The organism is Nocardia sp. NPDC047654 (genome assembly GCF_043205035.1).
Taxonomy (GTDB): domain Bacteria; phylum Actinomycetota; class Actinomycetes; order Mycobacteriales; family Mycobacteriaceae; genus Nocardia.
Genome location: NZ_JBIDDF010000009.1, coordinates 201,804 through 242,375, shown reverse-complemented (window position 1 = coordinate 242,375; position 40,572 = coordinate 201,804). Strand labels below are relative to the sequence as shown.

The 40,572-nt window shown below is 64.7% G+C and carries 41 protein-coding genes and 5 pseudogenes; 24 read left to right on the top strand and 22 right to left on the bottom strand.

The window, feature by feature from the left end:
* Positions 1-522: 522 nt before the first annotated feature.
* Positions 523-708 carry an IS3 family transposase gene (locus tag ACGF7Y_RS23225; RefSeq protein ID WP_393236667.1) on the bottom strand — a complete coding sequence of 62 codons (186 nt, stop codon included), beginning with the start codon at positions 706-708 and terminating at the stop codon, positions 523-525.
* Between ACGF7Y_RS23225 and ACGF7Y_RS23220 the strand changes: the two genes are divergently transcribed.
* Entirely contained in the window at positions 681-866 is a 186-nt protein-coding gene (locus ACGF7Y_RS23220; RefSeq protein WP_393236673.1) for a hypothetical protein, read from the top strand. The genes ACGF7Y_RS23225 and ACGF7Y_RS23220 overlap by 28 nt on opposite strands.
* Positions 867-1,100: 234 nt before the next feature.
* On the opposite strand, the gene ACGF7Y_RS23215 is transcribed toward ACGF7Y_RS23220, so the two are convergent.
* Positions 1,101-1,973 (bottom strand): IPT/TIG domain-containing protein, encoded by an 873-nt coding sequence (locus tag ACGF7Y_RS23215; protein WP_393236666.1) that lies wholly within the window; start codon positions 1,971-1,973, stop codon positions 1,101-1,103.
* 220 nt (positions 1,974-2,193) lie between these two features.
* Positions 2,194-7,596 (bottom strand): IPT/TIG domain-containing protein, encoded by a 5,403-nt coding sequence (locus ACGF7Y_RS23210; RefSeq protein WP_393236659.1) that lies wholly within the window; start codon positions 7,594-7,596, stop codon positions 2,194-2,196.
* Between the two features lie 481 nt (positions 7,597-8,077).
* On the opposite strand from ACGF7Y_RS23210, the gene ACGF7Y_RS23205 reads away from it, so the two are divergent.
* Entirely contained in the window at positions 8,078-8,506 is a 429-nt protein-coding gene (locus tag ACGF7Y_RS23205; RefSeq protein WP_393236658.1) for a hypothetical protein, read from the top strand.
* Between the two features lie 206 nt (positions 8,507-8,712).
* Positions 8,713-9,219: pseudogene (locus tag ACGF7Y_RS23200) on the top strand (recombinase family protein); the annotation flags it as partial.
* 132 nt (positions 9,220-9,351) lie between these two features.
* Here the strand turns inward: ACGF7Y_RS23200 and ACGF7Y_RS23195 are convergent.
* From ACGF7Y_RS23195 to ACGF7Y_RS23185, 3 genes are all read right to left on the bottom strand, one after another.
* Complete coding sequence (locus ACGF7Y_RS23195) at positions 9,352-10,161, bottom strand: DJ-1/PfpI family protein (protein ID WP_393236657.1); 810 nt, start codon at positions 10,159-10,161, stop codon at positions 9,352-9,354.
* A 204-nt stretch (positions 10,162-10,365) separates the two neighbouring features.
* Positions 10,366-10,872, bottom strand: a complete 507-nt coding sequence (locus ACGF7Y_RS23190) for a hypothetical protein (protein WP_393236656.1) — start codon at positions 10,870-10,872, stop codon at positions 10,366-10,368.
* A 32-nt stretch (positions 10,873-10,904) separates the two neighbouring features.
* On the bottom strand, positions 10,905-11,384 hold the full coding sequence (locus ACGF7Y_RS23185; protein ID WP_393236655.1) for a hypothetical protein: 480 nt from the start codon (positions 11,382-11,384) through the stop codon (positions 10,905-10,907).
* Between the two features lie 84 nt (positions 11,385-11,468).
* On the opposite strand from ACGF7Y_RS23185, the gene ACGF7Y_RS23180 reads away from it, so the two are divergent.
* From ACGF7Y_RS23180 to ACGF7Y_RS23160, 5 genes are all read left to right on the top strand, one after another.
* Positions 11,469-12,644 carry a sensor histidine kinase gene (locus ACGF7Y_RS23180; RefSeq protein ID WP_393236654.1) on the top strand — a complete coding sequence of 392 codons (1,176 nt, stop codon included), beginning with the start codon at positions 11,469-11,471 and terminating at the stop codon, positions 12,642-12,644.
* The gene (locus tag ACGF7Y_RS23175) at positions 12,641-13,306 is read left to right on the top strand and encodes a response regulator (protein WP_393236653.1); all 666 of its coding nucleotides are present in this window, start codon (positions 12,641-12,643) and stop codon (positions 13,304-13,306) included. Before ACGF7Y_RS23180 ends, ACGF7Y_RS23175 begins: the two co-directional genes overlap by 4 nt.
* Before the next feature lie 531 nt (positions 13,307-13,837).
* Positions 13,838-14,167, top strand: a complete 330-nt coding sequence (locus tag ACGF7Y_RS23170; RefSeq protein WP_393236652.1) for a transposase — start codon at positions 13,838-13,840, stop codon at positions 14,165-14,167.
* A 319-nt stretch (positions 14,168-14,486) separates the two neighbouring features.
* Positions 14,487-14,945, top strand: a complete 459-nt coding sequence (locus ACGF7Y_RS23165; protein ID WP_393236651.1) for a hypothetical protein — start codon at positions 14,487-14,489, stop codon at positions 14,943-14,945.
* A gap of 110 nt (positions 14,946-15,055) precedes the next feature.
* The gene (locus tag ACGF7Y_RS23160; protein ID WP_393236650.1) at positions 15,056-17,671 is read left to right on the top strand and encodes a LuxR C-terminal-related transcriptional regulator; all 2,616 of its coding nucleotides are present in this window, start codon (positions 15,056-15,058) and stop codon (positions 17,669-17,671) included.
* Between the two features lie 189 nt (positions 17,672-17,860).
* Here ACGF7Y_RS23160 and ACGF7Y_RS23155 read toward each other — a convergent pair whose 3' ends face one another.
* Positions 17,861-18,157 (bottom strand): transposase, encoded by a 297-nt coding sequence (locus tag ACGF7Y_RS23155; protein WP_393236665.1) that lies wholly within the window; start codon positions 18,155-18,157, stop codon positions 17,861-17,863.
* A gap of 76 nt (positions 18,158-18,233) precedes the next feature.
* Here ACGF7Y_RS23155 and ACGF7Y_RS23150 point away from each other — a divergent pair, with 76 nt between their 5' ends.
* Positions 18,234-18,689, top strand: a complete 456-nt coding sequence (locus ACGF7Y_RS23150) for a TetR family transcriptional regulator C-terminal domain-containing protein (RefSeq protein WP_393236649.1) — start codon at positions 18,234-18,236, stop codon at positions 18,687-18,689.
* Between the two features lie 90 nt (positions 18,690-18,779).
* On the opposite strand, the gene ACGF7Y_RS23145 is transcribed toward ACGF7Y_RS23150, so the two are convergent.
* The 3 genes from ACGF7Y_RS23145 to ACGF7Y_RS23135 all read right to left on the bottom strand — a co-directional run bounded on the left by ACGF7Y_RS23145 (position 18,780) and on the right by ACGF7Y_RS23135 (position 21,029).
* The gene (locus ACGF7Y_RS23145) at positions 18,780-19,643 is read right to left on the bottom strand and encodes a phytanoyl-CoA dioxygenase family protein (protein WP_393236648.1); all 864 of its coding nucleotides are present in this window, start codon (positions 19,641-19,643) and stop codon (positions 18,780-18,782) included.
* Positions 19,640-20,248 carry a TetR/AcrR family transcriptional regulator gene (locus ACGF7Y_RS23140; RefSeq protein ID WP_393236647.1) on the bottom strand — a complete coding sequence of 203 codons (609 nt, stop codon included), beginning with the start codon at positions 20,246-20,248 and terminating at the stop codon, positions 19,640-19,642. Before ACGF7Y_RS23140 ends, ACGF7Y_RS23145 begins: the two co-directional genes overlap by 4 nt.
* A 115-nt stretch (positions 20,249-20,363) precedes the next feature.
* Complete coding sequence (locus ACGF7Y_RS23135; RefSeq protein ID WP_393236646.1) at positions 20,364-21,029, bottom strand: hypothetical protein; 666 nt, start codon at positions 21,027-21,029, stop codon at positions 20,364-20,366.
* A gap of 215 nt (positions 21,030-21,244) precedes the next feature.
* Here ACGF7Y_RS23135 and ACGF7Y_RS23130 point away from each other — a divergent pair, with 215 nt between their 5' ends.
* From ACGF7Y_RS23130 to ACGF7Y_RS23120, 3 genes are all read left to right on the top strand, one after another.
* The gene (locus tag ACGF7Y_RS23130) at positions 21,245-21,757 is read left to right on the top strand and encodes a hypothetical protein (RefSeq protein ID WP_393236645.1); all 513 of its coding nucleotides are present in this window, start codon (positions 21,245-21,247) and stop codon (positions 21,755-21,757) included.
* Positions 21,758-21,761: 4 nt separating this feature from the next.
* Positions 21,762-22,667: a phosphotransferase enzyme family protein gene (locus ACGF7Y_RS23125; RefSeq protein WP_393236644.1), complete on the top strand. Its 906-nt coding sequence runs from the start codon at positions 21,762-21,764 to the stop codon at positions 22,665-22,667.
* 540 nt (positions 22,668-23,207) lie between these two features.
* Positions 23,208-23,765, top strand: coding sequence for a GNAT family N-acetyltransferase (locus ACGF7Y_RS23120; RefSeq protein WP_393236643.1), 558 nt, complete (start codon positions 23,208-23,210; stop codon positions 23,763-23,765).
* A gap of 109 nt (positions 23,766-23,874) precedes the next feature.
* Here the strand turns inward: ACGF7Y_RS23120 and ACGF7Y_RS23115 are convergent, their stop codons facing one another.
* On the bottom strand, positions 23,875-24,093 hold the full coding sequence (locus ACGF7Y_RS23115; protein WP_393236642.1) for a hypothetical protein: 219 nt from the start codon (positions 24,091-24,093) through the stop codon (positions 23,875-23,877).
* Positions 24,094-24,585: 492 nt separating this feature from the next.
* Between ACGF7Y_RS23115 and ACGF7Y_RS23110 the strand changes: the two genes are divergently transcribed.
* The 3 genes and pseudogenes from ACGF7Y_RS23110 to ACGF7Y_RS23100 all read left to right on the top strand — a co-directional run bounded on the left by ACGF7Y_RS23110 (position 24,586) and on the right by ACGF7Y_RS23100 (position 27,100).
* On the top strand, positions 24,586-25,392 hold the full coding sequence (locus ACGF7Y_RS23110) for a GAF domain-containing protein (RefSeq protein WP_393236641.1): 807 nt from the start codon (positions 24,586-24,588) through the stop codon (positions 25,390-25,392).
* A 136-nt stretch (positions 25,393-25,528) separates the two neighbouring features.
* Positions 25,529-26,443, top strand: a pseudogene (locus tag ACGF7Y_RS23105) (IS110 family transposase); the annotation flags it as partial.
* A 201-nt stretch (positions 26,444-26,644) separates the two neighbouring features.
* On the top strand, positions 26,645-27,100 hold the full coding sequence (locus ACGF7Y_RS23100; RefSeq protein ID WP_393236640.1) for a recombinase family protein: 456 nt from the start codon (positions 26,645-26,647) through the stop codon (positions 27,098-27,100).
* A gap of 68 nt (positions 27,101-27,168) precedes the next feature.
* Here ACGF7Y_RS23100 and ACGF7Y_RS23095 read toward each other — a convergent pair whose 3' ends face one another.
* Positions 27,169-27,564 (bottom strand): winged helix-turn-helix transcriptional regulator, encoded by a 396-nt coding sequence (locus ACGF7Y_RS23095; protein ID WP_393236639.1) that lies wholly within the window; start codon positions 27,562-27,564, stop codon positions 27,169-27,171.
* 90 nt (positions 27,565-27,654) lie between these two features.
* Between ACGF7Y_RS23095 and ACGF7Y_RS23090 the strand changes: the two genes are divergently transcribed.
* Positions 27,655-28,005, top strand: a complete 351-nt coding sequence (locus ACGF7Y_RS23090; RefSeq protein ID WP_393236638.1) for a DoxX family protein — start codon at positions 27,655-27,657, stop codon at positions 28,003-28,005.
* Between the two features lie 130 nt (positions 28,006-28,135).
* Here ACGF7Y_RS23090 and ACGF7Y_RS23085 read toward each other — a convergent pair.
* Positions 28,136-28,334: pseudogene (locus ACGF7Y_RS23085) on the bottom strand (ABC transporter permease); the annotation flags it as partial.
* 90 nt (positions 28,335-28,424) lie between these two features.
* Here ACGF7Y_RS23085 and ACGF7Y_RS23080 point away from each other — a divergent pair.
* The 3 genes from ACGF7Y_RS23080 (at position 28,425) to ACGF7Y_RS23070 (ending at position 30,311) form a co-directional block, all read left to right on the top strand.
* The gene (locus tag ACGF7Y_RS23080; RefSeq protein ID WP_393236637.1) at positions 28,425-28,724 is read left to right on the top strand and encodes a transposase; all 300 of its coding nucleotides are present in this window, start codon (positions 28,425-28,427) and stop codon (positions 28,722-28,724) included.
* A complete protein-coding gene (locus tag ACGF7Y_RS23075) occupies positions 28,721-29,608 on the top strand; it encodes an IS3 family transposase (protein ID WP_393236636.1) in 888 nt (295 codons plus the stop codon). Before ACGF7Y_RS23080 ends, ACGF7Y_RS23075 begins: the two co-directional genes overlap by 4 nt.
* Before the next feature lie 85 nt (positions 29,609-29,693).
* Positions 29,694-30,311, top strand: coding sequence for a peptide deformylase (locus ACGF7Y_RS23070; protein ID WP_393236635.1), 618 nt, complete (start codon positions 29,694-29,696; stop codon positions 30,309-30,311).
* 518 nt (positions 30,312-30,829) lie between these two features.
* On the opposite strand, the pseudogene ACGF7Y_RS23065 reads toward ACGF7Y_RS23070, so the two are convergent.
* The 6 genes and pseudogenes from ACGF7Y_RS23065 to ACGF7Y_RS23040 form a co-directional block, all read right to left on the bottom strand.
* Positions 30,830-31,339: pseudogene (locus ACGF7Y_RS23065) on the bottom strand (IS21 family transposase); the annotation flags it as partial.
* Between the two features lie 7 nt (positions 31,340-31,346).
* Positions 31,347-31,688: a hypothetical protein gene (locus ACGF7Y_RS23060; RefSeq protein ID WP_393236634.1), complete on the bottom strand. Its 342-nt coding sequence runs from the start codon at positions 31,686-31,688 to the stop codon at positions 31,347-31,349.
* Positions 31,689-31,896: 208 nt separating this feature from the next.
* On the bottom strand, positions 31,897-32,064 hold the full coding sequence (locus ACGF7Y_RS23055; protein WP_393236633.1) for an excalibur calcium-binding domain-containing protein: 168 nt from the start codon (positions 32,062-32,064) through the stop codon (positions 31,897-31,899).
* Positions 32,048-32,251 carry a hypothetical protein gene (locus tag ACGF7Y_RS23050; protein WP_393236632.1) on the bottom strand — a complete coding sequence of 68 codons (204 nt, stop codon included), beginning with the start codon at positions 32,249-32,251 and terminating at the stop codon, positions 32,048-32,050. The genes ACGF7Y_RS23055 and ACGF7Y_RS23050 overlap by 17 nt, the downstream gene beginning before the upstream one ends.
* Positions 32,252-32,706: 455 nt before the next feature.
* Positions 32,707-33,300 (bottom strand): RDD family protein, encoded by a 594-nt coding sequence (locus ACGF7Y_RS23045; RefSeq protein ID WP_393236631.1) that lies wholly within the window; start codon positions 33,298-33,300, stop codon positions 32,707-32,709.
* Between the two features lie 314 nt (positions 33,301-33,614).
* Positions 33,615-34,643 (bottom strand): LLM class flavin-dependent oxidoreductase, encoded by a 1,029-nt coding sequence (locus tag ACGF7Y_RS23040; RefSeq protein ID WP_393236630.1) that lies wholly within the window; start codon positions 34,641-34,643, stop codon positions 33,615-33,617.
* Between the two features lie 375 nt (positions 34,644-35,018).
* Between ACGF7Y_RS23040 and ACGF7Y_RS23035 the strand changes: the two genes are divergently transcribed.
* The 5 genes and pseudogenes from ACGF7Y_RS23035 to ACGF7Y_RS23015 all read left to right on the top strand — a co-directional run bounded on the left by ACGF7Y_RS23035 (position 35,019) and on the right by ACGF7Y_RS23015 (position 37,804).
* Positions 35,019-35,312 carry a transposase gene (locus ACGF7Y_RS23035; protein ID WP_393236629.1) on the top strand — a complete coding sequence of 98 codons (294 nt, stop codon included), beginning with the start codon at positions 35,019-35,021 and terminating at the stop codon, positions 35,310-35,312.
* Positions 35,309-36,010 (top strand): hypothetical protein, encoded by a 702-nt coding sequence (locus tag ACGF7Y_RS23030; RefSeq protein WP_393236628.1) that lies wholly within the window; start codon positions 35,309-35,311, stop codon positions 36,008-36,010. Before ACGF7Y_RS23035 ends, ACGF7Y_RS23030 begins: the two co-directional genes overlap by 4 nt.
* Positions 35,970-36,065: pseudogene (locus tag ACGF7Y_RS23025) on the top strand (hypothetical protein); the annotation flags it as partial. The gene ACGF7Y_RS23030 and the pseudogene ACGF7Y_RS23025, both read left to right, overlap by 41 nt.
* A 63-nt stretch (positions 36,066-36,128) precedes the next feature.
* On the top strand, positions 36,129-37,295 hold the full coding sequence (locus ACGF7Y_RS23020; protein WP_393236664.1) for an IS30 family transposase: 1,167 nt from the start codon (positions 36,129-36,131) through the stop codon (positions 37,293-37,295).
* Complete coding sequence (locus ACGF7Y_RS23015; protein ID WP_393236627.1) at positions 37,238-37,804, top strand: IS3 family transposase; 567 nt, start codon at positions 37,238-37,240, stop codon at positions 37,802-37,804. Before ACGF7Y_RS23020 ends, ACGF7Y_RS23015 begins: the two co-directional genes overlap by 58 nt.
* A gap of 94 nt (positions 37,805-37,898) precedes the next feature.
* On the opposite strand, the gene ACGF7Y_RS23010 is transcribed toward ACGF7Y_RS23015, so the two are convergent.
* The 3 genes from ACGF7Y_RS23010 to ACGF7Y_RS23000 all read right to left on the bottom strand — a co-directional run.
* Positions 37,899-38,129, bottom strand: coding sequence for a hypothetical protein (locus ACGF7Y_RS23010; protein ID WP_393236626.1), 231 nt, complete (start codon positions 38,127-38,129; stop codon positions 37,899-37,901).
* A 92-nt stretch (positions 38,130-38,221) separates the two neighbouring features.
* On the bottom strand, positions 38,222-39,211 hold the full coding sequence (locus ACGF7Y_RS23005) for a nucleoside hydrolase (RefSeq protein ID WP_393236625.1): 990 nt from the start codon (positions 39,209-39,211) through the stop codon (positions 38,222-38,224).
* 52 nt (positions 39,212-39,263) lie between these two features.
* A partial coding sequence (locus ACGF7Y_RS23000) for a hypothetical protein (protein WP_393236624.1) occupies positions 39,264-40,572 on the bottom strand: 1,309 nt, incomplete at its 5' end.

The following is a 40,572-nucleotide window of genomic DNA, read 5'->3' as shown; positions in this document are numbered from 1 at the left end:
ATCCGCTGTCTCAAACGATACGTCGCCCGCGAGCTCTACCAGCTCATCACCACAGACAGCCCTCAACCCGCTCCTTGACATCCATAGGAGCATCCTCCCCGTCGCCGCGCCTCCCCGTTCGATCTGCGCACCGGCGGACACCACCTGGTGAGCCTGCCGGTGCGCACTGAATTCGGCAGCGGCGGACGTTTCTCGGGGACGCAAATGCCGACCAACGTCCACCTCGGTGGAACGCGCGGGTCGCGGCATTACAGGACGTTGGACTTCCATCGAGCCCTGCAACAGCCCGCGCAGGGAACCGGCCGCCCGCCGCAGTGGCCGTCGCTTCTAGACGATGGTCCCGTCGGTGGCTCATGGCAGTGTCAGCCGCTGTGACTGCTTCAACTGATGACGACGCCTTGTTTCATGATCATGGACTGTGTTTCCCGACCTTGATCGCGATCAATGGGCTGGGGGCATCGTGAACACCATGACCGGTGGCCTCGGGTTGAGGTTCCCCCGCATTGTTGGAGGGCGGGGTAATCAGGTTCCAGCCGGAACCGGGTGATGGTAGCTCGCCTCGAATTCATCAGGTGATCGCCAACCCAGCTTCTTCTGGATGCGCTGGCTGTTGTACCAGCCATCGATGTAGGCGAACAGGGCGTTCTCGGCCTCGTCGCGGGTCCGCCAGGCGCGGCGATGTGGTGTTGACCTTGCTGCCCGCCACAGAGGTGGCGCGCACGGTGGTCCACGTGTTCCCCAGATGCGGCGCGGGGCGGGGCAAACAAGTGCAGGCCACAGCCGAGGAGCTGACGCGGCCACGCCCGCCGGTCCGCGACGCCTGGCGGCCGACACCACGCGAGCAGTTCGAGCAATTCTTCGGATGATCAGCCGGACCGTTACGGAAGTGCGAGACGGCGTCCACCTACCGTATTGACTACGCCACGGTCGGAGTCGCTGAGCGCTGCGGCCAACGACCCCCAATTGCGGGACGAATCGAGGGGCCGACCAGCTGACATCGCCGCCCAGCCTGGACCTGTGCGTCGGCATATCGCTCGGCCGCATCCCAACGAGACCGGGCCGCCGACAGTAACTTGTCGGCGGCCCAGCGGCATCAGCTGTCAGATGTAGGTGTAGTTGACGCCGTTACTGGTTCCACCCGCGGTGATGACGGTGATCTGCACCGTCCCTGTCCCCGGAACAGCGGTCGCAGTAATCTGCGTATCGGAATTCACGGTGAAATCGGACGCCACGATGCCGAACAGGACTGCGGCCCCAGTGGACAGGCCCGTCCCGGTCAGGACAACCGTGCTCCCGCCTGCTTCGGGCCCCGAAGTCGGGCTGACCGACGTCAGAGTGGGAACCGGAACATAGGTGTAGGAGACACCGTTGCTGGTGCCATTCGGCCCAGTAACAGTGACCTGCACGGTACCCGTCCCCGCAGGGGTGAAAACGGCGATCTCCGCGTCGGAGTTGACGGTGAACGACGTCGCCGGCGTACTACCGAACGTGACCGCGGTGACTCCGGTCAGGCCGGTCCCGTTGAGGTAGACGAGGTGTCCGCCTGCTTCGGGCCCTTGGAACTGGAAGATCGAGGCCAGGGCCGGGACATAGGCGTAGGAGACACCGTTGCTGGTACCACCCGCAGTGGTGACGGTGACCTGCACGGTCCCTGTTCCCACGGGGGAGACGGCCGTGATCTGCGTATCGGAATCGACCGTGAACGAAGTCGCCGGTGTCGCACCAAAACTGACCGCAGTGGCTCCGGTCAAGTCCGTCCCGGTCAGAGTGACGGTTGTCCCGCCGGCCTCCGGACCCGCACCCGGATTGATCGTGGTCAGAGTGGGAGCCGCGCCACCGGGGCAAGGGACACAGTTGCAGGGACCAGCCGTCGGGATGGTGATCTGCACCGTCCCGGTCAGAGTGACGCTCACCCCGCAGACCGTCGACCCGGCACTCGGAAACGGTAAATACCGGCGGCCCGCCCTTTCCATTAACTCCCCTGGGCCGGTTACTGAGCAATGCATCTTCAATCCGTTTTTGTCCGTTTCGAATTTCCGTTCCGACCGCCAGGTATAACTGCGGGGCATATCCTGAGCAACGTGTACGGTTCACCGCATCCGACTGCAGGTGTGTGGCCGAACAGAGGCCAAGGAACCAGATACGAGACCGGGCCGCCGGCACATTGTGCCGACGGCCCAGCCGAATCATCTGTCAGATAAAGGTGTAGGCGACGCCGTTACTGGTCCCACCTCCTGTCGTGGCGGTGATCTGCACGGTGCCCGTTCCCGCGGGCGAGACTGCCGTGATCTGCGTCGCGGAGTCGACCGTGAACGAAGCAGCCGGTGTCGCACCGAAATCGACTGCGGTAGTTCCCGTCAGATCCGTTCCGGTGAGAACGACCGTCGTGCCACCGGCCGCCGCACCCGAATTCGGAACCGCGCTGCTGAGGGTGGGCGCCGGAATGTAGGTGTATGCGACACCATTGCTGGTTCCACCCGCCGTGATGACGGTGATCTGCACAGTCCCCGTCCCCGGAACAGCGGTCGCGGTGATCTGCGTGTCGGAGTCGACGGTGAAGTCGGACGCGGAGATACCGAACAGGACCGCGCCCGCAGTGGACAGGCCCGTCCCGGTCAGGATGACCGTGTTTCCGCCTGCTTCGGGCCCGGAAGTCGGGCTGTCCGAGGTCAGGGTGGAAACCGGGATGTACGTGTAGGTCACGCCGTTGCTGGTGCCGTTCGGGCCAGTGGCGGTGACTTGCACGGCGCCCGTCCCCGCGGGTGCGATGGCCGTGATCTGCGTATCGGAGTCGACGGTGAACGAGGTGGCCGGTGTGCCGCCGAAGGTGACCGCGGTGGCTCCGGTCAGGCCATTCCCGTTGAGGAAGACCTGGTTACCGCCTGCTTCCGGCCCCTGGAAGGGGAACGCCGAACCCAAGGCCGGGACGTAGTCGTAGGAGACGCCGTTACTGGTACCACCCGCGGTGGTGATGGTGACCTGTACCGTCCCCGTACCCGCCGAAGAGACTGCTGTGATCTGCGTCGCGGAGTCGACCGTGAACGATGTCGCCGGTGTCGCACCGAAACTGACGTCAGTCGCTCCCGTCAGATCCGTTCCGGTGAGAACGACCGTCGTCCCGCCCGCTGCCGACCCCGAATTCGGGACCACCGTGGTCAGAGCGGGAACCGGAACAAAGGTGTAGGCCACGCCATTGCTGGTCCCACCCGCGGTGGTAGCGGTAACCTGCACCGTTCCCGTACCCGCCGGAGAGACCGCCGTGATCTGCGTCGCGGAATCAACCGTGAACGAAGCAGCCGGTGTCGCACCGAAATCGACTGCGGTAGTTCCCGTCAGGTCCGTTCCGGTGAGAACGACCGTCGTCCCACCCGCGACCGGTCCCGAGTTGGGAACCACATTGGCGAGAGCCGGAACCGGAATATAGGTGTATGCGACGCCGTTGGTGGTGCCGCCCACGGTGGTGGCGGTAACCTGCACCGTCCCGGTTCCAGCGGGAGAAACCGCCGTGATCTGCGTCGCCGAGTCGACGGTGAACGAAGCTGCCGGTGTCGCACCGAAACTGACCGCGGTCGCTCCGGTCAGATCCGTTCCGGTCAGGACAACCGTCGTTCCGCCCGCTGCTGTCCCCGAATTGGGGACGACTGTGGTCAGAGCGGGAGTCGGTACATAGGTGTACGTGACGCCGGTACTGGTTCCACCTACTGTCGTGACGGTGGCCTGTACGGATCCCGTGCCTGCCGGGGCGACGGCGGTGATCTGCGTCGCGGAGTCGACCGTGAACGAGGTAGCCGGTGTCGCACCGAAGGTGACGGCGGTGGCTCCGGTCAGGTTCGATCCGATGAGCACGACTGTCGTCCCGCCGGTTTCCGGACCCGAACTCGGTACCACCGTGGCCACAGTCGGAATCGGGACGTAGGTGTACGCGACGCCGGTACTCGTGCCGCCCACGGTGGTGGCAGTGACCTGCACGGTTCCCGTGCCGGCGGGAGAGACCGCGGTGATCTGCGTCGCCGAATCGACCGTGAACGAAGCCGCCGGTGTCACACCGAAAGTCACCCCGGTCGTTCCCGTCAGATTCGTGCCGGTCAGAACGACTGTCGTCCCGCCGGTTTCCGGACCCGAACTCGGTACCACCGTGGCCACAGTCGGAATCGGGACGTAGGTGTACGCGACGCCGGTACTCGTGCCGCCCACGGTGGTGGCAGTGACCTGCACGGTTCCCGTTCCGGCGGGAGAGACCGCGGTGATCTGGGTGGCGGAGTCGACGGTGAACGACGTCGCCGGTGTGGCACCGAAGGTGACCGCGGTCGCGCCGGTCAATCCCGCGCCGGTCAGGACGACCGTGGTCCCACCACCGACTGGTCCTGAACTCGGTACCACCGTGCTCAGGCTGGGAACGGCGACGTAGGTGTACGTGACGCCGTTACTGGTTCCGCCGACTGTGGTGACGGTGACCGCAACGGACCCGGCCCCTGCGGGGGTGACCGCGGTGATTTGGGTGGCGGAGTTGACGGTGAAGGAGGCGGCCGGTGTCGCGCCGAAGGTGACGGCGGTGGCTCCGGTCAGGTTGGTGCCGGTGAGAACTACTGTCGTTCCGCCGGTGACCGGGCCCGCACTGGGAACCAAGGTGGCCAGGGTGGGAACCGCAACATAGGTGTAGGCCACGCCGTTGGTGGTTCCGCCCGCAGTGGTGGCGGTGACTTGCACCGTTCCTGTTCCGGCTGGAGCAACGGCGGTGATCTGGGTCGCGGAGTTGACGGTGAAGGAGGCGGCCGGTGTCGCGCCGAAAGTCACCGCTGTAGCTCCCGTCAGCCCTGTCCCGGTGAGAACGACTGTCGTCCCACCAGCGACCGGGCCCGAGCTCGGTACCACCGTGCCCAGGGTGGGAACCGCGACGTAGGTGTACGTGACGCCGTTACTGGTTCCGCCGACTGTGGTGACGGTGACCGCAACGGACCCCGTGCCCGCGGGGGTGACCGCGGTGATCTGGGTCGCGGAGTTGACGGTGAAGGAGGCGGCCGGTGTCGCGCCGAAGGTGACGGCGGTGGCTCCGGTCAGGTTGGTGCCGGTGAGCACGACCGTTGTCCCGCCGGTGACCGGTCCCGAACTCGGCACTACCGAGGACAGAGTGGGAATCGGAACGTAGGTGTAGGACACACCGTTGCTGGTTCCGCCCGCAGTGGTGGCGGTGACTTGCACCGTTCCTGTTCCGGCTGGAGCGACGGCGGTGATTTGTGTCGCGGAGTTGACCGTGAACGAGGTCGCCGGTGTGGCACCGAAAGTCACCGCAGTAGCTCCGGTCAACCCTGTCCCGGTGAGCACGACTGTCGTCCCACCGCCGACGGACCCCGAACTCGGCACCACCGAGGACAGAGTCGGAACGGCGACATAGGTGTAGGACACCCCGTTACTGGTTCCACCTGCGGTGGTGGCGGTGACCTGGACGGTTCCTGTTCCGACCGGTGCGACGGCGGTGATTTGTGTCGCGGAGTTGACGGTGAAGGAGGCGGCCGGTGTCGCACCGAAGGTGACGGCTGTGGCTCCGGTCAGGTTGGTGCCGGTGAGCACGACCGTTGTCCCGCCGGTGACCGGACCCGAACTCGGTACGACCGAGGAGAGAGTCGGAACGGCGATGTAGGTGTAGGACACCCCGTTACTGGTTCCGCCCGCGGTCGTGGCGGTGACTTGCACCGTTCCTGTTCCGGCTGGTGCGACGGCGGTGATTTGTGTCGCGGAGTTGACCGTGAACGAGGTTGCCGGTGTGGCACCGAAGGTGACGGCGGTGGCTCCGGTCAGGTTCGTTCCGGTCAGGACAACCGTTGTTCCGCCTGTCACTGGTCCCGAACTCGGGACCACCGTGGTCAGAGTCGGAACGGGAACGTAGGTGTAGGACACGCCGTTGCTGGTTCCGCCCGTGGTGGTGGCGGTGACTTGCACCGTTCCTGTTCCGGCTGGAGCGACAGCGGTGATCTGGGTAGAGGAGTTGACCGTGAACGAGGTTGCCGGTGTGGCACCGAAGGTGACGGCGGTGGCTCCGGTCAGGTTCGTTCCGGTCAGGACAACCGTTGTTCCGCCTGTCACTGGTCCCGAACTCGGGACCACCGTGGTCAGAGTCGGAACGGGAACGTAGGTGTAGGACACGCCGTTGCTGGTTCCGCCCGTGGTGGTGGCGGTGACTTGCACCGTTCCTGTTCCGGCTGGAGCGACAGCGGTGATCTGGGTAGAGGAGTTGACCGTGAACGAGGTTGCCGGTGTGGCACCGAAGGTGACGGCGGTGGCTCCGGTCAGGTTCGTTCCGGTCAGAACGACCGTTGTCCCACCACCTACTGGTCCCGAACTCGGCACTACCGAGGACAGAGTCGGAACGGCGACGTAGGTGTAGGACACCCCGTTACTGGTTCCGCCTGGGGCGGTGACGGTGACCTGGACGGTCCCTGTTCCGGCCGGTGCGACGGCGGTGATCTGGGTCGCGGAGTTGACCGTGAACGAAGTTGCCGGTGTGGCACCGAAAGTGACCGCGGTGGCTCCGGTGAATCCTGTTCCGGTGAGGACAACCGTCGTTCCGCCTGCCGCTGGTCCGGAGTTCGGCACCACCGAGGTGAGCGTGGGCACCGCGACGTAGGTGTAGGAGAGTCCGTTGCTCGTGCCCCCGGCAGTGGTGACGGTGACCTGTACCGTCCCTGTTCCTGCGGGAGCGACCGCCGTGACCTGCGTGTTGGAGTTGACCGTGAACGAGGTCGCCGGCGTACCACCGAAAGTGACCGCGCTGGTGGTGGACAGGCCCGTGCCGGTGAGGACGACCGTTGTGCCACCGGTGACCGGCCCCGTATTCGGGTTGATCGAGGTGAGGCTCGGGACTCCGGCGTAGGTGTAGTTGACGCCGTTGCTGGTTCCGCCCGAGCCGGTGACGGTGACCTGTACCGTGCCGGGCGACCCGGCGGGGGCGGTGGCCGTGATCTGTGTTGGCGAGTTGACGGTGAAAATGGTTGCGGTGCTGCCGAACCGTACCGTCAAGGGACCGGCGAAGTTCGTGCCGGTGATCGTGACACTGTTACCACCCGACGCGGGACCCGCGGTCGGGGAGATGGACGTGATGGTCGGAACTATGACATAGACGAAGGTGACCGGGTTGCTGGTGCCCCCTGGACCGGTGACGGTGATCGACACGATTCCGCTCCCGGCAGGGGATACGGCGGTGATCTGGGTGTCGGAGTTGACCGTGAACGAGGTTGCCGGTGTGGCACCGAAGTTGACCGAGGTGACTCCGGTCAGGCCCGATCCGGTGAGTGTGACCGTCGTCCCGCCGGAGGTGGACCCTTGGCTGGGGCTGACACTGCTCAGGGACGGGACCGGGAGATAGGTATAGGAGACCCCGTTACTGGTACCGGCCGCGGTGGTGACGGTGACCTGTACGGTACCGGCCGAACCGGCCGGCGCGATGGCCGTGATCTGGGTGGGTGAGTTCATGGTGAAAGTGGTTGCGGTGCTCCCGAACCGAACCGTCGTCGGACCGGTGAACCCGGTACCGGTAATCGTGACGCTGGTACCCCCCGTCGTCGGCCCTGACGTGGGGGAGATGGAAGTGATGGTAGGCATGGCGCAGCCTCCTCGTTGCCGTGGTGCTAATCCTCTGCACCGGATTGGTGCACGACTCGATCGGCGGCCCGCCTTCTCCATTAACGCCCCAGGACTAGTTGCTGGGCAACGTATCTCCGATCTGTTTTTGTCCGTTTTGGATGCTGGCGATGGAGTCGCGGACGTTCTATCGAGCACTGCGGCAGCGGGTTAGCTGAGGCGAGGCGAGAACAAGGCAGATCCGCCGAAACGCTTTATCCCGCAAGATGGGATGACGATGCACCGGACGGCATTCGGGGTCCGATGACCCTCCGATTCGATTCGGGCGGCACAGCCCGATGAGGCGGCGGCGCAGCTAACGGTGCTGCAGTTGTTTGCCCTGAAAGCCCGCCCGAGCTGACTGATGATGCGGCCAGAGTGCTACTCGAGTTGCTGCTTCGACATGCCCGCGAACACCCGATCGAGAGGGATGACGATGCCCAGCGAGTCAAACGAGTGGGCCGTGCTCGACGAACTGTTGGGACTCGTCCCCGAAACCGCCGAAAGCGCCGCTGATCAACGGTTCGCGTTCTATGGGCGCTGCTCGACCGAGGACAACCAGGATCCGGAGACCTCGTATCGGTGGCAGCGGGGCAACGCGGAGAAGTTCGTGTCCGAGGCGTCGATTGTCGGCGATTACTTCGTCATCGGCCAGTCGCGGTCGGTGCCATGGCATCGCCGCCGGGAAGCCGCACGGCTGCTGGCAGATCTGAAGAATCCGGCCCGAGCATGGACGGCCATCGTTGTCGGTGAGGGAACACGCTGCTGGTTCGGTAACCAGTTCAGTTTGGTCGCGCCGCTTGGTCGCGCCGCGTCTGCAAGCGCATGGGGTGGAAGTGGGTGCCCGAACTCGGGGGACGCTTCGACCCGCGCAATGTCACGCACTCGATGATGATGAGCATGCTCGGCGGGCTCAGTGAGTCCGAACGTCAGCATGTGCAGCAGCGCACCCGCGCCAGCATGGACGCGCAAGTCCTCAACGAAGGCCGACACCAAGGCGGCCGACCGCCCTACGGGTACATCGTGGTCGACGGTCCGCCGCACCCAAACCCCCACTGAGCCTCCGGCGGATTGAAGCTGCGGATCCTCTCACTCGATGTGAGCACCACCCCGGTAGTGCAGCGAATCTTTCGTGACTACCTCGCCGGCCGCGGAGACAAAGCCATCGCCATCGCACTCAACCGGGAAGGCGTGCCGTGCCCGTCAGCACATCGACCGGAGCAGAACCGCCACCGCGCCAAAGACGGCTGGCAGGCCGGAACGGTTGCCGCGATTCTCCAGAATCCCCGCTATACCGGCTACGCGGTGTTCGGACGATGGACCAAGCACGAAGAACTTCTCGATCCCGACGACGCTGCCGCCGGTAACGTCACCCGGTTCCGGCGCTCGCCCACCAACCGCATCGTTCGCTCGAAAAACCCCGCCCATCCGGCCATCATTCCGGTAGAAACCTTCACCGAAGCTCAACTGCTGCGGCGCCAGCGCGCAGGCGGCAGCAACCGCACCCGCGCCAAGCTCGAACGCAACAGAGCATCCAGTGGACTGCGGTCATATCTTCTGAGTGGCCTCGTGCGTTGCGCGGGCTGTGGTCGAAAGATGCAGGCGCAGTTGGTTCGTGACGTCGTATACTACCGATGCCGCGCCAAGACCATCCCTGCCGGAAGTCCGGTCTTGCAGGACCATCCCCGGACAGTGAACCTGCGCGAAGACATCGTCGTCGGGCCGATTCGAACAGCCTCAACGAGTCGTACGCAACGTGTACTGCACCCCGGCGCGGAAGTCCGTGAACATCCCCTCCACCATGGTTTTGGCTGCTTGCGGGGCGGTATCGGGGGAGCCGGCATCGAATGGCGGCTGCGGTGCGTACTCGGCCATCAATTGCACAGTCTCCGCGTAGCGCTGGTCGCGCAGCAGCGAAAGGAGGACGTAGCCGAGGTCCAATCCGGCGCTTACCCCGGCGCCGGTGACCCGATTGCGGTCGACGACGACGCGCGCATCGGTCGGTGTCGCACCCGCTTCGACGAGTAGATCTCGTGCGGCCCAGTGTGATGTGGCCCGGTAACCGCGTAACAGGCCCGCCGCGCCGAGCAGCAGCGAACCGGTGCAGACACTGGTGACCCATCTCGCCCTTCCGCCGCGGTCGGCAACGAACTGAACCACCGCGTCGTCGCGCATAGCGGTTAGAGTTCCGTCCGTCCCGCCGGGTACGAACAGCACATCGACATCACGGGGGCATTGATCGAAGGTTGCCGTCGGTATCAGGGAAACTCCGGTATCAGTGACGATCGGGTCCATGGTGCCTGCGACCTGGTGCACGGTTGCGCCCGACAGACACGCAAACGCATATTGGGGGCCGATGAAGTCCAGTGCTGTGCACTGAGGGTAGAGCAACATGGCGATCTGCTCGTTCCCCTCGCGCAAGGGTGCATCGGCCAACTGGATCTGTGCTGAGGTATCGCCCGGCGACTCCGTCCGCTCCCGCCGCCACAGAACTCCGGCAAGAGCCTTCGTAGCACCCATCAGGAAATCCCGGCGACCGGTGAACATTTCCGCCTTCCCAAAACAGTCGTCTCTCGGTGTTGCGCTACAACAGAGTTCACTGCATGGCGCACGACCACTCCAGCGGACGAACATCGGGCAGCTCTGGCCCGTAAGCGAGTTCCGGTAGCTCCTGGTGAACGATAATGGGCCGTTGTCGGGGGGCGCACACTGCCACTGCGCTCGTCTCCGCTGGTGGTGACCGGTCTACGCTCAGCGCGGGTTGCCTGCCTCAGGCGCCGGAAGTTGTCGGTGAACAGTCGTCAGCACCCTGGCTCTGTAGCAGTCCGTGGCGGCGGCCACCGCCGTCAACGCGGCCAGCCCGGCTGCCACGATCCTGACATATTGGCCGACCTGGAACTCGTGCGCGGCACGCTCGATCTCGTTGAGGGTGTACTGGTGTCGATCATCGAACAGAATCGAGCCGCGTGGCCACAGGTAGAGTATCGACAGCAGGAACTGGCCGCCGACCAGCGCAGCCAGCGAAGTGGCGAGCAACCGCCGAGCGATGCGATACCGTACCGACACCGCACAGGCGATCAGCGCGGAGACCAGCATCACGGCACCGAGCGGCCGCATCACGTCGCCGACAGCGACCACGCTCATGAAATCCTCCGTCAGCGCGAGTGAGTCGGGGATGTCACGAAAGATGTTGGGATACAGCAGCCAGGTTTCCGATGCGGCGGCGGCGAAGACGAAGAGCGCGACGACCGCGTACACCCCGACAACGATCGAGGGAATGGCAGAGGTTTTCATTCGACGCCGCGCGCTCGCTGGATAGCCGAGGCGATCGCGCCTGCTATCAGTCCCCAGATCGCGTTGACGATCAGCATGGGGATGATGGCGATCGGCCTGGCCAGCGGGCCGTCGAGGTGGCCGATCAGGATGGGCGAGAGTATTGCGCTGAGCACCGTCGCCAGTATCCCGTAGGTCAGGCCGGTGCAGACAAGTGTCAGCAACGGTTGGCGGACTCGGGTCAGGCCCACGGCGGCGATCCAGATGATCGTGATACAGAGTGTCATCGCGATCGGCACCCACGGTGAGAGATCGAGGTCGGATCGGTCTTCAAAGATGCGAACCAGGGGGCGGATCAAGGCCAACGCACCCAAACCGAGGATGAGTGGCCAGTTCAAAGTCTTCACAAGGGTGGTCGGGGCGTCCATGTTGTCGACGCTATGGATGATGTCCGGGGCCGACATCCAGCTGTGCTCTCGATCCACGTCGAATTTCAACGGCCGCCGAGTACGTCGAAAAGCGACCCCGGCGGTCGCCTCTGTGCCGAAGCGGGATGGACAAGCGATTCGTAGGATCGTGCCATGACGGCATGCGCGCGCTCGCGGCACGACGACGTCCCGCAATGGTTACCGGACGTGCTCCTCGGCGCCGCCGTCGCACTGGTGATCGCGTTGATCATCGCCCTCCAGCAGGGCGGTCACCGCAGTCCGGACCTGGTCGCCTATTCGTTCGCCGTCGGCCTGGGCACGCTGATGCTGTTGCGGCATCGCACACCGCGAACAATTTTGGCCGCGACGGTAATCGGGGTCTTTGGCTACTACGCCCTGGATTATCCGCCGATCGGCGTTGCCGTGCCGCTGGCGGCCGCGTTGTTTGCCGCCGCCGATGCCGGACTGGCGGGGTGGGCGGTCACCGCCGGTGCGCTGGTGTTCTCCGTGTCGCTCGAATTCCGGATCCGGGAGGGCGAATCGGTCGCGTATGTGGCTGGGTACGAGGGGGTGTCGAATGTGGCACTCATCGTGACCGCGATTTCACTCGGCTGCGCGGTTCGTTCACATCGGGTCCGGCTGACACAGCAGAATGAAATCACACGTCTGTCGTCGGAGCAGTGGGCCCGGCAGGCGGAATCGCAGGTCCAGGGCGATCGCGAACGATTGTCGCGGGATCTGCACGACACGGTCGGCCACGCGATGGCGGTGATCTCCCTGCAGGCCGGTGTCGCGGCCGAGGCGATCGGCCGCGACGACGCGGCGGCGCGCACCGCGCTCGCCCATATCCTCGATACCAGCAACCGTTCGCTGCGTGACGTTCGATCCATGGTCCGGATCCTGCGCGGCGATGACGACGGCACTGCCCGCGGTGTGCTGTCACTGGACGGGGTGGGCGCGCTGGCGGAGACCATCCGCCAGGTGGGAATCGAGGTGACCTGCGAGCTGAACGCCTCGCCGGAGCGGTTGCCGCCGCCGATCGACATGACCGCGTATCGCGTTGTGCAAGAGGCGCTTACGAACGTCGTACGGCACGCGGACGCCACAGAGGCCGACATCCACGCCGACATCATCCACGGTATTCTCCATCTCACGATCAGCGACAACGGCACGGCCATTGCAGGGTCCCTCGGAGATTCAGCTCGCTGCCACGGCTTGGCGGGCATGCGGGAACGCGTACGCCTGCTCGGCGGCCGACTCACCGCAGGTCCCTGCCATCCCGCCGGATTCCTCGTCGAAGCCCGTATCCCGATCGAGGTGCCGGAATGATCCGTGTGGTGGTCGTGGACGATCAGGAACTCGTCCGCACCGGCCTGCGAGCTCTCGCCGAACGTGACGGCGACATCCACATCGTCGCCGACGCGGTGAACGGCGAAGACGGTGTATCGGTGGTGCGTAGGCACCTCCCCGAAGTAGTGCTGATGGATATCCGTATGCCGGTTCTCGACGGTATCGAAGCCACCCGTCAGATAGTCGCCGATCCCGCGCTCGCCGGAGTCCAGGTTATCGTGCTGACGACTTTCGACGAGGACGAGAACATCTTCGGCGCCATCCGCGTCGGCGCCGCCGGGTACCTGCTCAAAGACATCAGCCCCGACGCATTGCGTACGGCGATCCGCACCGTCGCCGCAGGCGATGCCCTGCTGTCACCATCGATCACGCGCACGGTCCTCTACCGGCTCGCCCGGCAGACCGGATCTACCCGCCCCGAACTCGTCGCTGCGCTGACGCAACGCGAGCGGGAGGTCCTCACCAGAGTCGGCATGGGCGAAAGCAACCGCGAGATCGGCGTGAGCCTGCGCATCAGCCCCGCCACGGCTCGTACCTATGTGAGCCGCCTGCTCGCCACCTTGCACGCGCGGGACCGCTCGCAACTCGTCGTACTCGCCTACGAATCCGGACTGGTCACTCCCGGCCTCACCCCCGGATGAGTTCGGTGAGAGGTGGTCACGACGAATACGTTTACCAAGGTCGGCGACTCGCAACAGATACCACCGGCCGGCCGAGACAGTTCGAGGCGTTGCTGACCGCCGCGCGGAACTCCACTCACCTCGGCGATTTCGCGCCCGGGATGATGCGTGGCTTGTTGAGGTCGCGGACCTTCGAAGCTGTCGAGCCGACATCGGAGTCAGAGAGAGTCGGAGGGGTCAGGAACTCGACGACCGTTGGTTACTTCGCGCTGGGTTCGTTCGTCGTGGCCGTCTGTGCGCACCCAAAACGATGCAACGAATCGACCGCCGCTGCGAAACGGGCAGTGAATCCCGCCGGGTTTCGTGCGCACTCGGTTAGCTGTCCCCAGGTCGGGGCTGGTCCACCACGCGCCGCCCGCGGCGGCTGCGGGCGACCTACAACCGCCCCCACGGTGTCCGGCACATGTTCGCTGCCCTGGACCTGGCATCGGGTCGTATTACCGGATCCTGGACCGCAAACGATGGACCGAGTTCCTGGCGTTCCTGAAATCGTTGCCGACCCGCTGGCCAGGGCAGAAACTGTATCTGATCTGCGACAACTACTCGGTCCACAAGCGGGCCGAGGTGCGAGCGTGGTGCGCGGCCAACGCCGTCGAGCTGGTGTTCCTACCGACCTATTCGTCCTGGTTGAACCGGATCGAGTGCGAGTTCGCCGCCCTGCGCTACTTCGCCCTGGGCGGCACCGACCACCGCAGCCACATCGAGCAGGACACCGCGATTGGTGACTACATCCGCTGGCGCAACCAACACACCGGACCAGTCCGCGCCTTCGCTGTGGGATCCAAAATCCGGCGACCGGATTACCTACCCAACGTAGCTTGACGCGGCACTAGCAGAACCGCTGCAGCATCCGAATTGCCGACCGAGAAGCACTAGCAGATGGTCGCGCAGTGGTCCGCAGTGGTCGTGGCAGGATCGCCCCGTCGTCGGGGGTGTAGCTGTTGCGCCGGAGCGGGCTTCGACGAACTCTGAATCGGACCGAGTGAATCGAGTGGCACCTGGGAGACATCCTGTGAAATTCGAGTGTCTCACCACTCGCACTCGGGGCGATCATCACGGCAACGATTGGGAGGTATGACAGCTCCGTCCCCCGACCGGTTTCGGATCGTGGATCGGACGATGAGAAGGATTGAAGGGACAAATGTTTCGTAGCCTCATCCATGTTCTCCGCTTCGGCGCTCTCGTTGCTGGTAGCAGCGCTGTTCTCGCCGTGGCGTCGCCTGTTCCCGCGGCCGCGGTTCCGGCCGGAACGATCGACCTACAGTCCGAGTGGGACGTGTATCAGCGGCCTTCGGGAACGCAGGACAGCCCGCTGGGCTTCCACGTGAACATCGCCCAACGATACGAGATCGATGACCGGACAGCGCTGGCGTTCACCGGATTCGCACATACATCCTCGATGAACGGCACACTCCGTGACGGCCGAGTTCGGGGTACCACGATCATCTTCACCATCGACTGGGACAACAACAAGACCGGCGTCTATCACGGGAATCGGTTCCAAGACGGGTATCTGCGCGGGCACACCGTCAGGCAGAATCGCCCTGGTGAGAACGCCGAATGGTGGAGCGGCGACAACAACTGGCGCGTAACCGGCTGAATCACGAGAAGCCCTATCGATCATCGAAGCTACACCGGCCGAGTTCATTCGAGCCGGCGGTCGCCTCGGACGGCGCGGCGGCGTAACCCCCACCCGCTTACCCTTGGTGGGTGAGCACGCAGTGGCCGTTGACCGGACGGGCCCACGAATCCCGGGTCATCGAGGCCGCGCTCGGCGAAGGCGGTCTGGTGCTCGCCGGGGCCGCGGGGGTGGGCAAGACACGATTGGCGCGAGAAACGGTTGCCGCAGCACGCTCGCGCGGGTGCCTGACCCACTGGATTGCGGCCTCCGCCGCCGCGCAGGCGCTACCGCTCGGCGCCTTTGCCGGGGTGGTCGACGTTGTTCCCGACATCGACCACCACGTCGTCCGACAAGTGATGCGCTCGCTCGTGCAAGAGCGCGAGCCCGCCGCCGTGGTTATCGCGGTCGATGACGCACACCTCCTCGATCCGTTGTCCGCCTTCATCGTTCACCAGTTGGCCGCGCAGCAGTTGGCCACCGTGGTCATGACGGTTCGCACCGACGACCCCGCCACCGAATCAGTTGCCGCGCTGTGGAAGGACGCTCCGCTGCAGCGGGTGAAAGTCCGGCCATTGTCGGAGGCCGCGACCGTTGAACTCGTCACGGCGGTTCTCAACGGTCCGCTGGAACCTGATGTGGTGCGGCGGATGTGGTCGCTGACCCTCGGTAACGTACTGTATCTGCGACAACTCGTCGATGAACAGGTCGCCGCGAAACGGCTCCGGTTCACTGATGGGTGTTGGCGGTGGCACGGTGATCCGATAGTGTCGGACGGTCTCGCCGAACTCGTCAGCCTGCGGATGGGTGCGCTGTCCGAGGCGACCAGCGAACTGGTCGACACGCTCGCACTCGCTGAACCCCTCGACATCGACCTGCTGGCCGAACTCACCGAACCGACCGCGGTGGAGCGCGCCGAATCCGACGGGCTGCTGACGGTGAGCCCAGTCGGAGACCGCTTGCACGCCAGGCTTGCCCACCCGCTCTACGGCGAGGTACGGCGACGCCACCTCGGCGCGGTGCGCGCCCGCCGACTACGTGGCCGGATAGCCCTCGGGCTGGCGAAACTCGGCGACGCGCAGACACCCGAGCAGACGCTGCGGCGAGCCGTGCTGCTCGCCGATTCCGACCTGTCACCCGACCCAACGCTGCTTGTCAGCGGTTCACGGTGCGCGGCAAGGCTTCTCGACTTCGTGCTGGCCGAGCGACTCGGCCGGTCGGCGGTCGCTGCGGGCGCGGGATTCGAAGCGCGCATCTCGCACGCGTTCGGGCTGTCGATGCTCGGACGCGGCAAGGAGGCCGAACGGGAGCTCGCCGCGATGGCGCGCGCGGCGATAAGCGACGAGGAACGCGTGGACACCGCCATCGTGCGGGCCGCGAACATGATGTTCGACTTATCGCGCTCGGACGCGGCGATGTCGGTGATCGACGACGCGCAGCGCTCGCTCGAAGGCCCGCGGTGCCTGCCCGCGCTCACCGCGTGGCGCGCTATCCACCATGCCACCCAGGGACGGGCCGAACCGGCCATGGAAGCCGCGGACACGGCGCTGGCATCCGGCACGATTCCCGATATTCCCGCCATGCTCGCCTCGTGGGCTGCGGTCTTGGCCGCCGGTCTAACCGGCGCGACCGACCGGATCGCGGCCGCAGCCGCGGTGGGCTACGCACGCGCGGCGGTCTCCTCCGAAGCGGCGCTGCTGGGCTTCATACTCAGTCTGTTCCAGATTCTCGCCCAGCGATGGAGCGGAGACCTGGCGGCCACCCGGCGGATCGCCGACACGGTGGGAATGCAGTACGCCGATCTTCCCGGTGACAGTCCAGGAATGGTCGCCATCATTCGCGGGTATTCGGCGCTCGGCGGCGGCGATCTGCGCGTTGCAGGCGAGCTGTTCCGGACCGGCGTCGCAGCGATCTCGGAGGCGTTCGCGCGGACCGGTTGGAGCTTTATCGCATTGCTCGAAATGACCACATCCGAGGCACTTCTCGGGCATGCCGCAGTTGCCACGGAGCTGCTCGAGCGAGCCGAGGCACAACGCCATCCCGCCTTCCGTTTCCTCGAACCCGACGTTCTGCTCGCGCGCGCCTGGGTCTCCGCGGCGCACGGCACGACAAGCGTCGCTGTCAGGCACGCCGAGGAAGCCGCCATGCTCGCCCGCGGTCTCGGCCAGTGCGCGGTCGAGGTAATGGCATTGCAGACCATGGTGCGACTGGGTGATTCGTCGCCCGCCGGGCGCCTGCGCGAACTCGCCACCACGGTGGCCAGTCCCCGCGCGCGGGTCGCCGCGAACCACAGCGCGGCGCTCGCCGCCCGTGACGGCGCCGGATTGGATTCCGCATCGCGCGAGTACCAGCGGATGGGCGACAAACTCGCGGCGGCCGACGCCGCCGCCCAGGCATCGCTCGCCCACACCGGACACGGGCTACGCGGGTCCGCGCTGGCCGCCGCCGTGCGGGCCGCCGAACTGGCCGAGGCGTGCGGTGGCGCACACACACCCGCGCTGCTGGCCGCGGCCAACCCGGTTCCGCTGACGGCGCGGGAACGCGAGATCGCGCTGCTGGCCGCACAAGGCCTGTCGAATCGCGAGATCTCCGGCCAACTCGTCATCTCTGTCCGGACCGTGGAGGGACACCTGTATCGCATCAGCACCAAACTCGGCGGCGTCGGCCGCGCCGAGCTCGGCCGGTTCCTCCGCCTGCCCCGAGCCTGACTTCATTGCGTCCGGTCCGACAGTCGCACGCCGACTGGGGCTGAAACTAGAGAAAGCAGCTGTCGCAAGCCCGTTCACGCGCAACGATTCGATGACAGCGTGCGCTCTGGGACTCGCGATAACGATGCTGCCCGGCGACCGCTGATCGACTGGGAAGCGTCCAAGCCCGGCCGGCGAACTAGTGCCGCGTCAAGCAACGTTGGGTAGGTAATCCGGTCGCCGGATTTTGGATCCCACAGCGAAGGCGCGGACTGGTCCGGTGTGTTGGTTGCGCCAGCGGATGTAGTCACCAATCGCGGTGTCCTGCTCGATGTGGCTGCGGTGGTCGGTGCCGCCCAGGGCGAAGTAGCGCAGGGCGGCGAACTCGCACTCGATCCGGTTCAACCAGGACGAATAGGTCGGTAGGAACACCAGCTCGACGGCGTTGGCCGCGCACCACGCTCGCACCTCGGCCCGCTTGTGGACCGAGTAGTTGTCGCAGATCAGATACAGTTTCTGCCCTGGCCAGCGGGCGAGCCAAGATCCTGGTCGCGGCTACCTCCAAGGTAGTAAAGCCGCCCTGGTGGACCGCCTCGCTCAACGCATTCAAACGCACTTCGTAACCGAGATCAAGGACGTCACCGACTTCGAAGATGCCGATGCCGATGCGGTCGAGGTACTGGCGTCGCTGGTTGAAGACTACCTACAGGCGCTCGTGCGGTATTCCGAGATCAGCCGCGCGTTCTTCGTGATGTGGGGAGCTGCGATGCCGTCCGAGGCAACCCTCCGCGCGGTATTCGCCAAAGACGACGCTCGATTTCGCTCAGGTGCCGAAACCCTGTTACGCGCCGGTCAATCCAACGGCACCGTCGACAGCGATATCGATCCGGTAACCACCGCCGTCGCGATCATCGGTATAGTGCGCGGCGTCGCTGCGCAACACCTTATCGCCCCCGACGCATTCGATCTACTCTCGGCGGCGCAGACGTGTCGGCAATTTGTGCGGAAAAGCCTAACACCTGCCAACGGGCAACCCTGACTCGCGATCGGGCTCGAGCGAGCGCGAAAGAACCTGCGCTGGGACATCGCCCGTCCACACGAGGTTGGTCGGTGCGCGATATGCCGCATCTCAGGATGTTTCGAGTAGGCGTTTGGGGTGCATGCCGTTGACTTGGCCGATGAAGGGCGGGTGGATGCTGTAGCCGAGCATGCGGCGGATGTCTTCGGAGACGGTGCGGGCGCAGTCACGGCTGGTGGACAGGGTGAATGCTTCCTGGGGTCGCAGCCAGGGTTCGCAGTACTGGGCAGTCACGGCCAGTCGTGGATCCGCGGAGCGGTTTGCGCCGCCGCCGTGCCAGAGAGTTCCGAGGAAGAACACGCACGACCCCGGTGCCATCTCGACGCTGATGATCGAGTCGGAGGCCGTGGGCCGCCGGTCGGCCCACAGGTGGCTGCCGGGGATGACGACGGTGGCGCCGTTGGTCTGGGTGAAGGGGTCGATGGCCCAGACGGTGGCCGCTCCGACCGGCGGGCGGGGCCGGGGCAGAGGGTAGAACGCGTCGTCGTGGTGCAGCAGCTGCGCGTTCTCGCCGGGCAGGATGTTGATGACTTGCAGTTGGGACAGCAGGTAATTCGGTAGGAACAGCCTGTCGAGCAGGGCCAGCACCCGCGGATGGTCGACGAGGCGGTCACAGTCGCGGGTCTTCTCCAGCACGCTGTAGAGGCGTTGGGTGCGGTGGCCTTCGAAGATGTTACGGCCGCTGTGCTCGAGCAGTTTCGCGGCCGACTCGCGGATACGTGCGAAGTCATCGGCACTGATGAGGTCTCGGAGGATGACGTAGCCGTCACGTTCCAGGGCCGCCATATCGGCGTCCACCACCGCCGAATCCACTGTGGCGCCGCTGCTTTCGGTGGCCTTGTGTCGTTGCGCCAGATCGGTGGCCAGGTCCTCGAGTTGAGTGACAGTGCCAGCAGGGGCGGAGTCGTGGTTCATGGTGTGTGTCCTGTCTCGTCGGTGAGTCCGACTGCTCCGCAGACGAAAACCCAGAGCTGATCGATGACGGATTCCGGAGTCGGGCGAGGGGTGCGGGTGAGCGCGACCGCGACCACGGCGTTGGTGCCACCGAGGGTGGCGGCGGCCAGATACTCCGGATCACGATCGGGGGGGATCTCGCCCTGGTGCTGAGCGCGCGCCATGTTGCGCGCACCGAGTTCGATGAGCATGTTCATCCGCGTGGTGTGCGCGGCCGTGACCTCGCCGTCGCCGACCAGCCCACCGAGCACGATCGGGGCCAGCGGCTCGCCGTAGAGGAACCCCACCCAGTCCCGGATACGATGCTGTTCCCGTGCCGCCCAACTGGGTTCGGTGTATTCGCGCAGCGCCGCGGCATTGCAGAGCCGGTTGTAGAAGGCATCGAGCACCGCGATCAGCAGTCCGGTGCGAGTCCCGAAGTACCGGTACGGGAGCCCGGTGCTGACACCCGCGCGCCGCGCCACCGCCGCGACCTCCAACTCCCCGGTCTCACTCAACTCATCCGCAGCTGCTTGCAGCAGATTCTGGCGGGCGGCGCTGCCGCGCGCGGTTTCGGTCTTACCCACAACGGGATGGTAAGTTGAGTTCAACTCAAATTACAAGATCCCGGTAAGCCGCAGGACCTCGATGGTCGCGAACGCCCAGAACGCGTGCTCCTCCTCGTTCGACAGGTTGCGTCGTTTACTGCTCGCCAACCTGCTCGGCCCAGACGAATCGTCCGATTACGTTGGGAACAAAAGCGTTTCGCAATGCTAGACCGGTGCCGTCGATTACGGCGCCGGGTTCGGTCTCCTGCGCTGCGGCAAGCAGCCGGGCGGCGGCCAGGCACCGGTCGTTGACGGTGCGCACGAGCACGGGCAGGACGGGCAACCGTTTGCGGGTGCGCTGATCCATGTGCGCCTTACGGTGTCGCCGACCCTTGGCCTTTTGGATTTCGGCGTTGGTGATCGGGCAGGGCGCGACCCACGGCGCCCAGCGAGCCGGGTCTTCGACGGCCCAGTGCGCAATGTCGAGGTAGAGAGCCCGGACTCGCATCAGTTCATCCTTCAGGTTCAGCCGCGGCACCGGAACTTTGATTCGCTCGCCGGTGGTGCTGATCGTGGTGCGTTCGACTGTGCTGATTTCGTTTTTCCAGGCGCGCACCACTTCCGGAGGGATTTGCAGGGTGTCGATGCCGGGAGCCAGCACTTCGATGCGGGCCCAGAACAAGCCGGCCAAGGTCCTCGAGACAGAGTCCACGCTGGCGAAGTCCAGCGACGGTTGCCGTTCGCGCAGGTAGTCGATCAGCAGGTCCCGGATCGGTCGGCGTTGGATGCGGTAACGGTCGACCAGTTGCTCGATCGTCAACCGTCCCCCGGCCAACCCGAATGCGCGGATGCGCCCAGTCTCGTTGCCTCGAGGTTGTATGTGTTAGGGCGCATCAGTTTGCTCGAGCAACAACCTCACCAGGCGTTACGCGAGTTCCAACTCGGCCAGCTGTCGGCACAAGGCGCATCGAACTGCGGTGAGTCCGCATGGCTTTACGCGAACGGGCCCACGCCATGATGCGTGACGAGACACAGATGAAGGTCGCGCTGTCGCGCGCAGAGGAGGAAAGCAGCAGGGTCGGCGAAACGGTCGATCCGTGGACAGCGGTGTTCTACACCCCTGGTGAGTTCACCGGTATACGCACAGTCGTCTACAACGAGCTGGCACTACTGTTGATTCGAACTCGAAGGCCGAGCGATACACCATCGCCGCGGTCGAAGGCGCTCAAACGTCGCTGCAGGCAGGCGAGCCCTACCGTCCCCGCGCGAAGTGTCCTGTTCGACCAAACCACGCTGGCGACAGGTTCCTTCCGCCTCGACCAGCTTCCGGCAGCCATCGACGCGGCAGTCCATGCCCTCCGGATGGCCGAAGCGGTACGAAGCGCACGAGCGGTCGACCGGCTGGTGCGATTGACCGAGGCTGCCGGACCATTTCTGTCACAGTCCGGAGTGAAGGACATCTGTTATGAGGTGCGGCGGTTAGCAGAGAGTGTATCGAGTACAAGTGCTGCTACGCGCTCGTTGATGGCCGACCTCAAACTAGGATGACTCTTTGGCGACCGACCTTTCACCCTGCCGCGCCGCGGAACTGCGCGCAGCTGTGGACCAGGCATGCGCCCACATCGATCACGATTCCACCGACGCCGAACTCATCAAGTACACCGTCAATGCGGTCTTCCGTTTGAAGACATCCCCGGTGATCGTGCGCGTAACCACAGGCGAAGCGGGCGAGATCCGCGGGACACGGATCGTCAACGTGACGCGGTGGCTGGCCAGTCACGGTGCTCCCATCGCACCGCTGCTCGATGTATCCCAGCCATTGCATCTGCCCGGGTGTTTCACAGTCACGTTCTGGCATGAACTCGACAACAGCTCGCCCTGGACGGCGGCCGAGCTGGCTCGGCCGCTCAGAGAACTTCACCAGATCCACCCAGGTGACGCACTTGACACACTGCCGGTGTGGAACCCGTTCGACAACGCGCGTCGTCGATTGGCCGAGGCCGACGGAGCTGTGACATGCACCGATCTCAATTGGCTTCACGACGCTTGGGCGGCGGCAGAGACCGAGTACAAGCGGTGGGAACCAAAACTTCCCTTGGGGATCATTCACGGTGACCCACACACCGGTAACCTGCTGCGGGATCATTCCGGCAAGGTCGTACTGTGCGACCTCGATGAAGCCGGGATAGGCCCACTCGTATGGGATCTCGTCCCCCAAGCTGTCGGTGCGGTGCGATTCAACCGCGCCGACTTCTACCAGCAATTCGTGGCAGCCTACGGTGCCGATGTCCGCGACGATCCCTTCTGGCCTGTGTTGGCACGCGTACGCGAACTGATCATGGTGACCAGCGTCCTACCTGATCTCGGGCAGCGTCCCGCTATCGCCGCCCAGCACGCACATCGCCTGAGGACTTTGCAAACCGAGCAGGCCGACGCGACGTGGAGCCTCTACAGATAACGGCCCTCAACCGAGCACCACGGCATAGGGAACAGCATCCATCGGCCGCCACGCGAGCTGCACCCGTACCACGCGGTCGTCGTTCCACCGTAAAAGCAAGCCGCTCGTGTCATAACCTCGGCACCGAGGACGGCCACGAGCGCGAACCGTGAGTTAGCCTTGGCCCGCATCGTGTGGTCCGCACGATCGGCGACGTCCCGGAACGTTGGCTGTCGCCGAATAGCTCGGCCGGAAGGATCTGCGGCACAGCGACACCGCACCAACTGCCACCCGCAACCCGAAATCGATCTGGTCTCGTCGGCACTGTATCGGGGCTGTGCCCAGATCTCCCGCGCTGTCGTTTGCCACCGCTGTGGGACCACCGCGTTGCCAGTCGTGGGACCACCGACAGCAGGTGATCCACTGAGAGAACATGTCCAGATCCGTCATGTGGAGCGACTATGGCAACGGCAGCTGAACGTCCGGTAATGCCGATGAGCGTGCGTCGGCTTCCCCGAAATCATGTCGCTTACCCGGCGGAATGCGGAGAAGATCGTCTACATGAATCTTGCCGAGCTTGTGATGCCGTCGGTCGCTCCAACGTTCAGGGACGTGCGTCTGCGAGCTTTCGAGCTCCGTGACGTTGGCATGATCATGGACCTGTCGACCGATCCGTACGTGCCAAAGATCGGATCGCTAGTCGGCAAAGCCAGCCACGAGGATGCTCTCGCATACATCGAGCGGCAGCTCAGTCGCCTCGACACCGGCGTTGGTTACTCCTTCTGCGTGGCGCACAACGACACCGACGAGGCGATCGGAACGGCCGGTCTATGGCTCGCGCCTATCGATGCAGGCCGGGCGACAGCGGGCTACTCCGTCGCGCCTCGCAGCCGAGGCCGCGGGATCGCAGGTCAAGCACTCATCGCGCTGACTCGGTTCGCCTGGTCCATATCGGAGCTATGTCGAATCGAGCTCTATATAGAGCCATGGAATGTGGCCTCCGTGCGCACGGCGGAACTCGCGGGATATGAGCGGGAGGGGCTCCTTCGAAGCCATCAGGAAATCGGCGGGAAGCGTGTGGACATGCTCTTGTATGCCGCGATCAGACAGATCGGCTAGATCCTCGCCGAAGATCCGCCTTTGCCGCCGAGCGAGCGTCGATCGGCCCGAAATATATTGCCGGACAGAGTATCTGCAACTGCCGCCGAGGCCACCTGCTTCCGGTCCGTCACACGGGCTGAGCGAGCACAGAGGCCTGGCCGCCCAGCAGGCGGCGGATCTCCTCGTCCGGATACGGGGTGCTGCGGCTCGCCTGCTGGAACGCATGTGCGAATGCGGACATCGCCGCGGCGATCGGTGCGTGCCGGGTGAGGATCGCGGCGGCCTCGGTAGGTATGTCCTCCGCCGGTTTGCCCTCGGCGATGGCGCGCACCATCGTGGCGCGCACCTCCCTGTCCTCCCGCCGGAGCCCGTACAGGGCGGTGACCAGTCAGTTCACCAGGTAGGTGGTGGTGTAGCCGCGGTCGACGATCTGGCATTCCCTGCGACTGAGTGTGGAACCTTGACGACTTTTGGCCAGGTCATCGGGCTGCGCATCGCCAGTGCGGACATGTTCTGTCGTAGGGAACCGAGGCACACCCCCGCACAGCGGCGGCGGATCCCCTCGCGCCACCTCGGCGACATCGGAAACGAGTCCGGGCCGCTCAATGACACCACCGCGCGGCATTCTTGCCCCGAAAACGAGTCCGGACCCTGGTTGAAGGCAAAAAACACACGGTTCCGCGGCAGATTTGCCGCGGAACGGTCTCCCGCAGTGGTCGCCGGAAACTCGAGCTTGTGCTCGGCCATGCTTCACAGCCACAGCGGATGCGGCATGACCGCCGCAACCACGTACTCTACCCAGGCCTGAACACCCCCCATGGGAAGCGAGCACCACACCGTGTCGATCACCGCTGACAGAACCGCCCTCACCGACCCCGCCCGGCTAGCTGCGGTACGCCGTTACGAGATCCTCGACGCTCCAACCGACGGCCAGTTCGACACCATCGCGGCGACCGCCGCAGCGGTGTGCGGCACCCCGATCGCCACGGTCAGCATCGTCGACGCCGACCGGGTCTGGTTCGCCGCGGCCAAGGGACTGGATGGTGTCGCGCAGGTCGGCACGGAACCGGGACTGTGCGCGTCGGCGTTCTGCGCCGAGGGCCCGTACGTGGTCGACGACGCGGCCACGGATCCGCGCACCCTCGATCATCCGTTGGTACGTGGTGAGCTGGGGCTGCGGTTCTACGCCGCCGCCCCGATCGTCACCTCCGACGGGCACCACCTCGGCACCGTTACCGCAATCGACGCCATGCCTCGGGAGTTGAGCGAGGTGCAGGCGACCGTGCTCGGCTATCTCGCCGACCAGGTCGCGCAGCACCTGGAGCTGCGCCTGGCCACCATCAAGGCGGTACGCGCCGAACGCCGGTTGCGCGACGATGCCGAGCAACGCGCCGCCGCCGCCGCCGAGCTCGCCGCCCAGATACGAGCCGCGGCTGCCGTACAGGCCACCACGCCGCACCCCGAGCACTGCCAGCTCGGCGGCACCGCCGGCTGCACCGCGCCGGCCGAGCTGAAGATCGCCGATTCGTGGGGCGACTCGGCCTGGGGCTGCACCACCCACGTCGAAGAGGCCATCATCAACGTCCGTTCGGTGTTCATCGCCAACGAGGAACTCGGTGGCCTGGCCGCCTACCTCAACCGCTGACCGTCACCACGAACCCACCGCCCGGCCCCCGTGCGGCACCGGCAGCCCGGGTGACCGCCCGCCACGCGCGCACCCGCAGCCACCGGCCTCGTGGTGCACTTGTTCGGGCTGAGACCGTGACGGCAGGAGTGGGTAGGTGAGTGATCGCCCGGAGCTGTGGGTGGGCATCGATGTCGGCAAACAAACGCACCACGCGTGCGCGATCGCCCCTGACGGGAAGGTGGTGTTTCGGCACAAAATCGGCAACGACCAGCAGGCGATCGGGCGGCTGATCGAGCAGGCCGGGCAGGTCGCCGCGCGGGTGCGGTGGGCGGTCGACCTGACCAGCCCAATGGCGTTGATGCTGATCACCGTGCTGCTGGAAGCCGGTCAAGCAGTGACGTATGTGCCCGGCCGGATAGTCAACACCATGACCAGCGGATTCCGCGGCGCAGGCAAGACCGACAGCAAAGACGCACGCGTCATCGCCGAAACCGCACGGCTGCGCAGGGATTTGACCCAGGTCACCATGCCCGACGAGCTGGTGACTGCGCTCGGGCAGCTCACCAGCTACCACACTGACCTGATGGGCGACTGGGTCGCCGGCATCAACCGGCTGCGCGCGCTGCTGGGATCGATCTTCCCCGCTCTGGAAGCCGCGTTCGACTACCCCAACCGCACCCCGCTGGTCCTGGTCGCCGGACTGTGCACCCCTGCCGAGATCCGGACAGCCGGAACCGACGGCGGCACTGCGTATCTGCGGGACAACGACGCCTGGCCCGCCGCGATCGCCAAGACCGCGGCCACCGCGATCGCGGCCGCTCGGGCTCAGACGATCGCGCTGCCCAGCGAGGCCGACACCGCGATGCTGGTCAAACGGCAAGCGCGCAAACTGCTCGACCTCGACCGAGAGATCAAAGAACTCCACAAGCTGATCACGACCCGATTCCGCATCCACCCGTGGGCGAAGATCATCGAATCGCTGCCCGGAATGGGTCCCGGCCTCGGCGCGGAATTCCTCGTAGCCACCGGCGGCGACCTGGCCGCCTTCGCCACCCCGGGCCGGTTGGCGTTGCCAGACCGTCAGGATCGGCCACGGCGGGGTCGAGACGGGCGAGTTGGTCGCTGACGTTGAGGACGGCTTTCCAGTTGGCGATTTCGGCGTGGTAGCGCAGTTCGGCCTGCAGGTCGGCGATCTGCCCAGCGGTGCTGGCCTGTCCCCGGTGAATGAGACCGCCCAGAAAGGTCTACGCCGACAAGAAGTCCGGGAAAGATGCTGGCTGAACGCGAACAGCTCGCGAAGTGCCTGGACTACATGCGCGTCGGCGACACCCTAGTGGTCGCCTCCCTGGACCGGCTCGGCCGTTCCCTGCAGGATCTGATCACGATCGTGGCCGATCTGCGCCGCCGCGGGATCGGGTTCCGCTCCCTGCACGAAGCCCTCGACACCACCACCCCGGGCGGTCGGCTGGTGTTCCATGTCTTCGCCGCGCTGGCCGAATTCATCCGTGAACTCATCGTCGAGGGCACCCACGAAGGCCTGGCCGCAGCGCGAGCCCGCGGGCAGCGCCTCGGCCGGCTACCGGCCATGTCCGACGAACAGGTCCGCCAGGCCCGCGCTCTGCTCACGCGCCCGGATGAGTCGGTGTCCTCGATCGCACGGTTGCTCGGGATCTCGCGAACCACGCTGTACAAGTACTTGCCCGAACTCACCGACGGGTCTCGGTGATCGCTACCGACGCCCCAGTGAACCGGTGTGGCCTTCGTTCGGACGATCGGTATGTCGTCTTTGTGGGTTCAGGTGGTGAGAATGGTCTTTCCGATCGCCGTGCGCGACGCTTCAGTCGATTCGCGGAAAGTGGCGATCGAGGCGCCGTTCGATCGAGCCCACGTGGTCAGGGCTGCGATCGGCTCCCGAAGCGTGTCCCCGAGCTCGGTCAAGCTGTACTCGACGCGCGGCGGCGCTTCTGCGTACACCCGCCGCTCTACGAGGCCGTGTTCTTGAAGTCGGCGCAACGTCTGGGTCAGTACCTTGCGCGAGACCCCACCGATCAGTTCGACGAGCTCGCCGTGCCGCTGCGGACCTTCGCTCAACGCAAACAGTGTCACCACAGCCCATTTGCTGGCGATGATCTCGATGGCCGACCTGGCGGGGCAGTCGGCGAGAAAGACGGTTCCGGGGCGGAGACTCATGGCCGAAGGGTACCTTTTGGTACCTAACGGCTCCCTAGCGTCGACGGCATGCAGTGCACCGCGCTGCCCGTCATCTAGTGGAGGCTCGCAATGTTCATCACCTACGTCGTCGTCGCCGTGGTCATGTCGGTCGTGCTCGTGGTCTCGGCCGGCGCAAAATTCACCCGGCCACGACGGATGGTCGAGCAGATGTCGACTCTCGAATTGTCGTTCGCCATGCTGCCGTTTCTGGGCGTCGCTCAGATCGCCGGAGCGGGTGGCCTCATCATCGGAGTTCGGTGGGGACCGTTGGGTGTCGCCGCTGCCATCTGCTTGACGCTCTACTTCATCGGCGCGGTTGCCGCGCACGTGCGCGTCGGTGACACCAAGGGCGCTCCCCCCGCCGCAGTCCTTGCGATCGTGGCCGCTGTTCTCATCGGCTTGCGCGTCGGCGCCGTTTGACCGCGCGTCTGCTCAGAGAGTCGACGGAACTGTTCGACGTCACCGGTAATGGCTGTAGACCATGGCAGCCGACAGTCCCCGCAAACGCGGGGACTGTCGGCTGCCTTGATCCGGCCGTGGCCGGCACCGCTCAGGAGATTTTGCGGCGGTAGGTGGTCATGGCGAAGAGGTAGGCGACGGCGAGGATGCCGACACACCAGCCGAGGGCGATCCAGATGTCGCTGCTGACCGGCTGCTCGGTTACGGATGGCGTTGATGATGGAGGTCACCGGCTGGTTTTCGGCGAAGGCGCGGAGCGGGCCGGGCATGGTGTCGGTGGGCACGAAGGCCGGTGCGGGAACAATCCATCACCTTGAGGTTCCCCCCGCTTCCTTGGAGGGCTCTGAGCATGGTCCGATAGGACCGGGAAGGAGCCCCGCGTGGCAGCACCGAAGAAATACCCGGACGACCTGAAGGCACGAGCGGTCCGGCTGTATCTGGAGTCGGACCCGAAACCGACGATCCGCAAGCTCGCCCAGCAGCTGGGTGTCCATCACGAGGCGCTTCGGAACTGGATCCGCCAGGCCGGTACCGGTCAGCGACCGGAGCCAGCGGCGATGGATTTGGCCGAGGAGAACAAGCGGCTGCGTAAACAGGTCGCCGAGCTGGAGCGGGTCAACGACATTCTGCGTTCTGCGAGTGCGTATTTCGCTTCGGAGCTCGGCCAGACCCGGAGGTGATCGTGCGGTTCGTCAAGAACAGCGGGCACCCGGTCGAGCTCGTATTGCGGGTACTCGGGATCGCCTCGTCGACCTATTACTGGTGGTGCAAACGCCTGGAACAGCCCTCGGCGCAGCAGGTCTCCGACGAAGCATTGCTTGCCGAGATCGTCGATATCCATACCAGCTCCGGCGGCACTTACGGGTCTCCTCGGGTGCATGCGATGCTGGCGCGGCGCGGCATCTCGGTCGGCCGCAAACGGGTGGAGCGGGTGATGCGTGGCGCCGGGTTGCAGGGCGCGTTCCTGCGGAAACGGTGGCGCACCGCCTCGACACGAACCGATCCACGAGCAGCGCCGGCACCGGATCTGGTCGAACGGGTCTTCACCGCGGACCGGCCGAACCGATTGTGGGTGGCCGACGCCACCAGGATCCCGTGCGGTCAGGGCACGTTCTGGCTGGCAGCGGTGCGGGACGCATTCTCCAACCGGATCGTGGGCTGGAAAACCTCGGATCGCTGCGACACCGAGCTGGTGTTGGGTGCACTCGAGTTCGCGGTCTGGAGCCGCGACATCCGCGACGGCGAGTTGATACACCACAGCGACAGGGGCTCGACCTACACAGCGATCCGGTTCGCTAACCGATTGGCAGACAACGGGATCGCTCAGTCGATGGGATCGGTCGGCGACAGCTATGACAATGCGTTGATGGAGAACTTCTTCTCCACATTGAAGGCCGAACTGGTCTATCGCCGCGCCTGGCGGATCCGCGCCGAGGCCGAGAACGCCCTGTTCGCCTACATCGATGGCTGGTACAACAGCCAGCGCATCCAGAAGAAGCTGGGTTGGCGATCACCTGATGAATTCGAGGCGAGCTACCATCACCCGGTTCCGGCTGGAACCTGATTACCCCGCCCTCCAACAATGCGGGAACCTCAGTCTTCACCTGGAACACCACCCGGCCACCGCTGCACACCCGATACCGGATGGAATGGCGATTCCGATCCTCACCCGAGGCAACCACGCAGGGAAGGAAGCAACCGTGATCGAAACCAAACCCAGCGACGCCATGCGCGGCATCGGAATCGTCCAATCAGGTAGCCCCATACTCCAGCAACCTGCCCAGCCACTGAACCTCCCCATCGAGCATGACCTGGCCGCTGCGATCGTCAACGACCTCATCGCCGCCATGCACCGCGCCCGCCGCGTCCACAACTTCGCCAAAGGCATGGGAATCGCCGCACCACAGCTCGGCATCGGTCGCAGAGTCGCCGTCGTCCAACCGCCCGAACCGGACACCCAGGAGATCACGCTCCTCACCCCCACCATCGTCGCTCGCTCCGACGACGAAGACGAGCAGTATGAAGGCTGCCTCAGCTTCTTCGACGTCCGCGGAAAAGTACCGCGGCCCCTGCGAATCGAGGTCGAAACGACCTCATACAGCGGCGAACTCCGTCGGCAGCAGTATCAGGACGGTCTCGCCCGCCTCATCCAGCACGAGATCGACCACCTCGACGGCATCCTCTACACAGCACGCATGAAACCCGCGAACCAACCGATACCGGTCGAGCAATACCGCCAGACCGGCCGGAGCTGGAGCTACAAGTAGAACGCGAACTCCCTTCGCCCGCAATGGATCACAACCGGGCACCTGACCGGAAGGACAATCTTGATGCCGCGGCCGGGTCGCGGTTCAGTGACAAGGCTGACGCCCAGAATGACCGTGCGTGGAGTCGATCTACTTTGCCGGGGCCTGCTGATTGATCCGGAAGAATGCAACCAGCCGACCTAGGTGTTGTAGCCCGAGCGGAGCACGCCGCGAGCGGTGTCCGCGCCGGAAGGTAGACAGCCCTCGGCAACCAAAAGACCGAGATTGAACGGGCGCGGTCACGACCACCTCGCCCGAATCGAACCATTCGCGCGTAGAGAGCTCGCGCAGCAGGGGGGCATCAGGTCAGCATGCCTGAAACTCGCAAATCCTCACTCAGCCGCCGCAGATTTTCGCGCAACGTAGAGTTGAGCGCGGCGCCCGCCGGACAGTTCGGCGGATCGGGTCATGATCCAGGAGCTGACTCGTCGTGGGGAGGGAGTAGCTGGCAATGGAATAGGAACAATTCCGAAATGCGAGTGGATCGGACGCCCGGCATAGGCGAGCCAGAACACGAACATCTGACAGCGGGTTTTCACTCCGTTCAACATCACCCAGACCTCACTGCGATCGACCTCCGCTTCCTGACCGGGCAGTCGCTGCTGCGGGAGCGAACTCCTCGATCCGGCGCCCGGCCTCCAGATCCATCTGCGCGCGCCGCATCCGCACGTAATCGCGGACCGTCGAATACAGCAATCCGGTCGCGCCGTGTTCCTGGATCAGCCGGGCCAGCATCCGCCGAGCGGTATGGCGTTGCTTGCGCGGTGCGGTCGTGTCTTCGACTAGCATCGCGTCGACCGCGGTTTGAACGAATCCCAGCTTCGGGCCCGCCGTACAGGCACCTTCCGCGTCGGCGGCGCCGCGTCCACCAATGCTTGGCGCACCGTCCCCCAATGCGCCTGATATCGACGGGCCAGCTCACGAATAGAGAGACCCTCGACACGAGCATCACGCCGAATGACAGCAAATAACTCCACCCGACACGCCATCACGAGCTCATTGCCGGATCTCTCTCGCTGATATGGCTTTGAGGAGATGCCAGCCGTCGGGAACGACCTGCACGACCGCAGTGACTTTTGTATCGCAACGGAAGCACGGGTCTTCGGTTGATGAGAAGGCGCTCCACGTCCCGCCGGAAACCGAGGGTGAGACACCGGCCGAACGGAAGAAGTCGTCAACGACCGGAGCGCAGTAGTGGCGGCCGTCGCAGACTTCTCGGCCGCGTAGGACCCCGGTGGAGCTGACGAGTTTGGTGGATCGACGCACGGAGTTGACCGAAGCGACGAACGCCTTGTCGACCGCGCGATTGGTGACATTGACGGCCAGCGTGGCCGCCACTGTGAATGTCCACTGATCGAGGAGGGCGACGGACTTCTCGATCGAGGTTGCCGCGGCGGCGCCGACAGCGGCGCCGTCGCGGCGTAGGCAGGGCCACGCGTCCGCGCCCGATCGAGATCAGCTGGTTGCAGTTCGCGTCGGCCCAGGGCTTGGACGGAAACCACGGCAGAACCCGCCGGAGCTGGTGGACGAACCGTGTTGATTTGCGCTATTCGCAGGCGACGCCGTCCTTGTCGCGGTCCAGCTCTGATCTGTAGCCGGGTTCTCCGCGTCGCAGCGGCGCGGCGCCGGCGGCTTTGGCGGCGGCGCAGTTGGGGTAGTAGACGCTGGGAGCTGCTGGGCGTGGCGGGGCTGGTACATCAGGCGTGGGCGCCACGACTGTAGGTGGGGCAGGCACGAACGCAACTGGTGGCGGGGCTGGCGCGCTGGTCGATTGCAGTGTGGTTGTAGGAGGTGATCCGGCAGTAGTCGTCGTCGGTGGGGGCGTAGTGCGGGTAGTGGACGCGACTGATGCCAGGAGCGGTGTTGTGGTGGGAGGTGTCGAGGCGGTTTCGGCGCCGCATGCGGCCGCCATTAGCGCGACTGCCGCGTAAAGCAGTACAGCGGCATGTCGCCGTGTTGATCTCATGATTACCTCTTCCGAGTTAGGGGGTGTTTCCGAGTACCTGTGCATGCCGCTACGTCGCTGAAAGGTGTTGACGCGCAGACTCATGGACACGTTTCGTTTAGTCCCATAGGCCCTGCACAGAGTGAAGATCGGGAACTGTCCGTCGTATCGCTATCGGCCCGGCCTGTGTTTCCTGTATCCGGCGCCGTGGCCTAGCAGTAGCATCGCGCGCCACATCGGCACGCTGGCAGGGGGACCGGGCTGCCGCGAAGCAAATCCGCCGCTTGTTCAGTGATGGTGCGTGCAGTGGATGCCCGCCGAGCCCGTACGCGACGCCTCGAACCCGCTTCGCCTGGAGCACACAATTTCTTGCGCTCCAGTTCAGCAATCACCGGGGCGCAACGAAGTGGCCTATGAGCGCTTTCGCATATCCACACGGCCCGGCAGTACCATGGGGATGTCGTTCTTCCAGTCGATCTTTCGCTTGGCCGCGCGTACCACCCGGCTGCCAGCTGCCATGTCATGCAGGGTCAGGCGTTTTCCTGCGGGAATCGCCGAGAGGAAGAAACTCACGATGAGCGCAAGGAAGCCGACAATTGCGAACCCATTGAGGATCGCTGATTCAGGATTCGACCCCGACAGGGACATAAAGACGAACGGCAGGAAGATGATCAGCATGCGCGAGGCTGCTGGCGGCAATTCCAGCCTTGGCCGAGCCCACTCTCCAGAAGGTACTACCCGAAGTCCGAGAAGCCCTTTGCCGAGAGTCTGTCCGTCACGGCGAATCAACAGAAAGACCTCCAATCCAGTATAGGCGATGAAGTAGCACAACCACGCCGCTACTCCGTAGATCACAGCTTCGTAGGCTTCGGTCGTCATCAAAGTGACCGGGATTAACAGGATCCCGACCGGTATTGCGACCACGAACGTAAGTAGCAGGCAGAAAGCAAGGTCGAGGAGCCTTGCGGCGAGACGTCGGAAGAATGGAGCGGATTCGTAGGGCATGTGACCTCATCTGTGAGTGTTCTATGATGGCGAGTTGCCTTCGGCGAGAGCGTCTCTGGGTACTGTGTCGCAATCGCCGAGCCGCCTCGGTGTGTTACTCACTGGCGAGGCGCGTGAGCCGAAAGGTCGGGTCACGGCAGCCAAGCTTGGGTGGCGGCGGCCCGAATCGTGGCCTCGGAGGCGAATGTTGTGGCGTGGTTTGCAGCGCGCCAATCGCTGTCCGGTCGCGCAGTGGCGGCACGCCGGCCCAGAAATTCTCGCCGCGAGCTTTACATCGCCCCCGAGTTCAGTAGAGTCATGTCGATCCGGATACGTCAGGCGCACGCCGGAGAATCTGCCCGACGTAGACGATGAGTCTCGTCGTTCATGAGCAATGCGTAGGATCTGTGTCGGTCGAGCGGATCGAACAGATCGGTCTTGACCAGGAGCTCGTCGGCGCCGGTCTCATCGACCAGTGCCTGTAATTGCGGTAGTACAGTTGCGGCTTCCCCGACGAATACGCCGCTCAGCTCGTTGTCTGGGTCTTGAGACGTCGTATATCCATGTGCTTCAGCGGTTTCCGGGCTGGGTAGTTGTATCGGTCGGCCCTGTCGTCTCCGGGCGATCTTCATTCTCAGTGAGCCGGCCAGCCATTGGGCTCGCTGGTCGGTGTCGGCGACGATAAGCGCGACACTGATCGAGATTCGCGGAGCCGGGTACAGCGATGACGGCTGGAACGTTCGCAGGTACGTTTGGACTGCGGCAACGGTGTTCAGCGGCTTCAAGTGGTGGGCTGCGGCGAACGGGAGCCCGAGGCTGCCAGCGATCCGCGCGGTGTGGTCACCACTGCCGAGCATCCAGATTTCCGGTCTGTTGCCCACTGCGGGCACCGCCGCCGCTCGGCCGTCGCCGTTGTCCGCGTCGAACAACGCGAGCAGTTCCCGTACCTGATCTTCGAACGGTTTGGCCGTGCGTTCGTGCTCGCTGCGCACGCGGTCGGCGATGGCGCGAGGTCCGCCAAGGGCACGCCCGAGGCCGAGGTCGATACGTCCGGGGTGGAAAGCCTCCAAAGTACCGAACTGCTCAGCGATCACGATCGGAGCGTGGTTGGGCAGCATCACCCCGCCGGCCCCGACCCGTATCCGCTGTGTCAGTGAGGCAACGCGTTCGACGACGACTGCCGGTGCCGCACTGGCCACACCTGACATTCCGTGGTGCTCGGGCACCCAGTACCGGTGATAGCCGAGGCCGTCGACCAACTGGGCCAGCTCGATGCTGTTACGCAGCGCCATGCTCGCGTTCGACCGCTGCGTGATGGGAACCGTGTCCAGAACCGAGATGTGAACCTGGTGCCGATGTTTCATCGTTGAGGGCTCCTCTCCGCGGGCAGGATCCCGCGCTTGTCCAGTTCCCGACCGACGTGCAGTGGTTCCGCGCACACACTGTGGCCATTGGCCGAAGCGTTAGGCGAGCGTTCTTCTGAATACCGCAGCTGCGTTGTCGTCGCCGATGCGGTTGAACTGTCCGCCGACGAGGATGAGGTCATGTGGTGTGCACTGGGCGAGCAGCTGGTCGGGCGCCCCCAGGTGTCAGGCTGTCAACCAGTCGCGTCGAAAGCGCTCGCGGTCCGACACCGACCCATAAGTCCAAATCCATCCTGTCACACCGACGGGACTGCCGCACGAGTAGGTGACATCTGATCTGTGGTGCCGTGTGGCACTGCTGGAAGGATGGATACCGTGCCGAAGCCCTATCCCAAGGAGTTCCGCGACGACGTCGTGCGGGTCGCCCGCAACCGGGAGCCCGGCCAGAAGCTCAAGCAGATCGCAGCCGATTTCGGCATCAGCGAGTCGTGCCTGGCGAACTGGATGAAGACCGCTGATGTCGAGGACGGCATTTCTGCGGGAACGACCGCCGCGGACAACGCTGAGTTGCGGGAAGCGCGGAAACGGATCAGGTTGCTCGAGCAGGAGAACGAGGTCCTGCGTCGGGCGGCGGCCTATCTGTCGCAGGCGAACCTGCCGGGAAAATGATCTACCCGCTCGTCCGCGAGCTGGCCGCCGATGGGATTCCCGTCGCGGTGACGTGCCGGGTCCTGAAGATCGCCCGCCAACCGTACTACCGTTGGCTCGCCGATCCCGTCACGGCCAGTGATCTCGAGCAGGCGTATCGGGCGGATGCTTTGTTCGATGCTCACCGCGATGATCCCGAGTTCGGGTATCGGTTCCTGGTCGACGAGGCGGCGGCCGCGGGTGAGCCGATGGCGGCGCGGACTGCGTGGCGGATCTGCTCGGCGAACAAGTGGTGGAGCAGTTTCGGCAAGAAACGCAGCAGCAAGGACGGCCGATCGGATCCACCCGTTCATGACGATCTGGTCGCACGAAACTTCACCGCCGATGCACCGAACATGTTGTGGCTCATGGATATAACCGAACATTCCACCGCTTGGATTCCAGTAGTCGTTGCAACGCTGCTGGAAGGTGGCGGTGTTGGCTGGTCCGAAGTACTCGAAGGAGCAGCGGGAGTTGTTCTTCGATCTGCTGGATCGTGGAGGCAGTGTCAGGGCCGCGGCGACCGCGGCCGGGGTGCATCCTGGTGCGGCGTATACGTGGCTGCGGAAAAGTGGATTGGTGATGCGCCGGGGGACTCCGCGCGTCTACACCGAGCAGGAGAAGGCCGAGTTCTTTCGGTTGCTGGCCGAACGCGGGAACGTCTCGGCTGTTGCGCGTGAGCTCGGTTTCACCCGGGTCACCTGCTACAAGTGGGCGCACCAGGCCGGGATCTTCACCAGCGAGGCACGTCGGGTGCTGCCGCGGCGGGAGGAGTTCCTGCGGTTGCGTGCCGAGGGGTTGACCCGAGCGCAGGCGGCTCGGCGGGTCGGGGCGGACAAGCGTTCGGCGGCGGACTGGGACAAGGGCATCACCATCATCCATCGAGGCCGGATCTATCCCGACGGTCGCGTGGTGCGCTATGCGAATCCGATACTGGCAGACGTGAATTCACCGCGCACGGCCAACGTTCTGGGTGGAAAGGTCGACCTCGATCGAGTCGAGAAGCCGATCCACCCCCGGTATCTGAGCTTGCTGCAACGCGAGGAAGTATGCGATCTGCACCGAGCCGGGCTGACGGTCCGCCGGATCGCCGCGGAGCTGGGGCGTTCACCGTCGACGATCAGCCGCGAGCTGCGCCGCAACACGACCTCGGCGCGGGGATATCTGCCCCACTCCGCCCACCGCGCGGCGGTCGCTCGCCGGTTGCGGCCCCGCGACCCGAAGCTGACAGCGAACGTGCCGTTGCGTGACTACGTTCGCGACAAGCTCGCACGGAAGTGGTCACCCCAGCAGATCAGCCATCGCCTGGTCGTCGACTTCCCGGCCGATCTGCAGATGCGCGCCTGCACCGAGACGATCTACCAGGGCATCTACGTCCACGCCCGAGGCGAGTTGAAGCGCGAACTCGCCCGCCACTTGCGTCGTGGCCGTCTCCGGCGCAAACCTCGTCGTGACCCGGCCGCGCGCCGGCCGCGTTTCGTCGAGCCGATGTCGCTGATCACCACACGCCCGCCCGAGGTCGAGTCCCGCACCGCGCCCGGCCACTGGGAAGGAGACCTCGTCATCGGCGCCACCAACCGCTCGGCCATCGCGACCCTGGTCGAACGATCCAGCCGCTTCGTCATGCTGGTCCACCTCGGAGCAGACCGCAGCGCCGACGCACTACGCGACGGCCTCATCACCACCATCTCCGGGCTGCCTGCCCAGCTGCGGGGCACCCTCACCTGGGATCAAGGCGGTGAGATGGCCGTCTACTTCTGCGAACCGGGCTCGCCATGGCAACGTGGCAGCAACGAGAACACCAACGGGCTGCTGCGCCAATACTTTCCACGCGGCAGCGACCTCCGAGTTCACACCCCCGCGGCGCTGCAAGCAGTCGCCGACGAACTCAACAACCGACCCCGCAAATGCCTCGCCTGGCAAACACCCACCGAAAGACTCAATGCTTTACTGAACGCTTCGTAGTTCGAACCGTTGCGACGACTACTGGAATCCAAGCCGGTGAAGGCAAGCTCTATCTCTGCGCGGTCAAGGACGTGTTCTCCAACCGGATCGTGGGCTACTCCATCGACTCACGGATGAAAGCCCGCCTCGTCGTCGATGCCCTGGCCTCCGCCGCGGCCAGGCGCAGCGCCGACGGCGACCAGGTCGCCGGCTGCATCGTCCATAGCGACCGCGGCTCGCAATTTCGGTCCCGAAAGTTCGTCCGCGCTTTGGGCGCTCACGCGATGGTCGGATCGATGGGACGGGTCGGTGCCTGCGGCGACAATGCCGCGATGGAATCGTTTTTCGCATTGCTGCAGAAGAACGTCCTCGACCGCCGACCTTGGGCCACTCGCGGCGAGCTCAGGATCGCAATCGTGACCTGGATCGAACGGACCTACCATCGCCGACGGCGTCAGAGCAGACTCGGCAGATTGACCCCGGTCGAATACGAAGCAATCATGACCACACCAGCCACTCAGGCTGCCTGACCGAACCTGTCACCTATCCGTGCAGCAGACCCATCCTCGCGACACTGAACCACTGGGCGACGCGTTTGTGGCGTGCGCTGCCCTGAGTCAGGGGCTAAGACTGCACTATCAACCGGTCGGGCGCCACTCTTGAGTTCAGCCATGCCGACGCAATCTTCCTCGCTACGGCTCGATACAGCATGTCGTCGGAACCGTTCTCGCGCACGATTGTCTCCTGGGTTTTGTTCAATAGCAAGGTCTGCTCGACACCGTGCACGTCTCGGTAGACGTAACGAACCTGCTGATCGTCTTCGTCCAGCTTCTCGATCTCCGCGTAGAGAGCCATATTCCCAACTTTCGAATGGGCAGGTGGAACCGGCCGGGCGACTTCATTTCCGCGAGGCGACCCTCGCGTCGTCGCACGTGGATGTTATTCGGCTAGACATCAGTGCTGTAGTCGGCAGCCGGGTGGCGCACCAGCTTCGATTCGACACGTTCCAAGCGGTTGACCAGCCAGCGTCTGAATTCATCGTAATCCGCGCTTTGCGCTATATATGCGGTGGAATTGCCGTGCGTCAGCCGCCCGTCATCATCCAGGGCGGTGTCGGCGGGTGTTGCGGCGAGGAACGGCATGCCGATGGATTGGGCCAAAGTGATCGGACCATGTAGGGTGACATACCTGCTGAACTCGTTGAACCATAAGTCCAGATGGATGCGAAGCAGGTTTCGCGCTGGGTCGATACCTTTTTTTAGTACTTCGTACTCAATGGAATCCTTGGTCAGTGCATTGAGCGGGTGGAAGGAGATATCCGCCGACACGATCCACGGGTGTATCCCGGATGCGAAGACATAGCGCGCCGCTCCCATATCCAGCTCGATATTCCGATGGGGCCCCTGCTCGGCGAAATTGGACGCACCTTCTTGTTGGGTCACCACAAGACGATCGCCTATCGCAGGGTTCTGCTGTAGCAGGCGCGCAAGGTTGGACATCGGCCCCAAGCCGACCCACCCGACCGGGCCGCCGCTTCGTTCTAGAACCTTCGCGACTGCCGCACTGACGTCCCTCGGCTGGGAGCCGATCCGATCCGGCACCATACCTTCGACTGTCCAGCTGTGGTCGTTCCCCAGATCCGCGCCCGCGACGACCGGGACGTCGCTGCGGCCCATCAAATCCAGCAGACAACGGGCGAGCCGGGCCCGTCGATCACCATACTCGTCACTGGTGATCACCAACGATAGAGCGGGGACACCCGCGGCTACAGCCAGTGCGAGCGCGTCGTCCGGCTCACCACCGATGTCCGTATCCAAAATGAGCGGCATCGACGACGGCTCCGGCCAATCGACCGATCGCCGTTCCAGTCCCTCCATGCCCGAGCCGAGTGGGAAAGGATTCCGCTCGTACTCCGACCAGTCCATTCCACCGTCCACCGGAAGCATCCTTTCCACCACTCGACCCTAGCCGGTTAGCAATCTACCGCCGCTACCAACGTTCTTGATCAATGCCACGTTGCTGTTCGCGGGCACGCTCCTGAGCGCGAACGCGTTCAGCCCGTGCGCGTTGCTCTCGTATCCAGTTCTCACGTTGCCTGGCAAGGTCCTCCAATCCTCTCGCCTGCAGAAGATGGGTGATGGGGTCACGGCTCTCGAGCATCCGCCGCCGCTCTTCGGCGATAGCGGCGAGCTCACGGTCGTTCAGTCGGTCTCCGTAGTCGAGCACCTCGCGCTGCAGCGGAGTGACGTCGAGGACCTCGCGGGCAATATCGCGTTCTTGCTCGATACGCGTGAGTTCTCGCGCGTCAAGTTCCTTCTCCTGTCGATCGAGTTCGACGAGACGTGAGGGCACTTCACGACCTTGACCTTCCAGCTCGAGCGCAAGAGCCAGGCGTGCACGATCACGTTCGCGCACGACGAGTTCCCTGGTGTCGATCGCGCGCTCTACGTCCATCCGACGTTGTTGGTCGGCGGTGAGTACGACCTCTTCTCGAATCACTGCGCGCTCTACTTCGACCCGCTCCAGAGCTCTCGCATCCAGCTCGTAGATACGAGGGGGCAGTTCCTGAACGACTGCGAGCTCTTGTTCGCGCATAATTTGTGACCGCCGATGCTCAAGTATCTCGCGTGCACGCGCATCGAGCTCGCGCTCTTGATGGCTACGGCTACGCTCCTGCGGAGAACGAGTCTGCCCCCCACGCGCCATGGAGCGCTCGAGTTCGATCCGCCCGCGCTCGGCCGCATCCAGCTCGTGGATGCGAGCGTCCAGCTCAAGCAGCCTCCCAATCCGAGTCTGCTCCACTTCGATCGCCGCGCGCTCATGCCGATCGATTCCACGGCTCTCCAGAATCTCTCGTTCCGACTGACTCAACAGGCGCTCCCCACTGACGCGCTCCAACTCGACTCGATTTGCTTGTCGCGCATCCAGCTCGCGGTGCCGCACATCCAAGCCCCTATTACGCCCGGACAATTCCAGTCCGCGCAGTTCACGGGCGCGTTCGTTTTCGATGAGCAGCCGCTCACGGGCGTCCAGATCTCGTTCGAGCTCGAGTTGACGGCGTTGCTCGTCGGTAAGTGTTTGTTCACGCACGTCGGCGCGTTCGAGCTCGATCCGCTCACGTTCGGCGATGTCGAGGACATGCTCGCGTGCGTCGAGTTCACGGATGCGCTCGGGGACTTCGCGCCCGTCCCTGACCTGTTCGAGTCCGCGCAGTTCACGGGCGCGTTCGTTTTCGATGAGCAGCCGCTCACGGGCGTCCAGATCTCGTTCGAGCTCGAGTTGACGGCGTTGCTCGTCG

Excerpts from the sequence above, each read along its gene's own strand:
- ACGF7Y_RS23215 (WP_393236666.1), bottom strand. The coding sequence starts at position 1,973 with ATGGAAAGGGCGGGCCGCCGGTATTTACCGTTTCCGAGTGCCGGGTCG.
- ACGF7Y_RS23210 (WP_393236659.1), bottom strand. The coding sequence starts at position 7,596 with ATGCCTACCATCACTTCCATCTCCCCCACGTCAGGGCCGACGACGGGG.
- ACGF7Y_RS23195 (WP_393236657.1), bottom strand. The coding sequence starts at position 10,161 with ATGTTCACCGGTCGCCGGGATTTCCTGATGGGTGCTACGAAGGCTCTT.
- ACGF7Y_RS23180 (WP_393236654.1), top strand. The coding sequence starts at position 11,469 with ATGACGGCATGCGCGCGCTCGCGGCACGACGACGTCCCGCAATGGTTA.
- ACGF7Y_RS23175 (WP_393236653.1), top strand. The coding sequence starts at position 12,641 with ATGATCCGTGTGGTGGTCGTGGACGATCAGGAACTCGTCCGCACCGGC.
- ACGF7Y_RS23165 (WP_393236651.1), top strand. The coding sequence starts at position 14,487 with ATGTTTCGTAGCCTCATCCATGTTCTCCGCTTCGGCGCTCTCGTTGCT.
- ACGF7Y_RS23145 (WP_393236648.1), bottom strand. The coding sequence starts at position 19,643 with ATGAACCACGACTCCGCCCCTGCTGGCACTGTCACTCAACTCGAGGAC.
- ACGF7Y_RS23130 (WP_393236645.1), top strand. The coding sequence starts at position 21,245 with ATGAAGGTCGCGCTGTCGCGCGCAGAGGAGGAAAGCAGCAGGGTCGGC.
- ACGF7Y_RS23120 (WP_393236643.1), top strand. The coding sequence starts at position 23,208 with ATGAATCTTGCCGAGCTTGTGATGCCGTCGGTCGCTCCAACGTTCAGG.
- ACGF7Y_RS23100 (WP_393236640.1), top strand. The coding sequence starts at position 26,645 with ATGCTGGCTGAACGCGAACAGCTCGCGAAGTGCCTGGACTACATGCGC.
- ACGF7Y_RS23095 (WP_393236639.1), bottom strand. The coding sequence starts at position 27,564 with ATGAGTCTCCGCCCCGGAACCGTCTTTCTCGCCGACTGCCCCGCCAGG.
- ACGF7Y_RS23090 (WP_393236638.1), top strand. The coding sequence starts at position 27,655 with ATGTTCATCACCTACGTCGTCGTCGCCGTGGTCATGTCGGTCGTGCTC.
- ACGF7Y_RS23070 (WP_393236635.1), top strand. The coding sequence starts at position 29,694 with ATGGCGATTCCGATCCTCACCCGAGGCAACCACGCAGGGAAGGAAGCA.
- ACGF7Y_RS23050 (WP_393236632.1), bottom strand. The coding sequence starts at position 32,251 with ATGCGGCGCCGAAACCGCCTCGACACCTCCCACCACAACACCGCTCCT.
- ACGF7Y_RS23045 (WP_393236631.1), bottom strand. The coding sequence starts at position 33,300 with ATGCCCTACGAATCCGCTCCATTCTTCCGACGTCTCGCCGCAAGGCTC.
- ACGF7Y_RS23040 (WP_393236630.1), bottom strand. The coding sequence starts at position 34,643 with ATGAAACATCGGCACCAGGTTCACATCTCGGTTCTGGACACGGTTCCC.
- ACGF7Y_RS23030 (WP_393236628.1), top strand. The coding sequence starts at position 35,309 with ATGATCTACCCGCTCGTCCGCGAGCTGGCCGCCGATGGGATTCCCGTC.
- ACGF7Y_RS23015 (WP_393236627.1), top strand. The coding sequence starts at position 37,238 with ATGCCTCGCCTGGCAAACACCCACCGAAAGACTCAATGCTTTACTGAA.
- ACGF7Y_RS23010 (WP_393236626.1), bottom strand. The coding sequence starts at position 38,129 with ATGGCTCTCTACGCGGAGATCGAGAAGCTGGACGAAGACGATCAGCAG.